The sequence below is a fragment of the Aminobacter sp. SR38 genome (genome assembly GCF_014843375.1).
Classification (GTDB): domain Bacteria; phylum Pseudomonadota; class Alphaproteobacteria; order Rhizobiales; family Rhizobiaceae; genus Aminobacter; species Aminobacter ciceronei.
Window position 1 is genome coordinate 1 of record NZ_CP062118.1, and the last position, 52,741, is coordinate 52,741.

Annotated in this window: 50 protein-coding genes and 4 pseudogenes; 32 read left to right on the plus strand and 22 right to left on the minus strand. The window is 58.3% G+C overall.

Features of this window, described 5'->3' with window-relative positions:
• The first annotated feature begins 929 nt into the window (after positions 1-929).
• From IG197_RS33030 to IG197_RS33055, 6 genes are all read left to right on the plus strand, one after another.
• Positions 930-1,199, plus strand: a complete 270-nt coding sequence (locus IG197_RS33030) for a hypothetical protein (protein ID WP_052760288.1) — start codon at positions 930-932, stop codon at positions 1,197-1,199.
• A gap of 195 nt (positions 1,200-1,394) precedes the next feature.
• A complete protein-coding gene (locus IG197_RS33035) occupies positions 1,395-1,766 on the plus strand; it encodes a hypothetical protein (protein WP_371746618.1) in 372 nt (123 codons plus the stop codon).
• Positions 1,763-2,257, plus strand: coding sequence for a ParA family protein (locus IG197_RS33040; RefSeq protein WP_192321297.1), 495 nt, complete (start codon positions 1,763-1,765; stop codon positions 2,255-2,257). Before IG197_RS33035 ends, IG197_RS33040 begins: the two co-directional genes overlap by 4 nt.
• The gene (locus tag IG197_RS33045) at positions 2,254-2,580 is read left to right on the plus strand and encodes a hypothetical protein (protein ID WP_046802294.1); all 327 of its coding nucleotides are present in this window, start codon (positions 2,254-2,256) and stop codon (positions 2,578-2,580) included. Before IG197_RS33040 ends, IG197_RS33045 begins: the two co-directional genes overlap by 4 nt.
• 50 nt (positions 2,581-2,630) lie before the next feature.
• A complete protein-coding gene (locus IG197_RS33050) occupies positions 2,631-3,020 on the plus strand; it encodes a type II toxin-antitoxin system RelE/ParE family toxin (RefSeq protein ID WP_046802295.1) in 390 nt (129 codons plus the stop codon).
• Positions 2,998-3,315, plus strand: coding sequence for a DNA-binding transcriptional regulator (locus tag IG197_RS33055; protein WP_046802296.1), 318 nt, complete (start codon positions 2,998-3,000; stop codon positions 3,313-3,315). Before IG197_RS33050 ends, IG197_RS33055 begins: the two co-directional genes overlap by 23 nt.
• Before the next feature lie 221 nt (positions 3,316-3,536).
• On the opposite strand, the gene IG197_RS33060 is transcribed toward IG197_RS33055, so the two are convergent.
• Complete coding sequence (locus tag IG197_RS33060) at positions 3,537-4,058, minus strand: hypothetical protein (RefSeq protein WP_137330423.1); 522 nt, start codon at positions 4,056-4,058, stop codon at positions 3,537-3,539.
• A gap of 439 nt (positions 4,059-4,497) precedes the next feature.
• Between IG197_RS33060 and IG197_RS33065 the strand changes: the two genes are divergently transcribed.
• Entirely contained in the window at positions 4,498-5,103 is a 606-nt protein-coding gene (locus tag IG197_RS33065; protein WP_035227952.1) for a recombinase family protein, read from the plus strand.
• A gap of 58 nt (positions 5,104-5,161) precedes the next feature.
• Here IG197_RS33065 and IG197_RS33070 read toward each other — a convergent pair whose 3' ends face one another.
• Positions 5,162-6,139 carry a chromate resistance protein ChrB domain-containing protein gene (locus IG197_RS33070; RefSeq protein WP_192321299.1) on the minus strand — a complete coding sequence of 326 codons (978 nt, stop codon included), beginning with the start codon at positions 6,137-6,139 and terminating at the stop codon, positions 5,162-5,164.
• Between the two features lie 116 nt (positions 6,140-6,255).
• Here IG197_RS33070 and IG197_RS33075 point away from each other — a divergent pair, with 116 nt between their 5' ends.
• The 6 genes from IG197_RS33075 to IG197_RS33100 all read left to right on the plus strand — a co-directional run bounded on the left by IG197_RS33075 (position 6,256) and on the right by IG197_RS33100 (position 11,418).
• Positions 6,256-7,524 carry a chromate transporter gene (locus IG197_RS33075; RefSeq protein WP_192321301.1) on the plus strand — a complete coding sequence of 423 codons (1,269 nt, stop codon included), beginning with the start codon at positions 6,256-6,258 and terminating at the stop codon, positions 7,522-7,524.
• A gap of 26 nt (positions 7,525-7,550) precedes the next feature.
• The gene (locus IG197_RS33080; protein WP_192321303.1) at positions 7,551-8,006 is read left to right on the plus strand and encodes a chromate resistance protein ChrB domain-containing protein; all 456 of its coding nucleotides are present in this window, start codon (positions 7,551-7,553) and stop codon (positions 8,004-8,006) included.
• Between the two features lie 86 nt (positions 8,007-8,092).
• Positions 8,093-8,461 carry a hypothetical protein gene (locus tag IG197_RS33085; RefSeq protein WP_010661774.1) on the plus strand — a complete coding sequence of 123 codons (369 nt, stop codon included), beginning with the start codon at positions 8,093-8,095 and terminating at the stop codon, positions 8,459-8,461.
• Between the two features lie 69 nt (positions 8,462-8,530).
• A complete protein-coding gene (locus IG197_RS33090) occupies positions 8,531-9,421 on the plus strand; it encodes a DUF1259 domain-containing protein (RefSeq protein ID WP_192321305.1) in 891 nt (296 codons plus the stop codon).
• A 101-nt stretch (positions 9,422-9,522) separates the two neighbouring features.
• On the plus strand, positions 9,523-10,116 hold the full coding sequence (locus IG197_RS33095; RefSeq protein ID WP_010661781.1) for a superoxide dismutase: 594 nt from the start codon (positions 9,523-9,525) through the stop codon (positions 10,114-10,116).
• A 66-nt stretch (positions 10,117-10,182) separates the two neighbouring features.
• Positions 10,183-11,418 carry an MFS transporter gene (locus IG197_RS33100; protein ID WP_192321307.1) on the plus strand — a complete coding sequence of 412 codons (1,236 nt, stop codon included), beginning with the start codon at positions 10,183-10,185 and terminating at the stop codon, positions 11,416-11,418.
• 141 nt (positions 11,419-11,559) lie between these two features.
• On the opposite strand, the gene IG197_RS33105 is transcribed toward IG197_RS33100, so the two are convergent.
• The gene (locus IG197_RS33105) at positions 11,560-14,469 is read right to left on the minus strand and encodes a Tn3 family transposase (protein ID WP_192321309.1); all 2,910 of its coding nucleotides are present in this window, start codon (positions 14,467-14,469) and stop codon (positions 11,560-11,562) included.
• 55 nt (positions 14,470-14,524) lie between these two features.
• Positions 14,525-15,097, minus strand: a complete 573-nt coding sequence (locus tag IG197_RS33110) for a hypothetical protein (RefSeq protein WP_192321311.1) — start codon at positions 15,095-15,097, stop codon at positions 14,525-14,527.
• Positions 15,098-15,144: 47 nt separating this feature from the next.
• Here IG197_RS33110 and IG197_RS33115 point away from each other — a divergent pair, with 47 nt between their 5' ends.
• Positions 15,145-15,444, plus strand: a complete 300-nt coding sequence (locus IG197_RS33115; RefSeq protein ID WP_137330425.1) for a hypothetical protein — start codon at positions 15,145-15,147, stop codon at positions 15,442-15,444.
• Between the two features lie 15 nt (positions 15,445-15,459).
• On the opposite strand, the gene IG197_RS33120 is transcribed toward IG197_RS33115, so the two are convergent.
• The 4 genes from IG197_RS33120 to IG197_RS33135 are packed head-to-tail and all read right to left on the minus strand — an operon-like array spanning position 15,460 to position 18,975.
• Positions 15,460-17,124, minus strand: a complete 1,665-nt coding sequence (locus IG197_RS33120) for a type IV secretory system conjugative DNA transfer family protein (protein ID WP_046802298.1) — start codon at positions 17,122-17,124, stop codon at positions 15,460-15,462.
• The gene (locus IG197_RS33125; RefSeq protein ID WP_046802299.1) at positions 17,121-17,429 is read right to left on the minus strand and encodes a hypothetical protein; all 309 of its coding nucleotides are present in this window, start codon (positions 17,427-17,429) and stop codon (positions 17,121-17,123) included. The genes IG197_RS33120 and IG197_RS33125 overlap by 4 nt, the downstream gene beginning before the upstream one ends.
• Before the next feature lie 43 nt (positions 17,430-17,472).
• Entirely contained in the window at positions 17,473-18,150 is a 678-nt protein-coding gene (locus IG197_RS33130; RefSeq protein WP_192321313.1) for a hypothetical protein, read from the minus strand.
• 21 nt (positions 18,151-18,171) lie between these two features.
• Positions 18,172-18,975: an NYN domain-containing protein gene (locus tag IG197_RS33135; RefSeq protein ID WP_046802486.1), complete on the minus strand. Its 804-nt coding sequence runs from the start codon at positions 18,973-18,975 to the stop codon at positions 18,172-18,174.
• Positions 18,976-19,243: 268 nt separating this feature from the next.
• Between IG197_RS33135 and traA the strand changes: the two genes are divergently transcribed.
• Positions 19,244-22,828, plus strand: coding sequence for a Ti-type conjugative transfer relaxase TraA (traA, locus tag IG197_RS33140; protein WP_192321315.1), 3,585 nt, complete (start codon positions 19,244-19,246; stop codon positions 22,826-22,828).
• Positions 22,829-22,953: 125 nt separating this feature from the next.
• Here traA and IG197_RS33145 read toward each other — a convergent pair whose 3' ends face one another.
• From IG197_RS33145 to IG197_RS33175, 7 genes are read right to left on the minus strand one after another with little or no spacing between them, the layout of a single operon-like run.
• Positions 22,954-23,412, minus strand: a complete 459-nt coding sequence (locus IG197_RS33145; RefSeq protein ID WP_046802271.1) for a hypothetical protein — start codon at positions 23,410-23,412, stop codon at positions 22,954-22,956.
• A 47-nt stretch (positions 23,413-23,459) separates the two neighbouring features.
• Positions 23,460-26,234, minus strand: coding sequence for a DEAD/DEAH box helicase (locus tag IG197_RS33150; protein ID WP_046802272.1), 2,775 nt, complete (start codon positions 26,232-26,234; stop codon positions 23,460-23,462).
• Between the two features lie 9 nt (positions 26,235-26,243).
• On the minus strand, positions 26,244-26,741 hold the full coding sequence (locus IG197_RS33155; RefSeq protein ID WP_046802273.1) for a hypothetical protein: 498 nt from the start codon (positions 26,739-26,741) through the stop codon (positions 26,244-26,246).
• Positions 26,738-29,950 (minus strand): hypothetical protein, encoded by a 3,213-nt coding sequence (locus IG197_RS33160; RefSeq protein ID WP_046802274.1) that lies wholly within the window; start codon positions 29,948-29,950, stop codon positions 26,738-26,740. Before IG197_RS33160 ends, IG197_RS33155 begins: the two co-directional genes overlap by 4 nt.
• A gap of 12 nt (positions 29,951-29,962) precedes the next feature.
• Positions 29,963-30,952 carry a hypothetical protein gene (locus IG197_RS33165; RefSeq protein WP_046802275.1) on the minus strand — a complete coding sequence of 330 codons (990 nt, stop codon included), beginning with the start codon at positions 30,950-30,952 and terminating at the stop codon, positions 29,963-29,965.
• Complete coding sequence (locus IG197_RS33170) at positions 30,952-33,696, minus strand: DUF499 domain-containing protein (protein ID WP_046802276.1); 2,745 nt, start codon at positions 33,694-33,696, stop codon at positions 30,952-30,954. Before IG197_RS33170 ends, IG197_RS33165 begins: the two co-directional genes overlap by 1 nt.
• Positions 33,697-33,699: 3 nt before the next feature.
• Entirely contained in the window at positions 33,700-33,987 is a 288-nt protein-coding gene (locus tag IG197_RS33175) for a HigA family addiction module antitoxin (RefSeq protein ID WP_082129069.1), read from the minus strand.
• Positions 33,988-34,191: 204 nt separating this feature from the next.
• Between IG197_RS33175 and IG197_RS33180 the strand changes: the two genes are divergently transcribed.
• Genes IG197_RS33180 through IG197_RS33195 form a run of 4 tightly spaced genes read left to right on the plus strand, consistent with a single transcriptional unit; the run spans position 34,192 to position 36,549 of the window.
• Complete coding sequence (locus tag IG197_RS33180; RefSeq protein ID WP_046802277.1) at positions 34,192-34,533, plus strand: hypothetical protein; 342 nt, start codon at positions 34,192-34,194, stop codon at positions 34,531-34,533.
• A 14-nt stretch (positions 34,534-34,547) separates the two neighbouring features.
• Entirely contained in the window at positions 34,548-35,039 is a 492-nt protein-coding gene (locus tag IG197_RS33185) for a hypothetical protein (protein ID WP_046802278.1), read from the plus strand.
• Entirely contained in the window at positions 35,036-35,992 is a 957-nt protein-coding gene (locus IG197_RS33190) for a tyrosine-type recombinase/integrase (RefSeq protein WP_046802279.1), read from the plus strand. Before IG197_RS33185 ends, IG197_RS33190 begins: the two co-directional genes overlap by 4 nt.
• A gap of 26 nt (positions 35,993-36,018) precedes the next feature.
• Positions 36,019-36,549: a hypothetical protein gene (locus IG197_RS33195; protein ID WP_137330421.1), complete on the plus strand. Its 531-nt coding sequence runs from the start codon at positions 36,019-36,021 to the stop codon at positions 36,547-36,549.
• A 22-nt stretch (positions 36,550-36,571) separates the two neighbouring features.
• On the opposite strand, the gene IG197_RS33200 is transcribed toward IG197_RS33195, so the two are convergent.
• Together IG197_RS33200 and IG197_RS33205 are read right to left on the minus strand one after the other, a co-directional pair.
• Positions 36,572-37,771, minus strand: a complete 1,200-nt coding sequence (locus IG197_RS33200; RefSeq protein WP_046802281.1) for an XRE family transcriptional regulator — start codon at positions 37,769-37,771, stop codon at positions 36,572-36,574.
• Between the two features lie 31 nt (positions 37,772-37,802).
• Positions 37,803-38,519, minus strand: coding sequence for a hypothetical protein (locus tag IG197_RS33205; protein WP_046802282.1), 717 nt, complete (start codon positions 38,517-38,519; stop codon positions 37,803-37,805).
• A gap of 459 nt (positions 38,520-38,978) precedes the next feature.
• Here IG197_RS33205 and IG197_RS33210 point away from each other — a divergent pair, with 459 nt between their 5' ends.
• The 5 genes from IG197_RS33210 (at position 38,979) to IG197_RS33230 (ending at position 41,787) form a co-directional block, all read left to right on the plus strand.
• Complete coding sequence (locus IG197_RS33210) at positions 38,979-39,185, plus strand: hypothetical protein (RefSeq protein ID WP_046802283.1); 207 nt, start codon at positions 38,979-38,981, stop codon at positions 39,183-39,185.
• The gene (locus IG197_RS33215; RefSeq protein ID WP_246765519.1) at positions 39,182-39,643 is read left to right on the plus strand and encodes a hypothetical protein; all 462 of its coding nucleotides are present in this window, start codon (positions 39,182-39,184) and stop codon (positions 39,641-39,643) included. The genes IG197_RS33210 and IG197_RS33215 overlap by 4 nt, the downstream gene beginning before the upstream one ends.
• Positions 39,644-39,789: 146 nt before the next feature.
• Positions 39,790-40,122 (plus strand): ParB/Srx family N-terminal domain-containing protein, encoded by a 333-nt coding sequence (locus IG197_RS33220; RefSeq protein ID WP_246765520.1) that lies wholly within the window; start codon positions 39,790-39,792, stop codon positions 40,120-40,122.
• Between the two features lie 110 nt (positions 40,123-40,232).
• Positions 40,233-41,135 carry a hypothetical protein gene (locus tag IG197_RS33225; protein WP_192321317.1) on the plus strand — a complete coding sequence of 301 codons (903 nt, stop codon included), beginning with the start codon at positions 40,233-40,235 and terminating at the stop codon, positions 41,133-41,135.
• Positions 41,071-41,787, plus strand: a complete 717-nt coding sequence (locus tag IG197_RS33230) for a hypothetical protein (protein WP_192321319.1) — start codon at positions 41,071-41,073, stop codon at positions 41,785-41,787. The genes IG197_RS33225 and IG197_RS33230 overlap by 65 nt, the downstream gene beginning before the upstream one ends.
• Positions 41,788-41,800: 13 nt before the next feature.
• On the opposite strand, the pseudogene IG197_RS33235 reads toward IG197_RS33230, so the two are convergent.
• Positions 41,801-42,040, minus strand: a pseudogene (locus IG197_RS33235) (Tn3 family transposase); the annotation flags it as partial.
• Positions 42,041-42,313: 273 nt separating this feature from the next.
• On the opposite strand from IG197_RS33235, the pseudogene tnpB reads away from it, so the two are divergent.
• From tnpB to IG197_RS36465, 7 genes and pseudogenes are all read left to right on the plus strand, one after another.
• Positions 42,314-42,496 (plus strand): annotated as a pseudogene (gene tnpB, locus IG197_RS36460) (IS66 family insertion sequence element accessory protein TnpB); the annotation flags it as partial.
• 220 nt (positions 42,497-42,716) lie between these two features.
• Positions 42,717-43,526 carry a phosphonate ABC transporter ATP-binding protein gene (gene phnC, locus IG197_RS33245; protein WP_006473175.1) on the plus strand — a complete coding sequence of 270 codons (810 nt, stop codon included), beginning with the start codon at positions 42,717-42,719 and terminating at the stop codon, positions 43,524-43,526.
• A complete protein-coding gene (gene phnD / locus IG197_RS33250; RefSeq protein ID WP_046802286.1) occupies positions 43,523-44,371 on the plus strand; it encodes a phosphate/phosphite/phosphonate ABC transporter substrate-binding protein in 849 nt (282 codons plus the stop codon). Before phnC ends, phnD begins: the two co-directional genes overlap by 4 nt.
• Before the next feature lie 70 nt (positions 44,372-44,441).
• Entirely contained in the window at positions 44,442-45,248 is an 807-nt protein-coding gene (gene phnE, locus IG197_RS33255; RefSeq protein WP_006473411.1) for a phosphonate ABC transporter, permease protein PhnE, read from the plus strand.
• Positions 45,249-45,261: 13 nt separating this feature from the next.
• Positions 45,262-46,260: a phosphonate dehydrogenase gene (locus IG197_RS33260; RefSeq protein ID WP_003501101.1), complete on the plus strand. Its 999-nt coding sequence runs from the start codon at positions 45,262-45,264 to the stop codon at positions 46,258-46,260.
• Positions 46,261-46,451: 191 nt separating this feature from the next.
• Positions 46,452-47,015: a LysR substrate-binding domain-containing protein gene (locus IG197_RS33265; RefSeq protein WP_246765521.1), complete on the plus strand. Its 564-nt coding sequence runs from the start codon at positions 46,452-46,454 to the stop codon at positions 47,013-47,015.
• Between the two features lie 268 nt (positions 47,016-47,283).
• Positions 47,284-48,079: pseudogene (locus tag IG197_RS36465) on the plus strand (IS701 family transposase); the annotation flags it as partial.
• Here IG197_RS36465 and IG197_RS37010 read toward each other — a convergent pair.
• The 3 genes and pseudogenes from IG197_RS37010 to IG197_RS33290 form a co-directional block, all read right to left on the minus strand.
• Positions 48,071-48,934: pseudogene (locus IG197_RS37010) on the minus strand (DUF4158 domain-containing protein); the annotation flags it as partial. The pseudogenes IG197_RS36465 and IG197_RS37010 sit on opposite strands and share 9 nt — an antisense overlap.
• A 15-nt stretch (positions 48,935-48,949) precedes the next feature.
• Entirely contained in the window at positions 48,950-49,555 is a 606-nt protein-coding gene (locus IG197_RS33285; RefSeq protein WP_046802288.1) for a recombinase family protein, read from the minus strand.
• Between the two features lie 148 nt (positions 49,556-49,703).
• Positions 49,704-50,723 carry a DUF4158 domain-containing protein gene (locus tag IG197_RS33290; protein WP_246765522.1) on the minus strand — a complete coding sequence of 340 codons (1,020 nt, stop codon included), beginning with the start codon at positions 50,721-50,723 and terminating at the stop codon, positions 49,704-49,706.
• 165 nt (positions 50,724-50,888) lie between these two features.
• Here IG197_RS33290 and IG197_RS33295 point away from each other — a divergent pair, with 165 nt between their 5' ends.
• Positions 50,889-51,470: a recombinase family protein gene (locus tag IG197_RS33295; RefSeq protein WP_024897959.1), complete on the plus strand. Its 582-nt coding sequence runs from the start codon at positions 50,889-50,891 to the stop codon at positions 51,468-51,470.
• Positions 51,471-51,595: 125 nt separating this feature from the next.
• Here the strand turns inward: IG197_RS33295 and IG197_RS33300 are convergent.
• On the minus strand, positions 51,596-52,741 hold a 1,146-nt coding region (locus IG197_RS33300), incomplete at its 5' end, for a Tn3 family transposase (protein WP_192321323.1).

The following is a 52,741-nucleotide window of genomic DNA, read 5'->3' on the forward strand; positions in this document are numbered from 1 at the left end:
AGACGACATCATATTCGCATCGACATAGGCATGAGCGTCGACAGCGACCCTGCGCAGGCGCCTTCAGCTCGCCCTTGGAAAGGCAATCAATGGCTACCGTGAGTCCCGCCATCCACGACAGACTGAATCCCTCATCTGAGTTTTATAAATCAATAGAACCGGCACGCTCAAGAGATCGAGAGCGCCGGTCGAAACCCGCATATAGCCAATCAGCTGATCGCGGCGTAAAGGAGTTTGTCGGCTATAGGTTTCTGACGGCTTCTCCGGAATTTTTGCGGGCAGCCCTCAAACCGGGGTTTGTTGCGACGTTCGGGCAGGGCTTTGTGGATGCCGGTGGAGCCTCTTGCGAGCGAAACGTGATGACTGAATGCGACCACCAGGATGTCGCTGACCTGCCGCCAGAAGACAAAATGGGCTTTGCAAGACACCGACACTCGCTCATTTTTGAACAGCTACAACCGACATGCGCATCGCGCCTTCATGTGAGGGATGAGGACGGGCCTTTCGCCGTTGCATGGCGAAAAGCCTCGAACAGGTTATCGACACCTGGGACGGCATCAATTGTTCGGTGTTTTAAACCAATTCCACATCGATCCGGATTACGAGAAGGAAGACAAGGCTGATGAAGCATCAGCTCAAATGCCACAGGAAAACGATTAGGGAGCTGGGCCGCTGGCGCTGACCGCTGAGATGTGAAATCCCTTATGTAGGTTTTCTGTTCCGTTGCTACTCAGACCCCTAAGGTTGTCAGGCTGATCTGAGCTGGTCTACCCAGCTGTGCTGGTATTTAGCAGCTTGCATCTGTTTAGGGTGCTGTGGCGGTGGGCTGGTCTTGATCGGGATCGACCCGCCCAAGGCCAGACGAGAGGCGCCCCAGGCCCCGCCTCTCGTGCTCTCCGCCCACCCTTCGCTTTAGACGCGAAAGGCGTATGAAACCGCAGCCGCAAATTTGCACCTTGCAGAATCAGTACGAATCGCAGTTTCTTGTAACGATGAGCACAGCGAAACCAGTCAGAGAAAAAGTGGCGGCCCATCGTCAGCGTTTGCGTGAGGCGGGGCGTATCTATGTCAACACCGATCTCCCTGCGGATTTGGTGGACTGTCTTGATAAAATCAAGACGGAACGCGGGCTGGCATCGCGGGCTCAGGTGTTTGAATTAGCTTTAAAGGCGTTTGTTGAAAATGAAATGAGGGCATAACGAAAAAACCCCTCGCCGCTGGTAACGGCTAGGGGTTTTCGGTCAGTTACGACGTCGGCTTTTGGGGCCTTCCAATTTCTAGTCCCAACATAGTCGAGCGTTCACGAACCTGCAAGGGGTGCCCTTTGCAGGAACGATGAATCTTTGTCCGCTGTCCACAGTCATGCCCGCCTGGAAAAGGAGGCGGAAAAGACCATGTTTGAACAGATTGGGACGGTGCTCGCAGGAGCGCCGGCCGAACGGGAACGCACACCTGTTCGGCGGCAGAGTCGTGCGCGCGGACGATGCGAAGGCGTATTCTGGCGGCGGACAAACCGGCAGGACGTGCGCACTATCGTGCTGGCGGCGCGGCGCTATGAACTGGCAGGCCGGCAACCTGGTGCTCGCAACGGTCCCTTGGGGGGCGTAGCGATCGAGTTGCTGGAGCTATTTGCCAATCTCGTTGATTTCCGCACCGGCCGGTTGGAACCGTCGATCGACACGCTCATGCTGAAGCTCAGGCGATCACGTGACGCGATCGTGCGGGCGCTGAAAACTTGGGGACGCCGGAAAAACTGCAGCTTATGATTGACGATTCCGCCGAAACCATCATCGATACGATCGAGGAAGCCCGGGCAAACGCCGACTTTGTCATTGTTGACCTGGAAGGAACCGCCACTGACCGAATTGGTTTTGCGATTGCCCGTTCGGATCTCGTTTTAATTCCGCTCCAAAGCTCTGTTCTTGACGCGTCAGAGGCGGCGAAGTCCGTGAAGTTGGTTCACCAAATGCGGAAGGTTGCCAATCGGGAGATTCCTTACCGGGTTTTCTTCACGCGCGTCCCGCCAGCTATTCGCGAGAGGACCGCGCGAGATATCGACCGGCAATTTTCCGACGCCGCCATACCAGTTTTACCTGCAACTCTGATTGATCGTGCCGCGTATCGCGCGTTGTTTTCTCTTGGCGGAATACTTCACGATCTGGAGCGATCAGATGTGTCGGGATTGGAGAGCGCCAAGGAAAATGGTCGCGAATTTGCTCAGGCCGTTATCAACGTTTTGAAAGGAGAGGGTGCATGAGTAGCGAAGACAAGAAGCGGGCAACCCTCGATTTCGGAAATCTAAACGATACGCCAGCACCGCCTGTCGACAATGATGCTGTGAAGGCTGCCACCAGAGCTGCAGGGTTCCGAGAAACGCCCAAGGCTGCCGCTTCCGAAACAGCAGCCCCCATTCGAGCCCCCCGTAGAACTCGTCGAAAAACAGGACGTACAGAACAATTCGCTACACGCCTTCGGGCAGAGACGATCGAGGCAATTTACAACTATGCGGATCAGCATGAGATCACGTTGGCTGAGACCATCGAGCGCGCAGTCGCTGCTCTTAGGAATGATGCGAAATGACGCTCTTGAAGTGTAACGCTTGGTGTTATATTTAAGGTGTAGGATATCTCGTGAGAGTTTTTAAAAACGGTTGGTTTCAGAAGTTTGCCCGGAAAGAGAAAATCTCTGACGCGATGCTTTGTGAGGCTGTTGCGCGCGCTGAGCGCGGTCAGATTGATGCCGATCTAGGTGCTGGCCTTATTAAGCAGCGCGTTGCTCGGCCCGGCGCTGGGAAGTCTGGCGGGTTCCGGACACTGGTTTTCTTTCGAGCGCAAACGAGAGCGGTCTTTGCGTTCGGGTTTGCGAAGAGTGATATGGCCAATCTCGATGCTGGGGATGAAGCTTACATGAAAAAGGCCGCGAAACTCGTCTTGGGATTTACAGACGCGCAAATGAAAGCGGAAGTCGATGCGGGCCGAATGCTAGAGGTGAAATGCGATGACAAAGACTTACAAGAGTGAGGCACTGGCAGCCGTCCATGAAATGATGGAGGGATTCTACGATTCCGGCGCGATCGATAAACAGACGATGCGTGAATTTGATGAAGGGTGCCTGACAACCGTGGAGCCGCTGACCCCGGAGGAAATTCGCACTATCCGAGAGCGCGAGAGCATTTCTCAGCCTGTGTTTGCCCGATATCTCAACGTTAGCAAGGGGCTGGTGTCAGATTGGGAACGCGGCGTTAAAAGGCCGAGCGGTCCGGCGCTGCGCTTGTTGACCGTCGTACGCAACAAGGGGCTCCAGGCAATCGCCTGACGCACTGCCAAGCATACAGATCTGCTCCCGGCCGGCCTACGGCCCTTTTCGATAGAGCGGGCTGATCAAGAGCCACCGGCACAGGATGACGATAGCTTGGGGCAGGGGATAGCGGCGATAGCCGCCCGCTCCGGAGGCGAACGCTCTTTTAATTGGGCTGTAGAGAGCCGGAGGAGCGATCAGAGACAATGTCCCGGCGCTTTAAGCGCCGGGACTGCATTTCAGATTGTACGGCCTCTATCGTTGAGCTGAACCAGATCGGTTAGGATAGAACGTAGCTCGGGCCACGGTGTTATTTTCAAGGTGTCGCCGGGGTCTTCACATTCGACGACTGAATGCAGCTTTGCGATTATGCCGACAAGAGATCGGGCAGGGGTGTTCCAAAGGGCTTTTACCAGCGACTGCTCCTCATTCATGATTTCCGCTTCGGCCTGGCATGCGCGGCTGTATCCGAGCGCCTCGTCTGCGGCATTCCATGCCTCGTCCCGTTCGTCGTCGGTCAGATCACGCACGATTTCGAACAGCCTTGTTTCCAGCCGTTGTTGCTGCCGGCATAGTTCGCCGCAATGTTTGTGGGTCGTGAACCATTTCTCCCAGAGTGGAAGGACCGGGTCACTATGATTACCTTCCTGCAGAGGCGGAGACGTGCTGCCTGCGAGCGGTACATTCGAAGCGCTGATAGATGCCGCCGCGGTTGAAAGCAGGTTACGGCGGGTGATTGAGGGCATCAGAGTTTCAACCACGGTCGCGCCTCCCGATGCGTTCCAGGTCCGCAAGCAGCATGTCCAGTTCCGGAGACACGAATGACGCCCGGAACTCCGAATCAACAGGCCCCCATTTAGGATGCCGTCGATTGACTGGAATTTTCATTTCGAGGATCGAATGCAATTTTGCGGTTGCGCCCGCGAGTGACAACGCTGGAGTATTCGGCCCTGTCGGCTCGAAGCTGGGATTTTGGCCAAGTTGAAGAACGAACCTAGAACGCCAGTTATCGGCAGGGCAATCTGCATGCGACCATGGGGTCGCTTGGTCTTGTGTCCGCAAGAGGATCGGTCAACGGACACGCTTTCCGCTCCATCTCGAAAAGCCGAAAACCCTTGCTGCGCCTGATAAGCGTTTGTCTCATATGAATGGTACTATATTTCTTGCATTGAAGGAGCCCCTTACGTTACAGATTCGGGCATGATGAACGCTCTCATCGGCTACGCCCGCTGCTCGACCGATAAGCAGGACCTCGCGGCACAGAAAGACGCCTTGCTGAAGCTCGGCGTGGCTGCTGATCGCATTTACACCGATCGCGGCTTTACCGGCACAAACCGGGCCAGGCCGGGCCTGGATCAGGCGCTCGCGGCGGTGCGCAGCGGCGACACACTGGTGGTGCCCAAGCTCGACCGGCTTGCCCGCTCCGTGCCGGACGCCCGAGCAATAGGGGATGAACTTTCAGGTCGGGGAGTCAAATTGCAGATCGGGGGGAGCGTCCATGATCCAACCGATCCGATGGGCAAGCTGTTTTTCAACATCCTCGCCACCTTTGCTGAATTCGAGGCCGACCTCATCAAAATGCGAACGCGCGAGGGCATGGCGGTCGCGCGCGCCAAGGGAAAGCTGCGGGGCAAAAAGCCGAAGCTTTCCGATCGTCAGCAGAAGGAGTTACGCCGCATGTACGACACTGGCGACTATTCGATCAGCGACCTTGCCGAGGTTTTCTCGATCTCACGACCGACTGTGTATCGGACGCTCATGCGTCATGCTTCGGCGAATGGGGTTCGTGATCAGGCGCAGTGCTAAGCTGGATGATTGGGCTTCGTTACTTTCGAGCCCGTTCTGAGTCCATCCCTGCGTCTCATCAGCGCTGCTTGCGGAAATACTGGTAGAGATTGTTGAAGACCGGAGCGCCCTGAGCGATGCGTTCCTCGTCGTCCGCATGAGCCATGGCGATGCCGGCGATCAGCCCAGCAATGCCCATGGCTTCCTCGCGGCCGAACTTGCCGTCCTTCAGGTCGATGTCGTGAACGATCTCGGCGATCGCCTGCAGTGCCGGGTCGTCGAGACCGGCGCGGGCAAGCAGCACCTCGAAACTGCAGCGGTCGCCCTCATGGGTGATTTCGCCTTCGAACATGTCGAAGCGCAGTTCCCCCGGCTTCGGGATATAGCCCTTGCCCGGCACGAAGCGGATGACAGCATCCGGGTCGATGAAACGGCGTATCAGCCAGCTACAGGCGATGCGGTCGATAAAGACGCCCTTGCGCGTAACCCAAACCCGTCCCTTGAGGTCTCGTATGTGCGCGGCCTCCGGCTGCTTCTCAATCATGTCTTTATCCTCCACCAGGCGCGCTTCGAGTTCCGCGATGGCGCCTTCGACCGACAGGCGGCCGCTTGCCCCGAAAAAGTCGATCGCCGCGAGGTCGGCAAGCCGCTTGCGCAGCCGGCCGAGCTGGCTACGCGCCTCGGCCGCATCCACCTCTGGCTGATCGAGCTTTGCCACGAGCGCTCGCGCGTCCCTGGCGATCTCGTCGTAGTCGGCGTCGCGCGCCGCATCGAACAACGCCCGCACCTGGTCGTCCGAAAAGCCGTCGATCAGACGCGCCTCGCAGACGATGGCTTCGCCACCGCCCTCGACGATCTCTTTCAGGAGCCACGCGAAGTCCTCCTGTGTCTCGGCGGTCGCAGGCAGCGCGTAGACGGTGCTCTTGACGGCGACTGCCCCGATGCCCTGCAGCCGGCGCCAGACCTTCACCCGGAAATAGGCCGGCTTGCTCGGCAGCTGATGGATCAGGAGCAGCCACTTCGGCGCGAATTGGCTCGGAGTCACGTCATTTTCCATGGGGTCACGTCATTTTCCATATTGATACCGTATCATCGTGTCCGTACAGTGCAACAACTGTATCAGCGTACCATTGGCCAAACTGAAGGCCTATTCCGAAGAGGTCAAGTTACCACATGACTCAGACGCCCGACCTTGCCGGCAGCAATACTGCCGATCAGCAAGAGCTAACTGTGCCCACCCTATCGCAATGGCAGATTTTCGTGCGCTTTTTGCGCTTTGGCCTTCTCGCGTGGGGTGGACCTGTCGCGCAGATTGCTATGATCCGGCGAGAACTCGTGGATGAGGAGCGCTGGATTTCCAGCAGCCGGTTCAATCGCCTTCTTGCCGTCTATCAGGTGTTGCCGGGGCCTGAGGCGCACGAATTATGCGTCCATATCGGCATGCTTCCGGGCGGGCGCATGGGTGGCTTCCTTGCGGGACTCGGCTTCATGTTACCGGGCTTCCTCCTGATGTTCGCTCTATCGTGGCTCTATTTCACGATCGACATCACGCAATCGGCTTTAGGCCCAATCTTCCTTGGCATTCAGGTTGCCGTGATCGCGCTGATCGTGCGCGCTGTCCATAGAATTGGGGGGCACGTTCTCCTCGACAAATGGCTCTGGGGCATCGGGATCGTCAGCGCTGCCGCAGCATTTCTCGGCGCGAGCTTCTGGATCACGCTTCCGGCAGCAGGGTTGGTCTATGCCTTCGCCTTGCGCAAACAGCATGTATTTGCGGCCCTGACCCTGGCAGCCGCCACCGTGCTCGCTGTCCTCGTCGGGCCAGAAAGTGCAACAGGCCTGCTAGACAGCGCTTCGCAGGGCACAGCACTCTCCAACGGGTCGGTCGCCCAGGACGCGTCGCTGGGGGCGCTGTTTCTCTCTGGCCTCAAGGCGGGTCTCCTGACCTTCGGCGGAGCCTACACCGTCATTCCGTTCTTGCGCGACGACGCGGTGGGGAACGGCTGGATGACGGACGCCCAGTTCCTTGACGGTCTCGCTCTATCCGGCATTCTGCCCGCACCGCTCATCATATTCTCCACCTTCGTCGGTTATTTCGGCGGCGGTCCGCTCGGCGCCATCGCCATGACGGTGGGGATTTTCCTTCCAGCCTTCGGCTTCTCGCTGCTCTTTCATGAACGTCTGGAGAGCGTGGTCGAGAACAAGACGCTGCACAGCTTCCTGGAAGGCGTATCCGCAGGCGTTGTGGGTCTGATCGCCGCAACGACAGTCGAACTCGCGCTTGTCGTCATCGAGCGGCTACCTTCCGTGCTTCTCGGCGGGGTGATCTTCGCGCTCGCTCTGGCCGTGCTCTATCTCTGGAAATCCAAGGTGAACGTCGTCCTGGCCGTCGTTGGAGCGGGCTTTTTGGGCTGGCTCAGCTTCGGCCTCCTGCTTGGATAATGCGCGCAATACGAAGGAGAGATCGCATGAAATGGATTACACGGGAACGTCCGGTCATCGACCGTATCGCCTGCCCCTGGCTGATTGCCCGGTTCATCGACAAGGAGCCTGAATTTCTGTTCGTGCCTCCGGACCAGGTGATCGCCACCGCCGAGGAGACCGGCGCCATTCCCTATGACGTTCCGGGCGTTGAACTCACCCATGTCGGCGACGGCTGCAGTTTCGACGCTTTCGTCGCGAAATACGACCTCGACCGCGATCCGGCGATCAAAACCATCGCCGCCATCGTGCGCGGCGCCGATACCGACTGTCACGACCTCACGCCGCAATCGGCCGGGCTGCTTGCGATTTCGATGGGGCTGCGGGACCTCACGCCCGACGATCAGGAGGTCCTGAAGCACGGCTTCGTGATCTATGACGCCCTTTATGCCTGGTCGTCCCAACGTCAGGCGGAGACCCATAGCTGGCCGCCCGCTGCATGAACACAATTGATTGGCCGGGTGTAGGGCGGCTTCCAACGCGCAACGCGGCGCAAGAATCCGGCCCGGTGTCGTAGGAGGACTCTTAAATGGTGAGATATGCGCTTGCTTTTGGCGTTGTCGTGGTTGGGGTAGCGGTCATGGGGGCGTCCGAGGCTGCCGAGACATTCCGACAGCTCAAAGGCAAAGAGATCGCCGATCGGCTGACGGGCATGGAGTTCACTGACGGGGTCCATTGGGCGCACGTGTTCAAGCGCCGTGGAAGCCTCTCATCTGTATCGATGGGTAAGAAGGAAACTGGCGCCTGGCGCATCGAGAAAAACGAGCTCTGCCTTGATTGGGAAAACGAGCGGGATTGCTACGAAGTCTGGGTGTCAGGCCGAAATTTGCAGCTTCGGCTCCCGGGCAGCGAATTCGTCATGGAGGGCGTTTTGCAAAAACCGGAAGCACGCCAGTAGCGCCTACAGCTACATCATCGGTCGCGAGGAATGATCCAGGCGGGGAGGCGACAACAGAGGAGTTAGGCAATGAAGAGAATAATCGTCACGACATTGATCGCCACGATCTCACTCGCAACACCGGCTCTTGCCGAGCCCGACTGGCAGGCAGTCGGAGAGGCTCTCGGCAAGGAGGGCACTGTTCAGCCGGACGGTATCTATCGGGTGGGACTGCCCCGCTCGGACCTCAAAGTCCAATTGGACGGTGTCGAAATCAAGCCAGCGCTGGCGCTCGGCACCTGGCTCGCCTTTCAGCCCGTGGGTGATACGGAGGCCATGGTGATGGGCGACCTGGTGCTCACGCACGAAGAGATCAACCCCGTGATGAAGGTGCTGGCCGAAAACGGGATCGAGATCACAGCCCTTCACAACCATCTGCTGCGCTCCGAGCCAGCGACAATGTACATGCACGTGAGCGGGCACGGCGATCCAGTGAAGCTCGCGGCCGCCCTTCATGCCGGCTTGCTGGAGAGCAAGACGCCGCTCTCCACTGTTTCGGCCGGCGCGACGCCTGCCGCGGAGGCTATCGACCTCGACACCGCAAGCATCGATCAGACGCTGGGCCATAAGGGCAAGGTCAATGGCGGCGTCTATCAGGTCAACATCCCGCGGGCGGAGCCGATCAAGGACGGCGGCATGGAGGTGCCCGAAACCATGGGCTCGGCGATCGCCATCAACTTCCAGCCGACCGGCGACGGCAAGGCGGCGATCACCGGCGACTTCGTGCTGATCGCGTCCGAGGTCAATCCGGTTTTGCGGACGCTGCGCGAGAACGGCATCGAGGTGACCGCGCTGCACAACCACATGCTCAACGACGAACCGCGCCTGTTCTTCATGCACTTCTGGGCCAATGACGACGCGGAAAAGCTGGTGAGAGGATTGAGGAGCGCGCTCGACAAGGTTCGCCTCGCAAAGGGCTGAGGAGACGCCCGAGCTTACGGCGACAGCCCTGGTTTCGCGACATGACGAGGGCTCCGCGTGAGCCCCCAAGATCAAACCTACTTTGAACGGGAGATGGAACAATGCCCTACAGCATCAAACCGCTCGGCTGCGATCCGGCGCGCATCAAAGGCATGTCGGAACGCCTCATCATCAGCCACTACGAGAACAATTACAGTGGCGCGGTCAAGCGCCTGAACCTCATCGAGGAGCAGCTCGCCGAGCTCGACTACGCGTCCGCGCCCGGCTTCGTCGTCAACGGACTGAAGCGCGAACAGCTCGTCGCGATGAATTCGATGATCCTGCACGAGCTGTTCTTCGATGGCCTGGGTGACCAGAGCGAGCCGGGAGCGACGCTTCTCGACGTGCTGGCCCGCGATTTCGGCTCCTATGAGCGCTGGCGCAGCGAGTTCGTCGCCATGAGCAAAGCGCTCGGCGGCGGCTCCGGCTGGGTCCTGCTCACCTGGTCGCCGCGCGACTGCAAGCTCGTCAACCAATGGGCATCCGACCATTGCCACACGCTGGCCGGTGGGATGCCGATCCTGGCGCTCGACATGTACGAGCATTCCTACCACATCGACTTCGGCGCCAGCGCGGCGAACTACGTCGACACGTTCATGGCGGCGATCCGGTGGGAAAATGCGGATCGTCTGTTTCCCGAAGCGCAAAGCCGGTAGCGGCACGGGTTTGAAGGGACGTGCCGCAGAGGATGAAGGTGCGTATGGGATTGGCGGCCTGAGGAGATGCCGTTGCACGAAAGGCCCAAACTCGGCACCAGACCCGCGCCGAAGATCCGTCCCGCGACTTATCTCTTCGCGGCGCGCGCCTTGCGCGACTTCGGCGACGGCTTCGTGGCAATCCTGTTGCCGGTTTACCTGCTCGCACTGGGCTTTTCGCCGTTGCAGGTCGGGATCATCGCGACCGCATCGCTGTTCGGCTCCGCGCTCCTGACGATCGCGGTTGGGCTTCTCGGCGCGCGGTGCGATCTCCGCCAGCTGCTGCTTGCCGCGACCGGCCTGATGATGGCCACGGGCGTTGCCATGGCGATGGTCAACGAATACGCGTTGCTGTTGGTGATAGCCTTTGTCGGCACGATCAATCCTTCGGCCGGCAGCGTTAGCGTGTTCGTGCCGCTGGAGCATGCGGCGCTCACCCGTGAAGTGACCGACTTAGAGCGGACGAAGATGTTCGCGCGCTATAGCCTCGTTGGGGCGCTCGCAAGCGCCGTCGGCGCGCTGGCGGCAGCAACGCCCGACTTCATGGCAGTCATGGGCCTCGACAAGCTGACCGCCATCAAGCTGATGTTCGTGCTCTACGCCCTGGTCGGCGTGATTGGTGGTCTTCTCTATGCCCGCATACCGCGACGACGCCGCGTAACCGGGCCTGAAGAGGCGTCGGCGCTCGGGCCGTCGCGTGCCATCGTTCTCAAGCTTGCGGCCCTGTTCAGCCTCGATGCCTTCGCCGGCGGCTTCGTTGTCCAGTCCCTGCTCGCCCTGTGGCTGTTCGAGCGCTTTGATCTGTCGCTCGCGGCGGCCGGCATGTTTTTCTTCTGGTCCGGCGTGCTGTCGGCGTTCTCGTTCCCAGTCGCGGCTTGGCTGTCGCGGCGCATCGGTCTCATCAACACAATGGTGTTCACCCACATCCCGTCCAGCATCGCGCTGATGCTGGCGGCCTTCGCGCCAACCTTGCCCCTGGCTCTCGCCTTGCTGCTGATCCGGGCGGCCCTCTCGCAGATGGACGTGCCGACGCGCTCGTCTTACGTGATGGCCCTTGTCACGAAGGCGGAGCGGACGGCGGCAGCGAGCTTTACATCGGTGCCGCGCAGCCTTGCAGCTGCGGCCAGTCCCGCGTTGGCGGGTGTGCTCTTCGCGGCCTCATACCGGGCCTGGCCGCTCGTTCTCTGCGGGGCACTGAAGATCATCTATGACCTGCTGTTGCTGGTGCAGTTCCGACATCTCAAACCACCCGAGGAGCGTTAAAGGCTCGGATGCCATAATGCTGCTTCGCGTTCTTCCGCGCGCTTAGAGGGTAGGATTTCACCCCCTTCCCGCAAACCACCCCAAGAACACACATACACAATAGGAATCTGGTTGCGCTGGATTGCAGCGCCCCCGATCGGTTCATGCCGCAAGCCGGCCAAAATCGATCCGGCTGTTCAGATCGAGATCGAACCTGCCATAGGGATTGACGTGGCTGTAGATCAGCGGTGTGAGTCCGCGATAATCCTCCGGCGTCATCCGGTCTACCCATTTCGGTTCCACCAACACGGTCTGAAGCATACGGGTGTTCACATAAACGAGCGACGCCTGCAGCAAATGCAGTGCGAGGGCGGAGATTTCCTGCTCGTCAATCCGGTTGGTGGCGATCTCGCCGCTCTTTCCGAAGAAGACGAAACCGTTGGCGCTGTTCCAGTTCTCCACGACATTCAGTCCCTCGTGGATTTCCCGGCGAAACGCCTCCTGACGAAGATATCGGCAGAGGAAAATCGTCTTGATCGCACGGCCAAGCTCGCTCAGCGCCTTGTAGGTCGGGTGCATCACTTCGGCACGGGCGAAACGGCGCAGGATCGCCTCCGGGTCCGCCGTTCTCGTCTGCATGGCTGCGGCGTATTTGACCATCTCGTCATATTGCTGCTCGATCTCCTCCCAGTTGATCGCGCTGGAAAGGATCGGCAAGAGATTCGGCAACCTTGCGCGCAGCGAGGCTGCCGATATTGCGAGCTTCTGGCGGGCTATCGCCTTCAGGCGTGGGGCGAGTTCGATCCCGAGGAGGCGGCAAAATGCGAATCCGACGGCGCTCTGACCATGGCTGTCGACATACTGGCGCTGGATTTCCATATCGGTGCAGTGACGCAGCACACCTTCGATCATGGAGGCGACCTCCGAGGAGGAGCACCGCTTGAGCTGGGAATAAACGCAAGTTGCGCGTTTCTCGACATGCCAATAGATCATGACACCCCGGCCGCCGTAACGAGCATGCCATTCCGTCATGAGGTTGCGATCCCATGCTCCAAACTTCGTGGAATCGGACGCGCATGCCGTGCCGGCGTCTCCCCAAACGGCGGCATTGCGGATGGCCAGGGTCGCGTTTGCAACCCGTGCGCACGCCTCCCTCAGCGCCGGCGCATGGATGAAGCGGCGGTGAACATGCAGCAACTCGTCGTAGCTGACATCAGGTGTCGCGCCGGCGACCCGCTTGAGCCCGGCATTCGTGCCGAGGCCATAAAGGCACAGCAGAAGCCGCCGATCCAGCGCCTCGCGCGACAGTGCAACTCTCGATGCCGATGTTTCGAAGGCCTCCAGCAGACCGGTATCGAGTGCGGCTTCCTTCAGCACGTCGAGCAATCCTGTCATCGGCCAGCGCTGACCGATCTCGCCCTTGATCGCCTCAAGCCCCTTCGGTTCCGGCAGAGGCTTGAACGGTGTAATCGATATGCGGTTTTCGCCGCGCCACAGCAGTCGGACCTTGCTGTTTCGGGGGATTGTTTCGTTCAGAAGCAGTAACTCATGCTCAAGCTCCTGGCGAATGCCGGCTGTGAACGCTCGCGCGTCTGGAGTCAGGTTGAGGCCTGCGTAATAGGCGTCACGACGGATTCCGAAGTCCCTAGGAAGATCGTCGTCAGGATTGCGATAGCGGTCCGCTCCGACAACCCAGATCTCCTTGGAGCGGATGCGGTCACGCAACTGGGTGAGGACGCAAAGCTCGTAGCTGATCCGGTTCACACGGACATCGTTATCGATGACCGAACTGCGCCATCTGGCCGGAATAACCTCGTCAATCGGCACATCCTCCATCGACACAAAGCGGCAGCCATCATCCACCTTGCTCCTGATCCAATCCAGCGCCGCCAGAACGGGACGCCACACGGTGTTGTTCGACCGGAATTCCAGAACCGAAAGCAGGCTGGGCAGCATGCGCCGATAATGATTGGCCCAAGACGAGCGCATCACCTGATATATGCGACGATCGAGAGCCCCTTTCGCCTGGCTCTCCTTGACGATCGCCGCCAGCTTGTCCTTGCCGACGATCGGGAAAATGACATCGCAGACGCGCCCCGCGGGCTCGTCGATCGAAGCGCTGGCAATCTCAACCAGCAATCGTTCCTTGCCATAGACCCGCTCGATATCCTTCGCGATATCGCCCACTACCTTGCGTTTCGAGCGCGTTCCGATCTTGTGGACTGTCTCGATCAGCAGATCGACCATGGCGTCAGTGAGCTGCGCTTCCCGCGACAAAAGATAAATCGCATAGAGGCCGATTTGTCTGGCCGGCGTGTGCCGCCGCATCTCCCAGGCCTTTTCGCCGGCGACACGGCGGACGATCTGTTCCACCCATGCCTTGCCGGTCGTCGACAAGATATCCTGTGGCAGATCAAGTTTCTGAATGAAGGCAAGTTTTGCCGTCATCGCGAGGACGTTGTCGAGCGTGGCCTGGCCAGCATCACCTCTCATCGTATTGAAGCCGGTCTGGCCGTCTGCCTCGGCAATAGAAGCCTCCAGCAGTGCGACCGTGCTTGCTGAAAGGCGAGCGCTCAATCCGGCCAACCAGTCGTCGAGATAATGTTGCCGCTGCGAACGCACCAGGCGTTCCAGTTCCTTGTGCGACGGGCCGTATATGGAACGGTCCCGGCACCACAAAAAAACCTGCTCGAGCATGGCGCCAACCGATTGCCCGGTCGGACACAGTTCGCTAGCGATCCATAATGTCAGCTCTTCCCGATCGGACCGTTTCAGGCGCCGAAAGCCGAGATGCTGCAAAATCTCGGCACAATGCCGGCGTGCAGTCCGGCCGGAGAAATCGTACTGGTTCACGGCGTCACATTCGACGCCAAGCTGCTCGGCCAAATATGCAACGCCATCCGCGGGGACTGAGGCATGGTCCCGTACGAAGAAGCCGTGCGCGGCGAAGAACTTGAGCTGAACCCCCAATCCCAGTCGCGCCGGGGCCGGCTTGCCGTTCACAAAATCCATGTCGGAAAAGCTCAGACTCCAACGCCCGATAAATTCCTCATTCGAAATACGCAAACCCATCAGTCTACTCCATAATTCGGAACAGACTGTCGTTCCCTGCAAATTCAGCTGTCAATCATCGCCACCGTGTTCCCACAACGTTCGTCAACTTGGCCAAAATCCCAGCTTCGAGCCGACAGGGCCTATTCATAAGGCTCACAGCCAGTTTGTAACGCCTATTCCAAGCCTCCATTTCCGCACGTTTGGCGAGATGGTAGCCCATCCGCTTAGCGGCTTGATCCCACTCTGCATGCTTGACAGCCAGCTTGGCCTCGATCTCGGGGCGAGCTTCAACACCTACCCAGCTCTTCGCTATGTAGTAGTCTAAATCCTGATTACTCCCGATCGAAAAGCCCCCAGACCGTAAGGCCGGACGTTTAATTTCGACAGCCGGCCATGCCGTGGTTCGGTACAGTTCGTTTTCACGATCCAATAGCGCCTGGTTCGCTTTAACATAGTGGTCGTGTGCGGCCCTCCACTCACGCCAGCCCAGTACAGCCGGGTCATCTTCTACTGGCTTGTGTCGATTGGGGGCGGTGCTGCCAAAGGCCTCGGTCGCCATTGTCGCCACCATAGAGGTCGCCGTCCCTGCAATCAGGTTACGGCGGGTGATTGAGGGCAAAGTTCTGCTATTGTCGGAATCAGCCATGATCCGAGCTCCAATCCAGCTTGGTTGTGGTTAGGCTGGATGAGGTGTTGCTGCACGTCATCCAGCCGGTTTGCAGGGGAAATGTAATCGTCCCCGTTTATTCCGTCAATAAATGGGGACGATTATTTCATTTAGATCCCTGTTTTGACAAAATATACGGGTCCGTTTATTCCCCTCTCATGGGACGACCGCCGCTCAATGTGAAAGAAACCAAAATCCGACTTTCGCCAGAAACGAAAGAGCGGATTGCTGCACTCGTCGGAAATTACCAGATATCCGCGTTCATCCGTGAGGCAGTCGAGAACGAGCTGACCCGACGCGAAGCCGAGCGTGATCAGGAAAGCTGAAGCCGCGTATTCCTGTCATGCCGGATCAAACGCCCCTTTGAATTCCGGATCAGCATAATAGGCGAGCTTAGCAGCGACGATCGGCCGTTGTCCCGCCAGGAACAGCAGTTGCCCTTGCGCTGGCAGATTGCGCACCTCGTCGGGGGTGAGCAATGGCCTGGCCGTGTGCTGCTGGCTGTAGGAGATCCCCGATTTGTCGGAATCGAGAGCGCGGGCCATGGTCTGGAACACGACCGTTTCCTGTCCGAGCAGATCGGAGACGAGGCGGGCGCTGTCATGATCGTTGACGCCGAAGACTTGAAGCACGCCGGCGTTCGACAGGAAGGTGCCGGCGCGCTGTCCGTAGGTGGCGCGCAGCTGATGGACGTCCTGAAGGATCGGCCAGAGCTGGACGCCATAGCCAGCCATGAGACCCATGGCGCGCTCGACGGGAGCCAGGTGGCCGAGGGCGGCGAATTCATCGAGCAGGTAGAGGACCGGCACTGCGGGCTTTGCCGGATCGCGGGCCATATCCAGCAGGCTTTGGCTGACGAGGAGGCGCAGCCATCGCGAATAGGTCGAAAGCCGATCGGGCGGGAGGACGAGGAAGACGGTGACGTTGTTGCGCTTGAGGTCGGAAAAGCGGAAATCCGATCGGCCGAGGACCGCTGTCATGCGCGGACTGTCCAGAAAGTGGGTATGGCGCTGCGCCGCCGACAACACGCCGGCGGCTTCTCGATCGGACTTGCCGAGGTGACGGTTTGCGGCACGGGCGATCAGTCCGCCTGCCTCATCGGATTCCTGCATACGCTTGAGCAGGGCGGTGAAACTCTCTGGAGCCATTGTGAGATATTCGCGCAGCGTGCCAAGGTGGCGGCGTCCCGGTGACTCGGCAGCAACGATCTTGAGCAGCAGGCCCGATATCAGCGCTTTGGCTTCCTCGTTCCAATGGGCCTCGCCGGCCATACCCGGTTCATCGAATACGAGGGCATCGGCAAGCGTGCTGGCGTCTTCCGCGACATCAAGGCTGGCCGGATCGAGTGTGGCGAGCAGGTTGAAGGCGGCCGAGCGCATGCCGGTGACGCCGAAGGGGTCCAGGACATGGACTGGGCCGAACTGTTGGCGAGCACGACCGGCGATTTTCGCATTTTCGCCCTTGGGGTCGACGCAGATCACGGAGCGGTCTGATGTCAGCAGGTTCGGAATGATGGTTCCGACACCTTTGCCGGTTCGCGTCGGTGCCATGGTCAGAAGATGCGCCGGCCCGCCATAACGCATGAGCTTCCCCGACTTACCGTCACGGCCGATCAGCAGGCCGGTATCGACGCGGGTGAGGGGAGCGACTTCCTTGTTGGTCGCGAAGCGGGCCGAGCCATGGGTGTCGTCGGCCATATCCCCGAAATGGATAATCAAGGGATTGGTGATGACCCTGAAGACGATCCAGGCGAGGACCAGCAGTGTCACGAGATCGAGTGCGATAACCGGGATGCTGCCGACGCCAAAGCCCATTTGCTGAAGCGCGAACCGGCCGCCGAAGCCGACGACGAACAGCGCCATGACGAGGAGGAAGAGGACGCCGAGTAGCGGCTTCCAGATTCTGAAGGGAGCTGTCAGCAGAGAGACGAATGCCCATAGAGGATCGCGGGCGGCGGCACGCAACATGTTCTTGAAGGCGGCCCATGCAAGGGTTGCCCGGCTCATGAGGCGGCCTCCGTGCTGTTGCTGTTCTGTGTCGTCTTCGCCGATTCTGGCCCGAGCAGATCGGTAAAGAGCGCCTTGTCATTGTCGCGGGTGAGGAAGCCCGGCAGTTCGCGGCGCAACCAGTCACCGAGGCGCTTGGTGAATTCCGGATCGTTGGCGTTTTCGAGGCGATGCAGGACGAGAGCGCCAAGCAGCACTTTGCGGCGTGTATCGTTGGTGCGATCCTGTTTCGAAAGCCGGGCCTTCAGCGCCGAGCGCTGGGCGTCCAGTTCGGCCAGACGCTGTTCGATCGTTTTTCTTGCCACGATTTTTCCTTTCGATGAGTTGCGCTGAAGCTGCTCGCCCTGATCAGATCTTCTTTCTGCAAGACAGGCCAAATTCTATCAGAAGCCGGGCGTAGCGATTTCTGGAGTAGATAGTGCCGCCCGGTTCTCCGCCTTCCTCGACACTTAGGAAGGTGCCACCATCGCTGCCAACGTTGCTCAAAAGGCCGGCCGAGAAGAGGGCATCGGCCACCGCTTCATCCGGTTGCACTTTATCATCTACGAATTCGGGGAGGAGGCGAAGGTCTTCGATGAAAGCACGATCGACAATTCTGCCAAGCCGGAGAGCTTCCACCAGGGTCATGTCCCCGCGCGCCGTCGCTGCCATCAGTCTTCCGACGATCGCCGGCTTGGAGAGATCATCCATGCGCTCAAGAAGCAGGAGGATGATTTCGCCAAAGCGCTGCCCATCGTCCTGCTCTTCGATCTTCCGGACGAATTCCTTTCTGGACGCCGGGTCGCTTTCGTTCGCAAAGCTGGTGAGGAAGGCGATCACCTTGCGCTGGAACATGAGATCGCGGATCGCAGCTCCGCTGCGGGCGATGTTTACCAGGGTTCCCACCACGGGCACCCCATCCAACGCGCCGGACGTGATCACGCTATCCAGCGCGATGTCGCCGATGGTCGCGCCGAGGTCGGCCAGCTCGTCATGGCCGAGCGACTTCACCAGGTCAGTCGAGACGCGATCGAGATCATTGGTCATGGCAAATTCCAGGGTGTCGGATTACTCGGTTGGGGGAGCAGTCTTCAGTTTGACCATGATGATCTTGGGATGATCGCCGGTGCGCTCGATGTCCACCAGTCCGGAGGCCTCGACCAGTTCGGAGAGCCGTGCGAAGCCATAATTGCGGGCGTCGAAATCCGGCGCCTGTTTCGCGAGATGCCCGCCGACACGCGCGAGATTTGCCCGCCCGTCTTCCTCGGCGGAAGCGGTCACGGCCTTGGCGAGCATTTCAAGAGCAACCTTATCAAGCGTCGGCTTTGCCGGTCCAGGTTTGGCGACTGGCGGCGCAATCTCTGCCGTCACGACTGGCTGGCGAGCTTTCCGCTCTACCGCAATAGGCGGCGCTTCCTGCTCCGGTGTTGCAGCATTCAGCACGTCGAAATAAACGAATTTGTCGCAAGCCGTGATGAACGGACGCGGCGTCTTGCGTTCGCCAAAGCCATAGACGGTCACGCCCTGTTCCCGCAGACGCGCCGCCAGTCTGGCAAAGTCGCTGTCGCTTGATACGATGCAGAAGCCGGAGAAACGCCCGGTATAGAGCAGGTCCATGGCGTCGATGATCATCGCACCGTCGGTCGCATTCTTGCCTGTGGTATAGGCGAACTGCTGAACCGGCTGAATAGAGTGCTCCAGCAGGCACTCTTTCCAGCCTTTGAGGTTAGGGCCTGTCCAGTCGCCGTAAATGCGCTTGACGCTGGCCACGCCGTAGTTGGCGATTTCGGCAAGCAAGCCGGTGACGATCTTTGGAGAGGCGTTGTCTCCGTCTATCAGCAGAGCAAGCGTTGCAGTCGTGTCGTTCGCCATGCTTCCTTTCCCTCCATCCGCTCCTGTCAGTCCATACCCTAAACAAACATGACCAATTGGCAATACTTTACATGCCGTTGATTGCAATATCCGTCGGGCTCGTTTCAACGGCTTCGCCAAATATCCCGTTTCTATTTTCAAGCAAGCGTTCGCTCAGATGCCATACCGTGGCCGAGAGAGCGAAGCGATTGAGGTTACTAAGGGCGCACTTACGACTTGCTGCGCAAGTCAGTGCTTGGTATCCTCCATAAGATTCGGAGAAATCCTTTTGGCGATCTATCATCTTAGCGCAAAACCTATCTCTCGGTCATCCGGCCGAAGCGCTGTGGCATCGGCGGCTTATCGTTGTGCGGTTCGTCTGAGCAATGAGCGCGATGGGCTTGTGCATGATTTCACTCGCAAGCAAGGCGTGGAGCATGCCGAGATCGTGTTGCCGGAAGGCGTTTCGGCTGATTGGGCTCTGGATCGTTCGGCCTTGTGGAATGCGGCTGAACGTGCCGAGAGCCGAAAAGACGCTCGTGTTGCCCGCGAATTCGAGATTGCGCTTCCGCATGAGCTTTCGGCAGAAGGGCGATTGGAGGCAGCGCGAACCTTCGCTCAGGATCTGGCCAACCGCTATGGCGCGGCGGTGGATTTTGCGATCCATGCGCCGCATGAGCAGGGCGACATCCGTAACTACCATGCGCATGTGATGATGACGACGCGGCAGGTTGGCGAAGCCGGCCTGGGCGAGAAGACATATCTTGAGCACAAGAATTCGCGGCTGTTGTCGAATGGCATGGCGACGACCGACATGCAGCTTCGCGACATCAGGCAATCATGGGAGAGCATCGCCAACGGCCAGCTTCAGCGTGAGGGGCTTGATATTCGCATCGATCATCGGTCGCATGCGGAGCGCGGCCTTGAGCTTTCGCCCACCGAGCATATGGGCGTGCACGCTTCGCAGATGCAGCGGCAGGGGATGACTGTGGAGCGGGCGCGGCTGGACGAAGAGGCGGCGCAGCGTAATGCCGAGCTGATCCGCGAAAAGCCGGAACAGGTTCTGACGCTGATCAGCAATGAGAAAAGCGTGTTCGACCGGCATGACATCGCGAAGACCTTGCATCGCTATATCAACGACGACGCGCAGACGTTCCAGAACGCCTTTGCGTCTGTCATGGCTTCGCCGGCGCTGGTGGAGCTTCAGGGCGAGCGCATCGATCCGGAGACGGGCGAGGTTTCGAAGGCGCGCTATTCGACGCGAGAGATGGTCGATCTGGAATTCGGCCTAGCGCGATCGGCGGAGCGGCTGCACCAGGCGCAGAGCCATGGTGTCGATCGGCGGCATGTCGGTCGCGCAATGGAGCGCCAGGATGCAGCGATCCGGAAAAGCGCGGGCGATCCGTCAGCAGGATTGTCCGACGAACAGCGTCACGCGATCGAGCATATCACAGGGCCAGAGCGCATCGCGGCTGTGGTCGGCTTCGCCGGCGCTGGCAAGTCCACCATGCTTGCAGCCGCTCGTGAGGCGTGGGAGGCGCAGGGCTATCAGGTCCACGGCGCGGCGCTGGCCGGAAAGGCGGCCGAGGGGTTGGAGGAAAGCTCCGGCATCCAGAGCCGTACCTTGGCGTCGTGGTCCCGCGGTTGGGATAACGACCGCGGCACACTCGGCCGCGGCGACGTGTTCGTCATCGACGAGGCCGGCATGGTGGGGAGCCGGCAGCTCGCCCGGTTCATCGGAGAAGCCGAGCAGCGCGGCGCGAAGATCGTTCTCGTGGGCGATCATGAGCAGCTACAGGCAATCGGGGCGGGCGCACCGTTCCGCGCCATTGCCGAGAGAATAGGCCATGCCGAGCTTTCCGAGATACGTCGGCAGCGCGTGGACTGGCAGCGGGAGGCGTCGGTTTCCTTCGCCACCCACAAGACGGCCGAGGGTCTGGCTGCGTATCGGGATCATGGTGACATTCACTTTGCGGCCAGCCAGGACGAGGCGAGGGCCGGGATCGTGCGCGACTATCTTGCCGACCGTGACGCGCGTCCAGATGGCACCCGGGTTGCCATGGCGCATCGCCGTGCCGATGTGCGGGCACTCAATGCCGCTATCCGTTCCGAGCTTCACGAGCGCGGCGAACTGGCCCAAGGTGAAGAGGCCGGCGCGCTGACGTTCCAGACCAATGACGGAAACCGCGACTTCGCCCCCGGTGACCGGATCGTATTCCTCGAAAACAGCCGCGACCTTGGCGTGAAAAACGGCATGCTTGGCACCGTCGAGCATGTCGAACAGGGGCGTATCATCGCGCAGCTCGACGGCCGAGGCGGCGATAGCGTCAGCATTCCCACGGACAGCTATCAGGCGATCGACCACGGCTATGCGACGACGATCCATAAAAATCAGGGGGCGACGGTCGACCGCGCCTATGTGCTGGCGTCCGCCACCATGGACCGGCATTTGACCTATGTCGCCATGACCCGGCATCGCGACGGCGCGCAGCTCTATGCGGCGCAGGATGAGTTCACCAATGCGGGCCGCCTGGTCGACCATGGCGCTGCGCCCTATGAGCATAACCGGCAAGCGCGGGAGAGCTATTTCGTGACGCTTGAAAATGACAAGGGCGAGCAGCGCACTGTGTGGGGCGTCGATCTCAAGCGCGCCCTGCAGGAGGCCTCGCCGGCGATTGGAGACAGGATCGGCCTGCAGCATGAAGGGGCCACGCCTGTCACTCTTCCTGACGGCACGCAGACCGAGCGCAATTCGTGGCGTGTCGTGGAGGGTGGCGAGCTGGCGTATCAGCAGCTCGAAAGCCGCCTGTCGCGTTCCGGCGCGAAGGAAACGACGCTGGATTATGTCAGGGACTTTGCCGAGCGGCGGGGGATCGCGGAGCGTTTCGGCGTCAGCAGCGAGATCGAGGTTGATCGTGCTGCAATGCAACGTCAGGATCAACGCTCCCCTGCTGCCCATCTCGCACGGGAGCATCAGGACCGGCTTGCGGTCGAGACAGGCGTTCATGATGAGCGACTTCGATCGCAGGCCGGTCCTGAGCGCGGTCGCGTAGATTCTACCCAAGATAATCCCGGCCGAGACTCTGGCGACGATCGACAGCGCCAGCGGCTGACCGAGAAGCCAGAGCCACTTGTGCCGGCGATCACGCGCCATGATCGCAGCATCGAGGATGTTGCCCGCGAAAAGGCGATGCCCGTCTTTGAGCAGCGGTTTGAGGCCGTGGAGTCGGTGGCACGGCATGTTTTCCGTGATCCGGTCGAGGTCGCCGGCCGCCTGAAAGCTGCCATCATCGAGAAGGAAGGCAATGGCAAGGTGATGGCGAAGGCCATGGCCGAGCAGCCCGAGCGGTTCGGGGAACTGCGCGGCAAATCAGGCCTGCTTGGTGACAACAAGGAGCGGAAAGCCGCCCTGCATTATGCGAAGGCGGTTGCCACACATATCGGCAGTTCTGCTGAAGGGTGGGAGTGGCGTCTAGGAGAGGAGCGGAAATCCGAGCAGTGGCAGCGCGAAAAGCGTGATGTGGTCGAAGTTCCCGGCCTTTCGCCTCGTAGTACCGAAATCATCGCTCAAGTCGAAAAGACGCCTACCGAAAAACGCGGCCAGTTCATCGATGAGTTGAGATCGTCTGCAGATGGCCAGGTCGCGCTCGAGGAAGCCAAACTGGTAGCCAATGCGCTCACGCGCCGGTTCGGTCATTCCGATCCTCGTAACTTCGCCAAGGAACTGGAGCAGCGTCCGGAACTGGCGAAGCAGGCCGAGCAGATCAAGATTGTTGCCCGCATGGTGGAACGCACGCGCATGGCCGAGTTGACGCATGACCATACCCTGAAACAGCAGCTTACTCGGTCGCAGGGACTTGGATTAAGCCGATAGGAGGGACGACGACCGAAAATACCGATAGGGGCAGGCCGATGCCCCAGATTTACAAGCTGGCAGATCGGCACGGTACGTGGCCAAGCGAGGAACAGTGGACCAAAATATCGATCCGACCAATACAATCAAATAAACTCAGCCATTAGCCTCAAAACACGTTTAAATTCGTCATCGGCTCCTCCTCCCCCCTGACGGGTTCCTCCAAGCGTCGCTGTGGTGTTTCTTTTGAACGTTTGGTAGTTATAACCGTAGGATGCTCTACCAAAATTTCCGTTCTTACCCGCAACCCAAGCCACAAGGTCGGCTTGTAACTGGTGATGAGCAGCCACATCAAATGGCTTTGTCGGATCTGCCCCTTGAATCAAAGGGATATACTGCGGAAAATCATCCAGAAATTCTTGGCTGACACCGACTGCCTGAGTTACATGCCCTCGTGTTCCATCTGTTTGTCCGATGCCCTTCATTAGCACGCTCCATGCCAAATGAGAGAAACGGCCGTAATCTTTAATTTCTGAAAGACATTTTTTAAAGAACCATTCCTTAGACTTAAGAGCCATAAATATATCCCCATGAATAAGATTCATCCAAAAATCATGGTCAGCGATTCTCGCGAATTTGCAATGATTTTACGTCAGTTCGAAGGATTAATTTCAACATATCCGATCAATTCGGATGAATAGCTACCATCACCGTTTGCCGCCCATTTGTGCCTTAGCTCACGTTGCAAAGTCGGCTCAACGGCCTGTACGAACAATTCCGCCCGCTGTTCCGTTTGAAATACAGGCGGAGAAGCCGGAGCATAAAAATGTTTGTCAGACAAACGTTCGACAGCAGGGACGCGTGTGCCATCCAGTTTGACGGCAATAGGCTGAACCACCACACGACGCTCGCCATTCCCCCCGGAAGTTTCCACCATCCAAAGAGATAGCATTACCGGCTCATCAACATCGCCTGAAACGGCGATGCCGATTTCCTCGGGGGAAACATTGCGCCAACGTTCAAGCTCCTCTTCCACTAGCGGATGGTCCAAGCCTAATAAGTGCAAGTCATCCTGATTTGCTGCGGCTTCTCGGCTCAGAGTGAAGCGATTGCGACGAACACCATTGGAAGTGATGAGATCATATGTGGCGTCGTCTACCTTCACCAGCTTCTGTTGGCGATCCACAATTGCCGCTGTAAGAAAACGCACTAGTCGATCCAGACTAGACGATACATCCGCGAACGGCTTGTAGTCATCCAAACTGAACCCATCAAGGTCTTGGAAAAGATCGAAGACAACCTGCCGCGCTTCACGAGAATTGGAGAGCGCGGCCTCTAATTCCACTTGGGTGCGTTTCAATTCAGGATCGGACAGCGCCTCTTGGTATAGGCGGTCGTAATTGAGCCGTTCGGACAACTGCCCAAGAATCTGCGCCCGTAGATCCTCCGCAACATTACCCTGTTCATCGACCTTGCCAACTGTCCGCGCGATTTCGGTCAGCTTCTCGTCTAGCAGCAAGAAGATGCGCCCCTCAATGGTGTCCGAGAGGACGAGGTTATAAACTTGCGCCGTGTAGCTCTGCCCGTAGCGGTGGATGCGCCCAATGCGCTGCTCCATGTCCATCGGGTTCCAAGGTAGGTCGAAGTTGAACAAGATTCGGGCGAATTGTAGGTTAATACCTTCACGACCGGCCGCCGTGCAGACTAGCACACGCGGCCCGTCCTTCTGCCGGAAGCGGCGTTCCGCCGCCACCTTGGCCCCGTGATCTCCGCCGCGCAAAACCGCCACGCCTTGACCGGGGAAGGTCTGCTCGATCTCACGGGCAATCATATCCACCGTGCCGAGATAGGTGGCAAAGATCACGATCTTCTCGTTCTGGTTCTGCCGCCAAAGTGTCCCCAAGCCATCGAGTAATTTCTGCATTTTGGTTTCGCGCTGTTGCGGAAACGCGCCAAGCAGATCGCCGATACGCAAGCGCTCTTCTGGCAGGTGCAAATTGACGACCGCAGAGGCGGCTTCTTCCGCGTGCGAGGCCGAATATTCGCTGTCGTAGGGATCGGAGGCCATTTCCAGAGCCTCCTCATCCAGCTTCTTGACGAGCCGATATTTCAAGTCGGCCACCATACGATCCACCTCGCTGCGCCCAACGCTGTCGCGTGGCAGCTTGAACTCCTGGTGGATCAGCTCACGCGCTTCCTCGATCAGCCGATCCCGGCCCTCGATGTCCAATTCCTTGTCGCGCAGCAGCGCCTCATGCAGCGTCAGCATTAATAAGCGACGCTTGAGCGTGCGGCGGACGGCCGCGAAGCTCGATGCAGCGATCTTCTGGAAGATGGCCATCAGGAAGCCCAGCGCGCGCCCTTGGTTGCCCTGACGACGCGCAAGATCGAAGCCATCCTCCAGATACTCGCGTAGCTTTTCGTAAAATAGCCGCTCACCTTCCGCCATGACGAACGATTCGGTATGAACCCAACGCCGCGCGAACAATGGTGATCCATCCGGCTGGCAGGCATCCGCCTTGGTGCGGCGGAACATTACCGTGTTCAGCCGATGGCGGTTATCCACCATCTCCTCTGGACTGCGGAACAACGTCGGGTTCAGCAGTTGCGCCAGCATCCAGAACTGGAAATGGTTGCCTTGGTGCGGCGTGGCCGAGAGCAGAAGCAGATCGCGCGAATGATCCTTCAACGCCTCCGCCAGCTTGTAATTCTCCGTCTTTCGAACCTTGCCGCCGGTACGGTAGGCGGTCAGGTGATGGGCTTCGTCGAACACCACCAAATCCCATCGCGGCGCATCTAGCAGCCGCTTGATGCGCGCCGGTCGCTTCAACGTGTCGATGCTCGCGATTAGCCGATCGTGCTTCGCAAAAGCGTTGGTCTTGCGATCGGTGATGTCGCCCTCGGAGCCGAACACCTCGAAATCGAGATTGAACACCTCGTTCAGTTCGCGGTGCCAATTGTTCACGAGGCCGGCGGGCACGACCATCAAGGCGCGGTTTAATTCGCCCCGGCTGGCAAGCTCGCGCAAGATCAGCGCGGTTTCGATGGTTTTGCCTAACCCCACCTCGTCGGCGATCAGATAACGTCGGGGTGAAGCCGTGGCGATGCGATGGGTGAGGACAACTTGGTGCGGTAGGAGATCGATCTTGGCTGAGGTCAGAGCCGAGGCGCTTTCCATCACAGGAAGCGCGTGCGCTTCGTAAGATAGCCACGCCTTGCGGCTGCGTTCCGCGTTGCCCTCCACCGCCCGCAGGATACGCTCGGTGCGTGTTAGCTCACGCCTCAGTGAAGCAATCGGGACACGGCGTTCCCCGACACTGAAGAAGGCCCGCAGATAGCCGTCACGAGCCTGCTCAAGGACGACGCCCTGACCATGCTCGTGGTGGGTGATGCGCTCACCAGGCTGGAACTGAACCTCTGCCGTCAAGCCACCACCTCACGTTATCCGCAGGTGGAACAGACCCGCCGGCTTGCCGCCATCGCGCAGCAGGATCTCCTGCGGATATTCGTTTGCCTGTCCCCACAGGACGCGGCCTAAGTCGATCTGATGGCCGTGAGGCGCATGGCACAACCAGCTAACCTCATCTGTGGCCGCCTGCGCCTTGATGCGGTTGTGGCCGCCGGGCAACCAGAAGGCCAGCGCGGCGTCGCCTTCGTACTCGTCCTGAAAGGAAAGGATCGCGGGCTTGATTGCGTCGCCCAGCCATGCCTCGGCATCTGCAGGGGTAAGCAGGTCGAGACTACCATCCAACCCCGCAACTACCAGCGTCTTTCCTCCATTGCTCGGTAGATCGTCCGGCCAGTTGCCGACCGCTCGCAGAAACTGTCGCAGACTCCAGACTTCGCTGGCCGTGCAAATCTGGTTGCGGGCTTCCTCGTCCCACACCCAGCTGGCGCCGCGCCGCTGCCATACCGTGTCCAGTAGTTGCCTCATCGCGCATAATCCTCGTCGTCACCGAACAGCGATGCCTGAACGGGCTGAGGCGCCTGGCTGGATTGCCAAGTCTTATAGATCGACACCGCCCGAGAGGCCGCGTTGCGGGTGGTCTGGTCCGGACCATTGCGGTGAAGCCATTCCAGAAGTGGTCGCAACGCAACGTGCGGCTTGAAGTTTTCGTTCCTCAGCGTGTCCGAGGCATTGATTCCGCTGTTATCGAAGCAAGCGCCGATCAGCACTAGCGCTTGATCCAGATCGGAGGTCAGACGGCGACGATGCTTGCCCGACCATTCACGCGCGAATTCCAATGGGTCGGCACGAGTGAAGATCTTGTTCTTCTCCGCGCACCAACCACGCTGCACAAACTCGTCCGGCGTGGTGATCGACCCCTTCAAGAATTTCTGTAACTGATCGCGCTGGAGATCGACCGCGCTGCCGAAGGTGCGTAGGAACTGGCGCGTGAACGGCTCTGCGTTGACCGGAGGCGGTTCCTTGCCTTTGTCGGCATCATCGTCGATGAGCTGATTGATACCGACCAGCGCATCCTTGACGGAAATGGCCCGCCCTTCATCCACATAAACCTTGCCATAGTGGCGCGAGAAATATTCCAGCGCCTTGCCGCGCCTGATTACCTGAAGGTCTGCGGCGGGCAGGCCCTCCTTAGCATGGTTTTCCAGCATGGCCTGCAACTGGCGCACGTCGCCCATCACCTCACGCCGCATTCGGCCCCAGCTCACGGGTTTGGGCTCGTCCGTACGTTTGCGGCAGACGTGGATGATATCGTACTCGATGGTCTTCGAGCCGAACTCGCCATCACCCTTGGTCTCGTCGGAACGGATTGGATAGGTTGCTTCGAGGTAGTAACCAGCGTCAAACAGCGACTCTAGGACCGCAACCCACGGCTCATCCTCGCTATGATGGAAGGTAAAGGCCAGGATGCCGCTAGGCTTGAGAGCACGATGGGCCTCTCGCCAGCACTGCGTGAGCAGGCGTTGATAGAAGCCATCTGGGTCTTCCGGTTCGCGCGCCTTGTTGGCAACCGCTTCCAGGGATTTGGGCGTGTAGTCGGCCTGGAAGTAGTCCGGGTACTTGTCCTTCAACACTAGGCGCAGCCAAACGTAAAAGAAATCTGATAGCTCCGAATAGTGTAGCAGGCCCCCGAAGGGTGGATCGGTGATGACTAGATCAAGACTGGCCGTAGGAACATGTGTGAGGTCGGTGGAAGAGCCTTGGTACACGCCAACTTCGCCGACGGGATCGCCAGGATAGACTTTTTCGCTCTTACCTGAAATTGACTCGGCCAAGGTTGCATCGCGCCGCTTCAGTGTCTCAAGGCTTACCGCTTCCCAAGGCTGGGCCGCCCACTCGCGTCCCTCAACGATCCCTTCGATACAAGCCAGCCAATTTCCGCGTCCCAATGCCGGGAATACACAATTCTCGACAACAGTGGATTTCGGATGGAAATTATTATTCGCAAACTGTGGCTCCAGCTTATCACCCTGCACATTCCATAGGGTGAATTGGCTCTGATTACGCAGATATTGCTGAAATGCGCCAAGAACATATTCGCGCGTCTTCCATTCGTAGTCGCCAGACTCGACGATGGACTTGAGCAAAAGGGAATGAACGAGCAATTGGCGGGGATTAAACATTGTCCACCAGTGCGTGAAACCGTGGTTCGGCACACCGCCCTGTAGATGATGCGTCATGAAGCCGTAGGGCAGTTCAGAGCGCGGCCAATAGTCTTTGAGGTCAGCGTCCTTTCGCGCTTCCCATTCGGCAAACGCGGTGTCGTACTGCCGCGCGTGCGCCGCTCCATAGGTAGCAAAAAAACGCCCGTTGTAGGGCTTCCTTGCGGCATTGCGCTTGGGCGCATATCCCTGCACAGCATAGGCTGCCATTGGCCCGGTCTTGCCGGTGGCTTTGATGGTAGTTAGCACATCCTGTACGGTGCCGCACGCCGAGCAAGCATAGTGCGACTTCTTCGGAACCGTGCCTTTTCCCGGCGCGAACGTGATGCCCGTTTCCGGGTCAGTCACCTCGTCCGGCAAGGTGCCACGTATCTCCAAAAAACGAATCTTCGAGGCACGCACTGCGTCCCATCGCGTAGTAGCCGAGACATCATCTTGCGCCGAGCCACCGTAGGGTTGGCCGCTCGCATCCTGTTTCGCCTCGCCGGCCAGCCATTCCGGATGCACCAGCAGGCTCAGTTCCACCTTCTTGTTCTTGCCCTTGCCGAGCTTTACCATCTCCGTGTGACCGCAGTGTGGGCAGACGACATGCTTCTTCGGGTCGAGCACGGAATACGGTGTCTCGCTTGGCGCAACGTAAAGCGGCACGTCGGGTGCCATCCGCGCGGCGTCTTCCTCGACATGAAAATCAGCACCGCACTCGCGGCAGCTATGTTCCCAATGTTTGACGGTGAGCGTCTTCACCGCCATCACCGGGCTGGTCATGATCGGCGTACGATGGCCGCAACCTGTCACCTGACATGGGCCATGTTTGGCCCAAAAGGTGTAGATGATTTCCGGGCCTTCGTATTTATAGTCCTTGCGCTCATCTCGTGGGATCGATAGCGGGTCGAAATTGGTGGGCATCACCTTATTCGTCGGCAGATGCGTCCACGTACCTTTTTCGCCTTCCGGGCCATCGCAATAATAATACGGCATGATCTGCGGCTTAACTTCGGCCTCGATGTCAGCGAGGAGCTTTTTCACTTCATCCAGATCGACGTCGGCCAGTTCCTGCTTAACCACAAACCATGCCACCGGGTTCAGGTCGTTGCCGACCATCTGCATCCCGAGGCGTGAACCTTCTACGAGCGTTGTGCCGCCGCCCATGAAGATGTCGGCGACCTTGAGGTTCTTGAACGCGCCCTTCTTCTGGTGATTGGCGTAATAGTTGTCCCAGACCAGCTTGGCCGCATGGGAAGGATCTTCCGGCGCCCTGGTAGCGGCGGCAATCAGCATCGAACGAAACACGCTGGAGCGCCGCCGCGCCCACCACTTCGACATATGGTAGATCGGCTTGCCCGAATTGCCTTCAATCACCGCGACCTGATTGACCGGCAAAATCGGGAAATCGACTTCCAGGCAGGTTTTGGGGCGGTTCGGATCGTTGAAGTCGACGGTCTCGAGCGCAACAGCCTTGCCGGCGCCGACGGCTCTGGCGACCTCTTGTGCAAGTATTTCTTTCTTGGTGGCCATTAACCGTAATCCTTACTTGGTCAGCTCGACGAAGGGCGACAACACCTCTAATAGCGATAGTCCGCCATGCGTGAGTGTCGGGTAGCCGCCGGGGCTGCGCCATTTTCTGCGGCCCAACGCCAACAGGTGTGCGCCGTGCGGGCTGTCGATTTGCAGCGCTACGGGCGGCACGAAGGGGCCGGTATCACCTGCACCAAGCTTGCTGCGCCCGCTGGAAAAAGTTTGTTTGAGAAACTGACCGACCTCGCCATCCGCATCTGGAAAATATCCCGTGGCGGCATAGCCGTGGTCGGAGGTTATGACCAACCGTCGCCCTGTGGCAAGGCGTTCCACAAAGGCCCAAAAATCATCGCTAGTTAGCTGCTCGGCAGCATCTCTCGTCAATGGTTCCAGCCCTTGGCCGGCGCCCGAGCCGTCGTGCAGCTTGGCGTCGGGCCAATGGTGCCAGAAGATTTGATTGGGCGCGTTGCCGATCAGGGCCTCGCAGTCCTTCCATGGCAGATCGACGGTTTCCGTCTGCGCTGGTTGCAGCCGATGAGCCAGACCGCCGCCATTGTTCTGGAGCTTGCTGCGGCTGGGAAACCCGAGAGCATGTGCAAATTCGTCGGTTTCGCCCGGCAGTTCGGAACCGTGGGCGCTAACCTCATGAAGGGTAAAGCCGCGTTCCTTAGCTCCCTGTAACAGCCATGGCAGTTCACGCAGCGAAAGTCCATCAAGGATCAGCAGCGCCTTGGCGCTGAAAGGTTCCGCCCACCAGCGCCCTAATCGATCCGAAGTCCGTTCGACGCTTCCGCCGAAGGCCCACCACAAATCCCAACCGCTGGATGACAGGAACAGATCCAACTCACCAATTTCACGGTCTCGCCTGACGACCTCGCTTGCCGCATTGCCTACGGTCAAGGGCTTGCATGCCACCTCGACCGCGTGGTCGACAATAACCCGCCAAGCATCGGTTTCCGTCCCTTGCTCAAGAGTGTGCAGCGCACTGACCGAGAGGGCCATCAATCACCCTCCTTCTTAAGGTTCAGCTCAAAGGTCATGCCTTCCGGCAGCTTCCTGAGTAATTCCTTGAGCTGCGCGCCGGTGGCGGCCGACACCTTGATCGACACATCGGCAACGCGCGTGGCTGGTCCGATTCCCCAACTCTCGATCCTGCCTATCAGGTTCAAGGGCGAGGTAGCTGGATTGGCTAGTGGGATGTGCGATGGAGTGGTGGGACCACCGCCGCCAAAGATACCGCCCGGCTCAGGATTAGGAGGAGAACTGGTCATTCCATCGCCCGCTGGCATCGGCGGTGTGGGAGGTGTTAGCAGAACCGTACCGTTACCACCGAAAAGCCCGCCTCCTGCTGTCGTGGGCGGGGATGACTGATTAGCCCCGCCCGTCACAGATACGGCGGAGGGCAACATCACAAACACATCGTCGAGATGCCGCCCCGTGAGCGAGAGCTTGGGGCGTAGGCGTCGCCATGCCGTATCTTCATCCTCGCCTGTATGGGTTTGCAGATATTCCATCCCGCGCACGTTGAGAGCGACCTTGCCCCTGGCACACAGGCGCAGCAATCGCTCTTTCATCGCGGTTTCGCCTAGCCACGGGATACAATCCTGGCCAGCGGCGCGCGGTTCCTGCAGCTCGCGCAGCAGCTTGCCGACCGATTCGTTGTTGTTGGCGAAATCGATCACCAATTCTTCAAAATCCTCGGGTACAAAGAGATCGCTGGTCAACACCTCTTCGATTGCCTCGGGGATCTGGGACCCTTGTTTGTCGAGTCGCTCGACGCTGAATTTGCATTGCGCTGGGTCCGCGAAATTCCAGCGCGACAGGACCGCAAAGCGGTCGAACCGCTTCTTAAGATTGTCGCGCAGGGTGCTCTCAAATTCCTTATGCAGCTTCCTGTATTCAGGGTTTTGGGCACCCCACTCCTGCGCCTTCATTTCTGCTCGGGCTAGAATAAGCAGCTCGCGGTCCAGAAAAGTATTTGTGCTGCCGGCACGTGGCAACAGAAAGCGCACGGTATTGCGGCGCTTCTGCAATTGCTCCTTGAGCCAACGCCCCAATGTGGCATCGAGCTTGTCCGGTTCCTCGGGCAGCACAAGAATAGGAAGGCGATCGTCCCATCGGTCAGGATGCTCGACATCATCAAGCAGGGTCCACGGATCATTGGACCAATTTCTCGGCAGAGCGATCACACGAAAAGTCTTGGCAACCTCGTCGCTGCCAGCAATGACGTAGCGGACCTGTCTGGCTAGCTGCGCTTGATCGGCTCCATCGGCGAACAGCTTGTCGTTGCGCGCGTAAGCGATCACTTTGGCGCGGGGGTTCTCTTCCTCCCGGAAAAGCAGCTTGGCGCCTTCCTGGTGGATGTTGAAACTGTTCTCAATAATGGTCGCAAGTTCGACCTGAAAAGCGTTGTCATCCACCGGCTTATAGCGGGTGATGTCCAGTTGCAGCATGGCTGGCTCCGCTCCGGCAAGATTGCCCACGGCAATTGAGCGTAGCCACAATGCGCCGACGATCTCTTGCAGATGCGGCGCGACACTGGCGTAATCGTGCCTCGCTTCCATCACTGAGATGATATTCTGCTGTGCCTTCTCGCGCAGTGTGCGGTGATGCTGGTTGGCAACAGCTTCTAGCAACGCGCCAATGCCCGAAGTCTCATCATCCAGCCGGAAATCGGCTGCGGTGAGCAGCGGGGCATTCTCGCCACGACTCTTGAACAGGTTCGCTAAGATTCGGATCAGATCGCGCGTTTCCTGCGCATCGGTGGCGATAAGCACCTGCTCTTCAAGCAAGCGCAGCAGATGCGGGGCGTAGGGCCAGGACTCAGTGAATTCCTGACGTTTGCGATCCTGCTCGGCCGGTGGCACGTCGAGAAGGCGGAAAGACTCGGAAACGTGTTGCGCGACGAGCGCTTCAATGGTGCTATTGGCGATCTGAAGACGATTATCGAACAAGCGGTGGAGTAGCATCCGGCGCCGATCCTGCTGGATGCGTTCTGCGCTACCCCCCGCTTTAAAATCGATGGCTACCGGGTTTACGCGATGTACCTGCTGATATGCGTCACTGCCGCCATTCCTCACCGAAATCACCAGCACTAGAAGGTCAGGGCGTTCTTTGGCAATCTCGGAAAGGATCTGGATAAAATTGAACGCCCAATGCTTCCATGGATATTGTTTGGTATTTGTCAGGCCATCGTACCACGTCTGAAATTCGTCCAGAAGTAGCATCGTAGGCTTGTGCTCCAACAGCTCCATTATGAGTTTGTCGGATGGAATTTCGGTCTGGGATGTGCCCTGACCTTCCCATTTACCCTTGATGAAAGAGCCGTGGGGATGGTTCTCGAACAGCACGTCCCACAGAAACTTGTAGCGTTGACGGTGCAGGCTTTCGCCGATGACGTGCATTCCATCCCGCAGGGCGATGCTGCCGATCTTCGGATCAGCCAGCCTCGCGGCCCACTCCCTGAGCCATCCCCCTGTTGATGTGGGGTCAGTCACCGCATGATAGAGCGCTGCCATCAAGTGCGATTTACCGAGACCGCGGTCTCCGATAACAACTACAGGGCGACCTTGGTTGGGACCTACCGCCTCAATCCCTTTCAGTAGGTCATGAGTGGGATAGGTGATTTTTAGAAACTGCGTAGCAGCAATCTGGGTCGCCCCCGTATGCTGATCATTTGACAATTCGATAGCCGTGCCTTTGAGGCGCTTGCCCCGAAATTCCTCTCTTAATGTTAGCCCCAACATAACCTACACTCCACCTTCCGCGGTTGAAGCACGGAAAGGCTCAACCCTAATTTCATCTGTCCGACGCATGACCTCAGACAACTCATGATCGAGCTGACGCACTAACCACTCGCGGGCTGGTCGCCCGAAGGCTTTCTCTAAACGGAGCGCCATCTCTGGCGAGATACCCGAACGCCCATTAAGCAAATTGCTGAGCGTCTGCCGATCCACGCCTAAGACTCGCGCAGCTTCGGTCACGCTCAAGTTATACTTATCAAGGCAATCTTTCCGAACGAGAGACCCTGGGTGCATTGACTTAGAATCCGAGCGACTTCACCTTAAATAGCCATATACTGATAATCGACACTCGACAAGATCTGGCGGATAGGTCCTTTCCACCTGCTGACTAAAGCATCCCTTTTAGGACCAGGTATACACTGCTCTCATGATATCGGAGAATTGCAACCTCCCATATATATGATAAAGGACATTATCATATATATGGGAGAGGGTAGAATGGCGATTACCGCGAAAGACGTGCAACAACTCAATGAATATGCAAAGGGCGTGATGGACAGAGCCGAACACCATGCCGGCAACGTCAAGGGATCGGCGCTAACGGTGCTCGGCGGTATCATCTGGCGGGCCGATGCGGATTCGATCCGGATACGCCAATATGCCGGCTCACCCGCTAACATGCTCTGGATCAAGGTCGGCGGCAAAGACTATGCTTTCCGCTATGATCATGCTTCGCAGCAGATCGAAATCCGGGACGGCTCCCAAAACGGAGCGATCCTTCACGCGATCGACGATGCAGTTCCTATTACGGTGATCGAGACCATTATGCGCGGGCTTTGACGAGCGGTGCGGCTATGACGGATTTTCTAAAGAAAACAGATATCGAAATCGATCAGTGGATCGTGAACTTTGAGAAGCACGGCCAGACCGAGGCTGCGCTTTATTATAAACTCCTTGAAGAGCGCGGCCGTCGCTCCGGCAAGCGACAGGGGCTCGATCTTGAGAAATCGCTCTCCGCCCTAAAGAAGGCGGCGATTTCAGGGATCTGCATCACCTATGGCGACCTGGCAAAAGCAAGCGGCGTCGAGTGGAGCAAGGCGCGGCATCAGATGAACGGAAAACATGGTCATCTGGATCGGCTTCTGGAAATCTGCCATGCGCGACAGTTGCCGTTACTGACTGCAATCTGCGTCAACCAAAGCGGCCTGCAGGATGGCGAGCTGGAGAAGAATGCCCTTTCCGGTTTTGCCGAAGGCTCGCGGCGGATCGGTCGCTCCTTTGCGGATGAGCTGGCGTTTCATCATGCTTGCCGCGAGGAGTGCTGGACTTGGGGGCGGGCGCAATGAGCTTCGTCATTGTATCCGACGCGGAGATATTGCCGGTCGCAATTGCGAAAAGCGCAGAGCGGGTACGAGTGCGGTTCCTTGAATTTTTCACCGCCCGGATTCGTAATCAGAATACCCGCCGATCGTACCTCAAAGCTGCTTCAGAATTCCTAAGCTGGTGCGATGCGCGAGGCGCTCGCTCCCTCGACACGATCACCCCTATTCATGTTGCCGGCTGGGTTGAGGAAATGACGCACACGCATTCGGCGCCGACCGTCAAACAAAGGTTGGCAGCGGTGCGGCACCTGTTCGACTGGCTCGTCACGGGACAGACTATGACGACCAATCCCGCCCATTCTGTACGCGGCCCGAAGCACTCCCGTAAACGCGGTAAGACCCCTGCCCTCTCGGCCGAGGAAGCCCGCCAGCTCCTGGACAGCATTTCCACTGACACACTGATAGGCAAGCGTGATCGTGCCCTGATCGGCCTTATGACCTACACGTTCGCCCGCATTGGTGCCGCGACGAGCATGGAGGTGCGTGACGTATACAGCCAGAACCGCCGCTTATGGGTTCGGTTGCACGAAAAAGGTGGCAAGCAGGTTGAGCTGCCCTGTCATCATTCGCTTGAAGCCTACCTAGACGACTTTATCGAGGCGGCCGGCCTGCAGGATATGCCCCGAGCGCCCTTGTTTCAGACTATCCGGCGCGGCACTGATCACTTCTCCGGCAATCCTCTGCCGCAGGCTAACGCTTATGCAATGATCCAGCGTCGTGCGGTTGCGGCAGGCATCAGCACGGCCGTGTGCAATCACACCTTTCGGGCGACGGGTATCACAGCCTACCTGAAAAACGGTGGAACGCTGGAAAAGGCAGCCAATATTGCTAATCACTCATCTACACGGACTACGCAGCTCTATGATCGCCGAAGTGATGATGTAAGCTTAGATGAAATCGAGCGAATTTTGATTTAAGAAATCATTTGTGGAGTAGTTGGGCGGTGGCAAATTTAAATCACAATAGACCAACGCTTCGCCTTCTCGACAACTATAAGCGTGAGCTGAGGTCACAGGTACACGAATATAAAGATTCCGAAGCAGTTTCGGCAAAATCGATCAGTGATAATAATCGCATGCCGGATGTGAGCCAGTCTGCGCAAGAAATTATTTTCTCCATGTTCGATGCCGCGGGGCTCTATTTTGATGGGCTTTCAAAGCTTCTGAAAACGTTGTCGCCCGATGCTGGGAAATCGCTGCGGAAGAAGAAGGCTTCGTTGCAAAAAGAAATAGAAGACGCCAAGTCGAATCTTACAAATGCATGCGTTGAGTTAGTAGTAGAAGCCATGCGTGAAAAGTTGGAAGGCAAAAAAGGCGTCATAGACTGGCTAACCTGGTTCCAAGACGAGGCGCAACGCACAAACGATTACGGTCTGCTTGATATCATGGAGATCGGTATAAAGCCTGCCTTTCAAAGGATTGACGCCGCCATCGAGGGGGGCGCCTTCCGGCAGGATTTCAGCCCTTCTCCATGATCGTACCTTATGTTGAGCAAACCTAACCCTTCCGCGATGGGAACGGCAAAATCGTTGATGCTTCACCGGTGGTGCGATCTGTCACGGTTGCACGCAGCTTCAGCCCTATGATTTCCGCATTTCTTGAGAACCATCCTGGCGGCAAGGCGGTTAGGTTTTCTATGTCGCCGGCCTTCATGGTGAATTCTACACTCAGGAGGTCGGATTTGCTGCGCACGGCAGAGTCGACGATCAGCTGCAGGGCGTTGGCAAGAACTGTCGGCTCCGAGATCGGCCAGTTCTTATCCAGAGGCTCTTCCCGGCTCCATCCCTTGGCCGAATACAGCTTGTAAAGTGATGTCGCATGGTCTGCGGGGATGATATCCAGATCCGAAAGGCGCCGGATCTGCGCCTTTACCGAAACCCGCCAGCGCTCTTTCAAAGATAGTAGAGACGCAAGCGACGCGCTTTTCACCTCATAGGAATATGTCGTTGCCGGCATCAGGAAAGCGCTCGCAAACCGAAACGCCTGGCGCTCGATTTCCTTGAGATCCTTCTTCAGCTCTTCCTCGGTTACATGGCGGTGCAGGATTGCATGGCCGAGTTCGTGCGCGGCATCCATCTGCCGGCGCGGGAACGACATCTTGTCTGTCGACAACAAAATGTGCGGCCGGTCGCTGCCTTGAGCCCAGCTACACAGCCCATCCAGCTTGGATGTTCCCATTTCAATAGAGCCGACAATACACCCGATCCGTTCGAGTAGCGGCATCATATCGATACATGGACCATCACCAACGCTCCAATGGGCGCGCAGGTCGGAGGCAATCTGCTCGATATCCTCGTCGCGGAGCTGCTTGTAAGACGCTCCCTGCAATACATCCGGAATCTCGACCTCCGGGAAATCCACATAATGCTCTACAATGCTGCTGATCTCTTGCAGCCAGCGCATCTGGGATTCCTGGTAGTTCAAGTCTTTCACCAGGGTCGATGCTAAGGTACGATAAAACAGAGGCCGGTCGCTGTTGGCGACCGGTCTAAGAAAAAACTCTCTGCGAACGTGAAGGTGAGCCGCCAATTCGGCTAAGGCATCGGCATCAGGGGCGCTGGTCCCGTCCTCCCAGCGGGTGACGGTGCTAGGGTTGACGCTGATCAGGGTAGCTAATGCCTTTTTGCTTAGAATTCTTCGTGCTGCTCTAGCCTCAATCAATCTTTCAGGGACGAACCCCGGAGTTCCTACACGCATGCATTTCCTTCCCCGGCTTTATCAGCACGGGTCACTTTGTATCTCTCTCGTTGTCATCACCGCTGTCAGGCTGTTCCGGCGGCACAAACGGTTTGATAGTCTTCTTCAGGCTGATGACAGGTGCCTTCGCGCCGGTCCCAGACGATGGCGCCGGGGCAATTACCGGCTCATCGGCATAGCCTTCAAGGTATTTGTCGAGCGTCTCGTAAAAAAGATACTGTTCATAGCCAGCATCGATCACACCAATTGCGAATTCGCTGATCTTGCCTGCCTTTTCCCGGTCACGAGCGACAAGCAGCAGAACAAAAATGTCGCCGATCTTGGGACCGCTCCCATCAAGGTCCAGACGCGGTGAGAGGTAGTAATTGAGCGTTACGCCAGCCTTGCGCGACATATTCTTGACGGGAAGCGTTTTCGGCTCAGGCATAGCTGCAAGGCCGAAGATCACTCCCTGCCCGTTCACTTCAAACCGCATGAAGGGCTGGAAGATCTTCAGATCGGTGAGTGGAATGATGCCGTTCTCGAGCAGCTTGCCACCGTGAAGCTCACAGGTTTCCCGAAACGCTTTCTCCATCATACGAAAGCGGGCCTGCCCTTCCAATTCCCGACTTCCCTTCGGATCAAGCCCGGCGTGATCTCGAACCATCGTAAAGGCTTTGAGGGCGGAGGCGCGCAGCCTGTCTTCCAGATCCAGAAAGAGGTTCTTGAACAAGGCCGGCGGGAACCGTTTCTTGATAAAATGCTCCACAGTGCGCTCCGCATCAAATTGCAAAATACAGGATTTATGTACTGAAAAATTGCGTAAAGTGCAAGTGGGTATCCCAACATGCTTTTCGTTGTCACATGAAAATCTATCGGCACGCCCGTTCCGGTCCAGGCTCTATTCCGCCGCGGCTTTGCCGCGCCTTCACGGAACCCCGCAGGCGGGTTTCCGCCGACGAGCGGTGACGATCCTTCGTGCTTCCGGCGACTGCCGGGGACATGACGCGCGATTGCGCGAGTTCGTCTGCCTGATGGGGGAACCGAGGGCGTTGCCCTTCTCGCCCCCAAAATAGCCTTCCGCCCAGCTTCCTCCACTGCGCTGCGCTGCGTTCCGTGCAGCTGGTTCCCCGCGAAGGCTATTTTCCCCCTCCAACCCACCGCTCGCGCGGCCCCGGGAAGCAGGACGAGGTCCTGCTTCGCAGTCCAAAAAGGAAAGGACAAGGGAATGTGCGAACCTACTTTCGAGGAATGGTTTTTTAGCTTCGCGGGCGAGCTGGCGCGGCTCAACGGCGACCTGCCGGATTTCGATGTCGCCTATGACCGGTATTTTCCGGCCTACGAGGACGGTATTTGCGGCGGTACATGCGCCCGTCATGTAGCCGGGATCGGCTCGGCCGCCGTCTATGCCGACGAGTGGGAGGACGCCGAATGATGCGCTTCGCTCCCTCCCGCGAATTCTACATCCCGAGCGGTTCCGTGAAGATCGCCGACAAGGCCAGCGACGGCATTGTCTACATCTTCACCAGCCATAAGGGGCGACCCGCCGCCATGGCCTTCCACGGCAAGGCTGCAAAGCCAGACTGGCATCATAGCTTTGCCAGCACGGACGCCCGAGAGCGCAAAATCCGCGAGCATTTCGAGGGGCGGCGGCGCTGGTCGGAATGGAAGCGGGAACGCCGCGACGAGCGCAAGAAGCCCCACGGTTTCGAGACCGGCCACATCCTCTATGCCTCATGGGGCTACGACCAGACCAACATCAATTTCTATCAGGTGACCGCCATCATCGGCGGCCGGTCGAGCCGGTCGGAAATCTCCCCGACAAGGGCGGCCAACCGGCAACGATCCCCATCTCGACGCCTTCACCGGCCAACCCCTGCGCCGCCGCGTTAACGGGCGCTCCAAATCTGTGCGCATCGACAATGTGCGAACCGCCTTCCTTTGGGACGGTCGCCCGATCAACTGGACCGGCTACGCCTGACGGCCGCTCCCTCTCCCACTGACATTTTCCGATCACACCAACATGAGGACTAAATCCCATGAACGTTATCACCATGCCCGAAACTGCCGAAACCATCGCCATCGAGGTCGCCGCAGCGGCCCCGGTTACCTCCCTCATGCATGACACACAGCAGATTCCGCTTTCCAAGCTGGTGGCCAGTTCTAAGAACGTGCGTAAGCGCAATGCCGCCATGACCATTCCTGAACTTGCCGCTAGCATCGAGGCGCATGGTCTGATCCAAAATCTGACCGTCAGGAAAGTCGCGAGGGGCAACAAATACGAAGTGGTTGCCGGATCGCGGCGCTTTGCTGCCCTGTTGCACCTCGTGCCAGGGTTCCCTCGCCGTCACCGCAATCACGCAGCGGCATAGTCCAAAAGAGGCCTTGCCGAAACACGCGGCCAGGCATCGATGAGATCAGATCGTCAGCAGATCGGCCAGGTCATGACCCCGGAGCCATCTGGTTTCGGCCAGTCGGTCACGTGCGCCAGGGCTCGGACAATCTATCCCCTAATTCGAAGGCGCTGGATGCAATCCGCATTGATCAGGCCAAGGCGCTGGCGATCAGCGACGATCACGATGCACAGGACCGGGCATGGTTCGACACACAATCATGGAACCGTGATCCTCATTCGCTTCGCGCCGCCCTGACCCGCGATCACGTCCGCAGCACAGACAAGATTGCCCTGTTCGTCGGGGTCGAGGCTTACGAAGCGGCGGGTGGCACGATCGCGCGTGACCTGTTTGGCGAGGCCGATAGCACATTCCTGACGGATCGGGCGCTTCTGACCAAGCTGGCGACGGAGGTGCTTGAACAGAAGACAAAACCCCTAAAAATCAAGGGGTGGAAATGGGTGGATACCAGCCTTGGAACATCGGCCATCCATAATGGTGGTTTCGCCCGTATCTTCCCTATCGGCCATGCCCCGACCGAAGCCGAGCAGACCGAGCTTGCCAGCCTTGCTGAACAGTTCGATGAGATCGCGGGCCGGATCGAGGACTATGCCGAGGGCGATTCGGCCATTGATACCGACGAGGCCGAGCTTGCCCGGGTCGAACAGCGCATCGAGGATATCAAGAACGCGGGAAAGGTCTACGATACCGAGGAAAAGGCGCTGGCCGGTTGCATCGTCACCATTGCGCACGATGGCACCATGCATATCGAGCTGGGGCTTGTTCAGCCCGACGACCTGGCCGCGCTACGCGCCTTGCGCAATCTGGACACCGCAAACGGTGATGCCGGTCAGGACGATGCCAGCATGCACGGTCCATGCCAATGCCAGAAAGGCCGGTCCCGGAATTTGCGAAAGGCATGGTGTCATGGCCTATTCCGCTGCGCTGATCGAGGAACTGACGGCGATCCGCACCGCCGCCATGCGCAATGAACTGACGCAGCGGCCCGAACTGGCGCTTGCCGTCATGCTCTATCCGCTTGTCCTGAAAACCTTCCTGACCGGGAACGGCTATTGGCGGATCGGCTCCGCCATCGAGATCGGCGGGCAGTTGAAAGACCTCGCCCCTTCGATCAAGGAAGCGGACGCTTGCGATGCCCTCAACGAATGGACCCGCATTCACGAGACATGGGGCTACAAGCTCCCCGGCAATCCGGGTGATCTTTGGCAATGGCTGCTGGAGCAGCAATTGCCCGACCTTCTCGAACTGCTGGCGGTCGTCACCGCCGCCAATATCAACGCAGTCGAGGCCAAACACGATCATGACCGCGAGCGGCTGGCCCATGCCGATCAGCTGGCCGCAGCCCTGAAAATCGACATGAACAAGCATTGGGAGGCTAGAGCACCCTTCCTCTCCCGCTTGTCCAAGGTGCAGATTGCCGAGGTCATGGAGGATGCTGGTTGCGCAAAAACCGTCATCAAGGCAGCACTTAAAGCCACCAAAGCTGAAGCCGTGACGTTGGCCGAAAGGGCGCTGGTCGGAAAGACATGGCTCCCCGGTCCTCTTCGGTTCCCCATCGAAGACGACCATATCAATGAAGATTGGCGTCACGACACGAAAGTGTTGAATCTGTCCGACTTTTGAGAACGTATGGTGATCACGCTGCGAGGATGGATGTTTCGCGCCGTAGCGGCCTGAGATCGAGGCTTTCCGTCGAGGTCCAGATGTAATCGCCAGTGAGACTGATGTGTTGCCACCCGAGCGGGGTGATGTGTTTGACTAGGTCGGGCGGCGTGGCGATACCCTCCCGGTTGAGTTCGGCGAAGGCCGGTTCGAGATAGAGAGTGTTCCAGTAGACGATGGCATTGATCAGCAGGTTCAGCCCGGACGCCCGGTAGATGTAGCGGCTTGCCAACATAAGCGCCTCTGCTCGCAAACATCGGCATTTTCTGCTCGAATTATCTGACAATGGAGCGGGCGTCGTGCTCACGCTCTTTGCCAATGTGCTCGCAAACATCCGGGTCTGCTTGCAAACATCCGCCACGTGCTCAGATTAATTGCCAGCGACGGCATGGTCAAACCGGGACGCCTGCCTGTCGTAGTTGCTCGGTCAGCTGACGGGAATATTCGGGATCAAGGGTGCCCGCCAGGAAGGCGCGGATATACGGACATGCGCTGTGGCTTTCCCTCCTTGGCGCTTCGGGTGCAGGAGGTTCTGCAGCATGATCCGTTGTCAGGGCATCTCTTCGTCTTCAGGGGCCGCAGATCGGATATTTTGAAGATCATCTGGCATGATGGTCTGGGCGCCTGCCTTTTTACCCGGCGGCTGGAGAAGGGCCGGTTTATCTGGCCGAATATGGGATAGCATCCGTCAAGGTGGTGTAGAATTGGGACCGGGCCGTCATGATCAGGCGGCTCTGGGTGAAATTTCTCCATCGCAGCTACGCGAGGAGGTAGAGCTGAGTTTAAGTGCTGTCATTGAAGTTTCACGAGCCTGATAAACGGACGTCATATGTCGCCCATAGTGATGCAAATATTCAATCGATGCACCACTAACGATCAGGATTATTGTGATGCTGGCTCTGAACGGAGTTGCCGTGACCTATGCCAACGGCACCCAAGCTTTGAAGACAACGACATTGACGTTCAACCAGGGTCAGTTCGTCGTGCTCCTCGGTAGATCCGGCGCAGGCAAATCTACCCTCATCCGGACACTCAACGGCTTGGTTGCGCCGACGTCTGGTTCGATCACTTCTAACGATATTGGTGCTCTGGATGCGGAAACTAAGCTTCGCATTCACCGAAGGCGAACTGGGATGATATTCCAGCAGCACCAACTCATAGGGCGCTTGAGCGCGCTCGACAACGTCATGACGGGCCGCCTGGGCTACCACTCTGGCTGGCGTACGTTGTTCCCTATGCCGCGTTCGGATCGAAGGCTGGGGTTGGAATGCCTTGAACGCGTAGGCCTTCTTGATAAGGCTCTCGTCAGGGCGGATCAACTATCCGGCGGTCAGCAGCAACGGGTGGGCATTGCGCGCGCGCTGGTCCAGAAGCCCCAACTGGTCCTTGCAGATGAGCCCGTTGCAAGTCTGGACCCTGAAACGGCTGTCGAGGTCCTGTCGCAGCTTCGCGAAATATGCACAGCCGACGGCATCACTGCTGTGATCAGCCTTCATCAGATCGATCTAGCTCGCCGGTTCGGCGACCGGGTCATTGCTATGCGCGACGGGGAAGTGGTTGCGGACGCCGCTGTCGACGAACTGACCGATCAAATGTGTGCGTCGATCTACCGCAGCGCCCCAAGAAATCCGACCACAACACAAGATTTGTCCAACTACGAGTATGATCAACCTTTAGCTGCCATGGAGGCCGCATTATGAAGAAGCTTCTGTCCCTCGCATTCCTCGCCGTTCTTGGCTGGAGTTCGTTGGCGCATGCTGGCTCAAATCCAGAGACATTGCGCGTCGCGTTGCTACCGGACGAGAACGCCGCCACTGTCATCAAAAACAATCGTCCTCTCGAGGAGTATCTTGAGAAGACACTCGGTCGGGAGATTGAACTGATCGTAACGACCGACTACTCGTCAATGATCGAAGCGATGCGTTTCGGCCGGCTTGAGTTGGCTTATTTCGGGCCGCTCTCTTACACGCTCGCGAAAACCAAGGCTGATATCGAGCCTTTCGCAGCAGTTATGAAGGATGGCGAAACTACCTATCGCGCTGTAGTTGTCGCCAATGCAGAGGCTGGCATCGAAAGCCTTGAAGATGCAAAAGGGAAAAAGGTCGCGTTTGGGGACGTGGCTTCCACCTCAAGCCACCTTATCCCGAAATCTATGCTGCTTAAGGCCGGAGTTGAGGCTGGAAAAGACTATAGCGAGAACTTCGTAGGGTCGCATGATGCCGTGGCTATTGCAGTGCAGAATGGCAATGCTCAGATTGGCGGACTTTCGTTGCCCATCTACAATTCAATGGTCGCTCGTGGCACCATTGATCCTAAGAAAGTTATCGCCCTCGCCGAGTCCGATCCGTTCCCGCAGTACCCCTGGACCATGCGGTCGGATCTTGACACTTCGTTGAAAGAGGCGATCACCAAAGCCTTCATCGACCTTAAAGACGAAAAGGTATTGGCATCCTTCAAAGCCGATGGGTTCGCTCCGATCGATGACAAAGCCTACGACGTCGTCCGTGAGCTCGGTAAAGTGCTGAACTTGGACCTGAGTCAGTAAGGCGCGTTCGAGACAGTTTCTCACCTTTCGACGCAGGCGCTGGCCTGCGTCCTTTCTTCCAGGATATGTGATGACACAGCCGTCGGCCGACTACGACTCTATCCTTCAACATCAAAACAAAGCTTGGACCAGAGCTGGCGTGATCGCGTTGGCAATTGCGTGTGTGATCATTGTTAGCAGTTATCACTCCGGTCTTCTTGATCTGGAGCGTCTGGGATCTGGGTTTCCTGCGCTCTGGCAGCTCGGTACGGAAATGTTTCCCCCGGATTTCAACCGAGGCTTGGAGTGGATCAGCCCTCTCATCGACACTCTGGCGATGAGTATAGCTGGGACTGCGATCGCGGTACTGATATCACTTCCAGTTGGCTTTTTCGCCTCAGGGAAAACAGCACCCAACGCTGTCATCTATATGATCTCGCGTGGATTGTTGAATGGTCTACGGTCGATCCCGGAGCTGATTATGGGCATCGTCTTCGTGGCGGCAGTGGGATTTGGAGCGCTCCCAGGCGTGCTGGCTCTTGGTCTTCACTCGGTTGGCATGGTGGGCAAGTTCTTTGCGGAGGCGATCGAGCATTGCGATAATGCGCCTATAGAAGCCGCACGCGCAGCTGGTGCGTCGCCGTTCCAGATCGTGACGCGGGCGATCTTGCCACAAGTTCTACCGCAATTGGCCGATGTGACCATCTATCGGTGGGAGTACAACTTCCGCGCCTCGACAATCCTGGGCACTGTGGGAGCTGGTGGTATCGGTTTCGAGTTGATGACATCCCTCCGGATCATGAATTATCAGGAGGTTCTTGCGATCATGCTCGTTGTCCTTCTGATGGTCACCATCGTTGACCAGGTCGGCGCTCTCCTCCGCCGCCAGCTGCAATAGAAGGATAAATTAAATGCTCCCAAAGGTAGTAATCACCCATCGCGTCCACGAGGAGATTATCTCAAAGCTATCTCCCCACGCTCGTTTAGTTTGCAACGATACTGATGATACATGGCCCCGCGAGAAACTGCTCGCAGAATTGAGCGACGCCAAGGCGATGATGGCGTTCATGCCGGACATGATCGACGCGTCTGTACTCGCGCACGCTCCCGATCTTCAACTTGTGGCATGTGCGCTGAAAGGCTTCGATAACTTCGACATCGAAGCCTGCACGCAGCGTGGAGTCCACGTCACGATAGTGTCCGATCTTCTCACTGACCCGACAGCCGAACTTACAATCGGTCTGATGATTGCTCTTGGGCGGCACATTCTGCCAGGCGACAAGAGCGTCAGGAGGGATTACAAAGGTTGGCGCCCTCGGTTTTACGGCCTTGGGCTGCAGGGCACAGCAATCGGCATTTTAGGGATGGGAGCGATCGGAAAAGCTATAGCACAGCGCCTAAGTACCTTCGGCGCCATTGTGTCGTACTGGGATCGTCAATCCCTGGACAAAGCCGATGAGATCAGACTGAACGTAAAGCCTCTTGAATTTGACCAGTTGATCTCGTCGTCTACCTTTCTTGTGTGTGCACTCCCGCTTTCGGCCGAAACGAAGCATCTCCTCGGCGCTGAACAACTCGCCAAAATGCCCAAAGGAGCACTTCTTATTAATCCTGCACGCGGAAGCGTGGTTGATGAAGAGGCTGTTGTCGCTGCATTGCAGGCGGGGCGCTTGGGAGGCTACGCCGCTGATGTTTATGAGATGGAGGACTGGGCCAGACCCGACCGGCCTGACAAGGTCCACGGGGGTCTCCTCAATCGCGAACATGATTCGATCTTGACACCCCACATAGGCTCAGCAGTGGCGAAGTCGCGTTTGGCTATCGAGCACGAGGCTGCTGACAACATTATAGATTTTGTCCAAGGCCGAAGACCTCGTGCGGCAATTAACGAGGTTCAACTAATTCCTTGATTAGAGAAAGTAATGTTTAGCCTTTCGCATGTCGAGGTTCGAAACTGGTAATCGAGGCGTCTTCAGCAGCTTTCCGACTGTCGCGACGGCTTCGATAGGATAACCGACTGTCTCGGCTGGTCGATGTGAAACGACTCGGCAAGGATATACTATTCTTGCCATTCGCGGCTTCGAGAGTCACGAAGGACTGTGTGCCGCTCACAGGCAAGGGCTCGCCAGTACTTGCGGTTCCTACGCAGCCTTTGACCGTCACAAGCTCATCCTGGACCGCCTGCCAGCGCCGGAATACGTTGGGTCCGACTAACAGCTCGGTACCTATATTTTGGAGATTGATTAAGCGTTTACAGGATGCTCAAGGCCGGCCTATCAAGCCCGCCTCAAATCCTGAAATCATCGAAAAGCTCTTGAGGAAGGAGATTGATCTAGCCTTTACCGAATGGTGGGACGATCGAAAAGGATATCAAGCCCGCCTTTGGCGGAAGGAAAAGCTGGTAATAATCGTATCCCCACAGCATAATTGGAGGACGCGAAAAACAATTGAAGCGGCAGAGTTATTTCAAGAGTCCCTCATTGGCGGAGAACGTGGAACCGGTACCGGATCCGTGCTCCGCGAGGCCTTCGGCCAAGCGGCAGAGCAATTCCCAATCTCATTCAATGTCGGGAGCACTGAGGCTGTGAAGCATGCAGTTCGAGCTGGTCTCGGCATTTCGGAAGCAATGCGGAGCACTGTACCGATGCGAGCTCGCGTCCTCTAGGTTTATGAGGTTTCTGTTGAGGCAGATTGGGGCAAGTCTGCTGTTTGGCTGTATGATCCCGCTCATATGGAGGATGCGCACCGGCAGATCGCGCTTAAGGTTATACTCGATGCGAGCGCCCCTCTGGGTGACCTAGCACTACTTTGGCAGATTGGGGCAAGGCTGGTTTGAGATGATTTGTGCTCTCTTTTTCGGGAGCGCGACATGGCAGATTGGGATACGGAGCTTTCAGCATTTTGCAGCGCCTCTGGATAAACTTGACTTGCGCGAGGCGACGACAGATGTGTGCCCAGTCTATGTGTCGATGATACCGGTCTACCGAAGAAGTGACCGCAAGAGTATCGAGCCGATGGCGGAACGGTTTGCTCCAGGCCAGTACGACCGCTTGCACCATTTCATTTCCGATGGTCTTTGGGATGCAGCGCCTCTTGAGACTGAGCTTGCGCGACAGGCGGACAGGATCGTTGGTGCATCCAGTGCATTTCTGGTGATCGATGATACCGGTCTCGGTTGATCGCGGCTGAAGGGCGGTTTGGCACTCGGGCTGGGTGTCGCGCGGCGGCCTTCCTTCGATGCTGGGAAAGCGGCCTCACCTTGCGGTCAGCGCTGGTTCAGAACGTCTTGCCCGAGACGAGGTTCCTGTTCCGGTTGGCTTGCGTCTGTTTCTGCCCGAGAGCTGTCGGTTGACCAGCGACACGGAACGGATGGCCAAGGCCGGGGTTCCCGATGCCATGCGGACATCTCGCACGAAGCCGGAGATCGCTCTTGCCGAGATTGATCGGTTGATCGCGGCTGGCATCCGGTTTGGCACAGTGCTGGCTGACGCAGGCTACGGCCTGTCGGCGGCCTTCCGCCAGGGGCTAAGTGGACGCGGCCTCACCTGGGCGGTCGGCATCCCCAAGCATCAGAAGGTCTATCCCCATAAAGTCGAATTGATCTTTCCCGTCTCCGGTCATGGTCGCCCACGCAAGCATCCGATCCCCGACATTCTGTCGGTTGCAGCCGAGACGATCCTGACGCAGGCAAGCTGGAAGAAGGTCAGTTGGCGGCGTGGCAAGGTCGGTGATTGCCGCCTGCCTCTCGATGACGAACGCCGTCAGCGTGGCGTAGCGGCGCTCGGATGTAAGGCGTCGTATCTCACGGGCATGCAGAATGCGGGCGTCCCGGGCGATGATGCCATAGCGGTTGGCATGGATCGTTTTACGTCGCTCATCGGAAATCGCCGCCGAACGCAGAACCTCAAGCCGGGCAATCAGGCCCTTGAGGTTTTTCAGTTTCGTCCCCTCCGGCGCTTCCGCAATCCAGCCGAGATGGCTCCGATCGCCGGACCGATCGATGAGAAGCTGATCAAGCGCCTCGATGGACGGTTGCTCCATGCCCCGGATCAAGCCGCGATAAGCCTGTCGTCGCGCTGCCGCCCGGCCCGCCATCGCCAGACGTATCAGCAGTTCCGGCACAGGAACGAGCAGCTTCCTCTCCTTCAGGGCTTCGATCACGGCCTTGGTGATCGGCTCGCCTTGTTCGGTAGCGGCTGCCTCGCGTGCCGCCGCGGTGATCAGGGATCGATAATCGCTCGCCCGGACGGGCCGGAGATCCAGTGCGACGACAATCTCCCGCGTATGTTCTCGACGGGTTTCCTCCCGCTGGGCATAGAGTGCGAACACCGCAGCGTCGATGCCCAACTGGTCGGCGACAACGGAGACGACTGCCTGAGGCGGAACTTCCCCAGCGCGGAGCGGACGACCGAGATCACGCACCAGGGCGAGTTGGATGGCAAAACCCAGACGATTATGCGATCGGCGATGCGCCCTGGCGAAAGCGATGTCCTCAGCGGACAGCGCATAGCGCGCGAGGGCCTCTTCATAAACATCGGGTGGGTCGAACAGAACGGTGCGCGACTGCGCGTCGAGGAAGGCCATCGGTCACACCCGCTCTCAAACTGGGGGAGCAGGCTCATCTTCTTTGCCCGGTCCGGTCCATCCGGTTCGCCGCAATGTATCGATGAGAGTCGAGCGCGGCACCTTGAATGTCCGACACACCGACGCCTTGCTGGCGCCGGCTTCCAGCGCCGCCAGAATCTGCTCAACCTTGTCGGTGTCGATCGTCGGTGGCCTACCGCCCTTGCGACCGCGCCGGCGTGCCGCCGCCAGTCCAGCGTTGACCCGCTCCGTGATCAGCACTCTCTCGTATTCGGCGAGCGTGCCAAACAGGTTGAACAGGAACGCACCGTGCGAATTCGTCGTGTCGATAGCTTCCGTCAAAGAGCGGAAGGCGACCCCGCGCATCTTCAGATCCTCAACGATTCTGATCAGGTGGGAGAGTGATCGGCCCAGACGGTCGAGCTTCCAAACGACCAGCACGTCACCCTCGCACAATTCCGCAAGGCAAGCCTTCAGCCCCGGCCGATCGTCGCGCGCGCCCGAAGCGCGATCCTGATGCAGGTGACGCTGATCGACCCCGGCCGCGAGCAGGGCGTCGCGCTGCAAGGCAACCGACTGCCGCTCATCACCGCTCGATACCCGCATGTAACCGATCAACATGCACGACAAACCTCAAATTCCGTGTTGCCGCACAGTCTCACATTCCGACAGGGTTTGTCGCGCAAATAATTGCCCAGTCACCCCGTCGATTTCGACCCGCCGAACCGCTACGCGGAAATCATCTGTTTTCCGTCACGCCAAAAATCTCTTAGCGGGTAATATTGCAGAGATTCCCACGGAGCCCCTTCAACGGCTTCTGCACTTCCCGAACGGATCGGGTGACGCGAGCAGCCGCCTGGTTATTGGCTCGCCGCGTCAGGATGCCCATGAGTTTCTTGAACATGTCGATCGCGCAATCAGTGAGATGGCGGGAAAGGTGGAGCACTGTCGCAGCCAGGACAGCATGTCGGCGTTCGGTGTTAAGGTCGCGCAGATGCTGCGCGCTCATTCGCGTCCCCTCTGCAGCAAATTCGTCAAAGACCTTGGCCGGAATGCGATCCATCAACGTCGTCGGCAGGTTCAGAGACCGGAGAAAGCGAATGCGCTCGGCAATTCTTTCGAGGTTGACGGCGGCTGGCGACAATGCCGGTGTTCTCGCCCAGGCAAGGATGGTCACGCTTGTCCCCTCACGCGGATCGAGAAGCTTGTCCAGATCGAGCTTTTGGCCTTCTGAGATCCCGCCGGCCAAGGCCCGATGAGCAATACGAATGCCGCGCCTGATCGCCACATGAATGATGGCTTCGAGCGCCGGCCGCGCTGGCAAGAGAATTCTCCTGCGTCGTAGTTCTTCCACCACCATATCCGCCAATACATCGGCCTGGCGCAGGGTTTGCGCGGCAGGTGTCAGCCAGCCTGTGAGTGCCCGCACGTCCGAAGGCACAAACGGACGCATCTTCATCCTGTCGAAAAGCAGGGCCAGATGCTCGCGCCGCGTCTGCGGGCGCTCGAAATAACGATCGATCTCATGGTGATCGACGCCGATCTGCCGCGCCAGAAATCGTAAGACGCCAGCCGGCAGGACCTCGCCATCCGCAAGCGGTCGGCCCGGATATCGTAGCGTGGCTAGAACACAGGCGAGGCCCAGCCTATTCGGGGCCTTGTTCTGTCGCATGATCAGGTCGAGATCCGATCGATCCAGCGTGTAATGTTTGGCGATCTCCCTTTCGTCATCCGGGATGATCGTCGCCTGTTGCCACCATGCCTCGCTCAGTAGTGCTCTTCGCGCCATTCTCTGATCTTCCCGTTTCGTTGCGGAGAGTGCAGCGAACCGGAAAATGCGTGTCCGACAAACGAACGTTTCGCGGCATCCACAAGTTTTGTCCGCAAACCTTGTCATGAAACGGCAAATCGGACAATGTCCGAATTCAACGGAAAAACGGACAAACCACGTCTCATGACCTCTATCGGCTATGCAAGGGTCTCCACCGGCGAGCAGGACACCGCCCTGCAACTCGACGCTTTGCGCAAAGCAGGTTGTGAAAGGCTGTTCGAGGATAAGGCATCCGGCGTGAAGACTGACCGGCCCGGATTGGCTGAGGCGATCCGCTACGTTCGCGACGGCGATACGCTCACAGTCTGGAAGCTCGACCGCCTCGGCCGGTCGATGAAGCACCTCATCGAGATCATCACCGAACTGGAGGCCAAAGGCGTCGGCTTCCGATCCATCACCGAAAACATCGACACCACGACATCCGGCGGTCGCCTGGTCTTCCACCTGTTCGGCGCGCTGGCACAGTTCGAGCGCGATCTGATCCGGGAACGAACACGTGCCGGTCTGCAAGCCGCAGAGGAACGCGGCCGACGCGGTGGCCGACAAGTCGTCGTAACCCCGGAGAAACTTGCCAAAGCCCGCCAGCATCTGGCGGCCGGTTTGAACGTCCGGGAAGCCGCCGCCCGCGTGAAAATCGGGAAAACCGCCCTCTACGAAGCTCTCAGGGCCGAAAAAGCAACGACATCCACGGTTAAACCAACCTGAGTTCCGGATACGTTCTTAAAAGTCGGACAGATTCGCCACTTTCGTGTCGTGACGCCAAGATTCGTCATCGTAGAGCCGTAAGGGGGGTCTGAGTAGCAACGGAACAGAAAACCTACATAAGGATTTCAAGGCTCTTCGTCCGGATCGACATTTTTCGGATCGCGTAGCGGCCTGAGTTCGCCTCGGGCCACGAATTCTGGGAGCGTAAATGCGTATCGGCCGACCATGTTGACATGTCTGAAGCCGAGCGGCGACAAGCGCGCGACATCCTCCGGCCTGACATCGTACCTTTCGACTACGAGTTGGTTGAGGGCGGCATCCGTGTAGATGGTGTTCCACAGCACGACGAGATTGACGACCAGACCGAGTGCTCCGAGCTGGTCTTCCTGACCTTCACGATAGCGCTGGCGCAATTCGCCGCGCTTTCCATGGAAGATGACGCGGGCGAGCTGATGGCGTCCTTCACCGCGATTGAGCTGGATGAGAATACGGCGCCTGTAGCTTTCATCGTCGATGAATCGCAGAAGATAGAGGGTCTTGATGAGGCGGCCGAGTTCCTGCAGGGCGCGAGCAAGACGGGTTGGCCGGTCATTGGTCTGAAGGGTCCGGGTGAGGCCAGCGGCCTGTACAACACCGAGTTTGAGGGAGCCAGCAAGCCGCAACAGATCGTCCCAATGGTCGGCGATCAGCTTCATGTTGATCCTGTTCGACGCGATATTGTCGAGGATGCCGTAGTCGGCTTTAGCATCGACGCGCCAGAATCTCGCGCCGCCGACATCTGCAATGCGAGGGCTGAACTGGTACCCGAGCAGGTAGAATATGCCGAAGATGGTGTCGGTATATCCAGCCGTGTCGGTCATGATTTCTGTCGGCTGAAGCTCGGTCTCCTGTTCCAGCACGATGGCGAGCAGATTGAGGCTGTCGCGCAGGGTGCCGGGAACGGTCATGGCGTTAAGGCCAGTGAACTGGTCCGAGGCGAGGTTGTACCAGGTGACACCGCGCTCCTGCCCAAAATATCGCGGATTGGGGCCGGAATGAATGGTGCGGACCGGCACGACAAACCGCAATCCATCGGCGGAAGCCACTTCGCCGCCGCCCCATTTCCTCGCCAACGGGATGGCGTTTTGCGCCGCGACCAGGGCGGCGTTTGCAGCGATCAGCGTCTCGGCGCGCAGGAAGTTTTTTGCCCAACTGAGCCGCGAGCGTCGAAGTGCCGGGACATCGAGGCGTACCAGCGGCTCGAATCCAGTATTGGTCGCCTCGGCGACAAG

Bases quoted from the DNA above. Each gene is read 5' to 3' on its own strand.
- IG197_RS33030 (WP_052760288.1), top strand. From the start codon at position 930: ATGAAACCGCAGCCGCAAATTTGCACCTTGCAGAATCAGTACGAATCG.
- IG197_RS33035 (WP_371746618.1), top strand. From the start codon at position 1,395: ATGTTTGAACAGATTGGGACGGTGCTCGCAGGAGCGCCGGCCGAACGG.
- IG197_RS33040 (WP_192321297.1), top strand. From the start codon at position 1,763: ATGATTGACGATTCCGCCGAAACCATCATCGATACGATCGAGGAAGCC.
- IG197_RS33045 (WP_046802294.1), top strand. From the start codon at position 2,254: ATGAGTAGCGAAGACAAGAAGCGGGCAACCCTCGATTTCGGAAATCTA.
- IG197_RS33055 (WP_046802296.1), top strand. From the start codon at position 2,998: ATGACAAAGACTTACAAGAGTGAGGCACTGGCAGCCGTCCATGAAATG.
- IG197_RS33065 (WP_035227952.1), top strand. From the start codon at position 4,498: ATGATGAACGCTCTCATCGGCTACGCCCGCTGCTCGACCGATAAGCAG.
- IG197_RS33070 (WP_192321299.1), bottom strand. From the start codon at position 6,139: ATGGAAAATGACGTGACTCCGAGCCAATTCGCGCCGAAGTGGCTGCTC.
- IG197_RS33075 (WP_192321301.1), top strand. From the start codon at position 6,256: ATGACTCAGACGCCCGACCTTGCCGGCAGCAATACTGCCGATCAGCAA.
- IG197_RS33080 (WP_192321303.1), top strand. From the start codon at position 7,551: ATGAAATGGATTACACGGGAACGTCCGGTCATCGACCGTATCGCCTGC.
- IG197_RS33085 (WP_010661774.1), top strand. From the start codon at position 8,093: ATGGTGAGATATGCGCTTGCTTTTGGCGTTGTCGTGGTTGGGGTAGCG.
- IG197_RS33090 (WP_192321305.1), top strand. From the start codon at position 8,531: ATGAAGAGAATAATCGTCACGACATTGATCGCCACGATCTCACTCGCA.
- IG197_RS33095 (WP_010661781.1), top strand. From the start codon at position 9,523: ATGCCCTACAGCATCAAACCGCTCGGCTGCGATCCGGCGCGCATCAAA.
- IG197_RS33100 (WP_192321307.1), top strand. From the start codon at position 10,183: ATGCCGTTGCACGAAAGGCCCAAACTCGGCACCAGACCCGCGCCGAAG.
- IG197_RS33105 (WP_192321309.1), bottom strand. From the start codon at position 14,469: ATGGGTTTGCGTATTTCGAATGAGGAATTTATCGGGCGTTGGAGTCTG.
- IG197_RS33110 (WP_192321311.1), bottom strand. From the start codon at position 15,097: ATGGCTGATTCCGACAATAGCAGAACTTTGCCCTCAATCACCCGCCGT.
- IG197_RS33120 (WP_046802298.1), bottom strand. From the start codon at position 17,124: ATGAGCCGGGCAACCCTTGCATGGGCCGCCTTCAAGAACATGTTGCGT.
- IG197_RS33130 (WP_192321313.1), bottom strand. From the start codon at position 18,150: ATGACCAATGATCTCGATCGCGTCTCGACTGACCTGGTGAAGTCGCTC.
- IG197_RS33135 (WP_046802486.1), bottom strand. From the start codon at position 18,975: ATGGCGAACGACACGACTGCAACGCTTGCTCTGCTGATAGACGGAGAC.
- IG197_RS33145 (WP_046802271.1), bottom strand. From the start codon at position 23,412: ATGAATCTTATTCATGGGGATATATTTATGGCTCTTAAGTCTAAGGAA.
- IG197_RS33155 (WP_046802273.1), bottom strand. From the start codon at position 26,741: ATGAGGCAACTACTGGACACGGTATGGCAGCGGCGCGGCGCCAGCTGG.
- IG197_RS33160 (WP_046802274.1), bottom strand. From the start codon at position 29,950: ATGGCCACCAAGAAAGAAATACTTGCACAAGAGGTCGCCAGAGCCGTC.
- IG197_RS33165 (WP_046802275.1), bottom strand. From the start codon at position 30,952: ATGGCCCTCTCGGTCAGTGCGCTGCACACTCTTGAGCAAGGGACGGAA.
- IG197_RS33170 (WP_046802276.1), bottom strand. From the start codon at position 33,696: ATGTTGGGGCTAACATTAAGAGAGGAATTTCGGGGCAAGCGCCTCAAA.
- IG197_RS33175 (WP_082129069.1), bottom strand. From the start codon at position 33,987: ATGCACCCAGGGTCTCTCGTTCGGAAAGATTGCCTTGATAAGTATAAC.
- IG197_RS33180 (WP_046802277.1), top strand. From the start codon at position 34,192: ATGGCGATTACCGCGAAAGACGTGCAACAACTCAATGAATATGCAAAG.
- IG197_RS33185 (WP_046802278.1), top strand. From the start codon at position 34,548: ATGACGGATTTTCTAAAGAAAACAGATATCGAAATCGATCAGTGGATC.
- IG197_RS33190 (WP_046802279.1), top strand. From the start codon at position 35,036: ATGAGCTTCGTCATTGTATCCGACGCGGAGATATTGCCGGTCGCAATT.
- IG197_RS33200 (WP_046802281.1), bottom strand. From the start codon at position 37,771: ATGCGTGTAGGAACTCCGGGGTTCGTCCCTGAAAGATTGATTGAGGCT.
- IG197_RS33210 (WP_046802283.1), top strand. From the start codon at position 38,979: ATGTGCGAACCTACTTTCGAGGAATGGTTTTTTAGCTTCGCGGGCGAG.
- IG197_RS33215 (WP_246765519.1), top strand. From the start codon at position 39,182: ATGATGCGCTTCGCTCCCTCCCGCGAATTCTACATCCCGAGCGGTTCC.
- IG197_RS33220 (WP_246765520.1), top strand. From the start codon at position 39,790: ATGAACGTTATCACCATGCCCGAAACTGCCGAAACCATCGCCATCGAG.
- IG197_RS33230 (WP_192321319.1), top strand. From the start codon at position 41,071: ATGGCCTATTCCGCTGCGCTGATCGAGGAACTGACGGCGATCCGCACC.
- phnC (WP_006473175.1), top strand. From the start codon at position 42,717: ATGCTGGCTCTGAACGGAGTTGCCGTGACCTATGCCAACGGCACCCAA.
- phnD (WP_046802286.1), top strand. From the start codon at position 43,523: ATGAAGAAGCTTCTGTCCCTCGCATTCCTCGCCGTTCTTGGCTGGAGT.
- phnE (WP_006473411.1), top strand. From the start codon at position 44,442: ATGACACAGCCGTCGGCCGACTACGACTCTATCCTTCAACATCAAAAC.
- IG197_RS33260 (WP_003501101.1), top strand. From the start codon at position 45,262: ATGCTCCCAAAGGTAGTAATCACCCATCGCGTCCACGAGGAGATTATC.
- IG197_RS33285 (WP_046802288.1), bottom strand. From the start codon at position 49,555: ATGTTGATCGGTTACATGCGGGTATCGAGCGGTGATGAGCGGCAGTCG.
- IG197_RS33290 (WP_246765522.1), bottom strand. From the start codon at position 50,723: ATGGCGCGAAGAGCACTACTGAGCGAGGCATGGTGGCAACAGGCGACG.
- IG197_RS33295 (WP_024897959.1), top strand. From the start codon at position 50,889: ATGACCTCTATCGGCTATGCAAGGGTCTCCACCGGCGAGCAGGACACC.